The sequence below is a fragment of the Oscillibacter sp. genome (genome assembly GCF_032018205.1).
In the GTDB taxonomy this organism is placed as follows: Bacteria; Bacillota; Clostridia; order Oscillospirales; family Oscillospiraceae; genus Oscillibacter.
Genome location: NZ_DALZOY010000012.1, coordinates 12,380 through 70,050 on the forward strand (window position 1 = coordinate 12,380; position 57,671 = coordinate 70,050).

At 51.6% G+C, this 57,671-nt stretch carries 51 protein-coding genes and 1 tRNA gene (1 of these 52 cut by a window edge); 24 read left to right on the forward strand and 28 right to left on the reverse strand.

Features of this window, described 5'->3' with window-relative positions; genetic code table 11:
- Window positions 1–127 precede the first annotated feature (127 nt).
- Together RTU96_RS10295 and RTU96_RS10300 are read right to left on the reverse strand one after the other, a co-directional pair.
- A complete protein-coding gene (locus RTU96_RS10295; RefSeq protein ID WP_312636503.1) occupies window positions 128–1,159 on the reverse strand; it encodes an NERD domain-containing protein in 1,032 nt (343 codons plus the stop codon).
- Window positions 1,146–2,066 carry a Fic family protein gene (locus RTU96_RS10300; RefSeq protein ID WP_312636505.1) on the reverse strand — a complete coding sequence of 307 codons (921 nt, stop codon included), beginning with the start codon at window positions 2,064–2,066 and terminating at the stop codon, window positions 1,146–1,148. Before RTU96_RS10300 ends, RTU96_RS10295 begins: the two co-directional genes overlap by 14 nt.
- Window positions 2,067–2,473: 407 nt before the next feature.
- Here RTU96_RS10300 and RTU96_RS10305 point away from each other — a divergent pair, with 407 nt between their 5' ends.
- The 7 genes from RTU96_RS10305 to RTU96_RS10335 are packed head-to-tail and all read left to right on the forward strand — an operon-like array spanning window position 2,474 to window position 14,084.
- A complete protein-coding gene (locus RTU96_RS10305) occupies window positions 2,474–2,689 on the forward strand; it encodes a helix-turn-helix domain-containing protein (RefSeq protein ID WP_397356838.1) in 216 nt (71 codons plus the stop codon).
- On the forward strand, window positions 2,676–5,909 hold the full coding sequence (locus RTU96_RS10310; RefSeq protein ID WP_312636506.1) for a helicase-related protein: 3,234 nt from the start codon (window positions 2,676–2,678) through the stop codon (window positions 5,907–5,909). The genes RTU96_RS10305 and RTU96_RS10310 overlap by 14 nt, the downstream gene beginning before the upstream one ends.
- The gene (locus RTU96_RS10315; RefSeq protein ID WP_312636508.1) at window positions 5,906–6,544 is read left to right on the forward strand and encodes a DUF4391 domain-containing protein; all 639 of its coding nucleotides are present in this window, start codon (window positions 5,906–5,908) and stop codon (window positions 6,542–6,544) included. The genes RTU96_RS10310 and RTU96_RS10315 overlap by 4 nt, the downstream gene beginning before the upstream one ends.
- Window positions 6,522–8,459: a site-specific DNA-methyltransferase gene (locus RTU96_RS10320; RefSeq protein WP_312636509.1), complete on the forward strand. Its 1,938-nt coding sequence runs from the start codon at window positions 6,522–6,524 to the stop codon at window positions 8,457–8,459. The genes RTU96_RS10315 and RTU96_RS10320 overlap by 23 nt, the downstream gene beginning before the upstream one ends.
- Window position 8,460: 1 nt before the next feature.
- Entirely contained in the window at window positions 8,461–9,153 is a 693-nt protein-coding gene (locus RTU96_RS10325; RefSeq protein WP_312636510.1) for a DUF4145 domain-containing protein, read from the forward strand.
- A complete protein-coding gene (locus RTU96_RS10330) occupies window positions 9,150–12,257 on the forward strand; it encodes a DEAD/DEAH box helicase family protein (protein WP_312636511.1) in 3,108 nt (1,035 codons plus the stop codon). Before RTU96_RS10325 ends, RTU96_RS10330 begins: the two co-directional genes overlap by 4 nt.
- A 15-nt stretch (window positions 12,258–12,272) precedes the next feature.
- Complete coding sequence (locus tag RTU96_RS10335) at window positions 12,273–14,084, forward strand: DUF262 domain-containing protein (RefSeq protein ID WP_312636512.1); 1,812 nt, start codon at window positions 12,273–12,275, stop codon at window positions 14,082–14,084.
- A 588-nt stretch (window positions 14,085–14,672) separates the two neighbouring features.
- Here the strand turns inward: RTU96_RS10335 and RTU96_RS10340 are convergent.
- Window positions 14,673–15,719 (reverse strand): DUF6076 domain-containing protein, encoded by a 1,047-nt coding sequence (locus tag RTU96_RS10340; protein ID WP_312636513.1) that lies wholly within the window; start codon window positions 15,717–15,719, stop codon window positions 14,673–14,675.
- Window positions 15,720–15,861: 142 nt separating this feature from the next.
- Here RTU96_RS10340 and RTU96_RS10345 point away from each other — a divergent pair, with 142 nt between their 5' ends.
- From RTU96_RS10345 to RTU96_RS10380, 8 genes are all read left to right on the forward strand, one after another.
- Window positions 15,862–16,071 (forward strand): helix-turn-helix domain-containing protein, encoded by a 210-nt coding sequence (locus RTU96_RS10345; RefSeq protein WP_312636514.1) that lies wholly within the window; start codon window positions 15,862–15,864, stop codon window positions 16,069–16,071.
- A complete protein-coding gene (locus tag RTU96_RS10350) occupies window positions 16,068–16,613 on the forward strand; it encodes a helix-turn-helix domain-containing protein (RefSeq protein WP_312636516.1) in 546 nt (181 codons plus the stop codon). The genes RTU96_RS10345 and RTU96_RS10350 overlap by 4 nt, the downstream gene beginning before the upstream one ends.
- 175 nt (window positions 16,614–16,788) lie before the next feature.
- Window positions 16,789–17,190 (forward strand): hypothetical protein, encoded by a 402-nt coding sequence (locus tag RTU96_RS10355; RefSeq protein ID WP_312636517.1) that lies wholly within the window; start codon window positions 16,789–16,791, stop codon window positions 17,188–17,190.
- Window positions 17,190–19,148 (forward strand): MobP3 family relaxase, encoded by a 1,959-nt coding sequence (mobP3, locus tag RTU96_RS10360; RefSeq protein WP_312636518.1) that lies wholly within the window; start codon window positions 17,190–17,192, stop codon window positions 19,146–19,148. Before RTU96_RS10355 ends, mobP3 begins: the two co-directional genes overlap by 1 nt.
- Before the next feature lie 90 nt (window positions 19,149–19,238).
- A complete protein-coding gene (locus tag RTU96_RS10365; protein WP_312636519.1) occupies window positions 19,239–19,580 on the forward strand; it encodes a DUF6809 family protein in 342 nt (113 codons plus the stop codon).
- A 2-nt stretch (window positions 19,581–19,582) separates the two neighbouring features.
- Complete coding sequence (locus tag RTU96_RS10370; RefSeq protein ID WP_312636520.1) at window positions 19,583–20,788, forward strand: site-specific integrase; 1,206 nt, start codon at window positions 19,583–19,585, stop codon at window positions 20,786–20,788.
- Window positions 20,749–22,197 carry a site-specific integrase gene (locus tag RTU96_RS10375; RefSeq protein ID WP_312636521.1) on the forward strand — a complete coding sequence of 483 codons (1,449 nt, stop codon included), beginning with the start codon at window positions 20,749–20,751 and terminating at the stop codon, window positions 22,195–22,197. Before RTU96_RS10370 ends, RTU96_RS10375 begins: the two co-directional genes overlap by 40 nt.
- 67 nt (window positions 22,198–22,264) lie before the next feature.
- Entirely contained in the window at window positions 22,265–22,684 is a 420-nt protein-coding gene (locus RTU96_RS10380) for a hypothetical protein (protein ID WP_312636523.1), read from the forward strand.
- 516 nt (window positions 22,685–23,200) lie between these two features.
- On the opposite strand, the gene RTU96_RS10385 is transcribed toward RTU96_RS10380, so the two are convergent.
- From RTU96_RS10385 to RTU96_RS10405, 5 genes are all read right to left on the reverse strand, one after another.
- Window positions 23,201–23,974: a hypothetical protein gene (locus tag RTU96_RS10385; protein ID WP_312636525.1), complete on the reverse strand. Its 774-nt coding sequence runs from the start codon at window positions 23,972–23,974 to the stop codon at window positions 23,201–23,203.
- Window positions 23,975–24,228: 254 nt separating this feature from the next.
- Window positions 24,229–25,434 (reverse strand): amidase domain-containing protein, encoded by a 1,206-nt coding sequence (locus RTU96_RS10390; RefSeq protein ID WP_312636527.1) that lies wholly within the window; start codon window positions 25,432–25,434, stop codon window positions 24,229–24,231.
- A 394-nt stretch (window positions 25,435–25,828) separates the two neighbouring features.
- Entirely contained in the window at window positions 25,829–26,323 is a 495-nt protein-coding gene (locus RTU96_RS10395; RefSeq protein ID WP_312636528.1) for a hypothetical protein, read from the reverse strand.
- Window positions 26,324–26,623: 300 nt separating this feature from the next.
- The gene (locus tag RTU96_RS10400; RefSeq protein WP_312636529.1) at window positions 26,624–27,745 is read right to left on the reverse strand and encodes a hypothetical protein; all 1,122 of its coding nucleotides are present in this window, start codon (window positions 27,743–27,745) and stop codon (window positions 26,624–26,626) included.
- A 155-nt stretch (window positions 27,746–27,900) separates the two neighbouring features.
- Window positions 27,901–28,581: a C39 family peptidase gene (locus RTU96_RS10405; protein ID WP_312636530.1), complete on the reverse strand. Its 681-nt coding sequence runs from the start codon at window positions 28,579–28,581 to the stop codon at window positions 27,901–27,903.
- 272 nt (window positions 28,582–28,853) lie between these two features.
- Between RTU96_RS10405 and RTU96_RS10410 the strand changes: the two genes are divergently transcribed.
- From RTU96_RS10410 to RTU96_RS10420, 3 genes are all read left to right on the forward strand, one after another.
- A complete protein-coding gene (locus RTU96_RS10410; protein WP_312636531.1) occupies window positions 28,854–29,345 on the forward strand; it encodes an RNA polymerase sigma factor in 492 nt (163 codons plus the stop codon).
- Between the two features lie 77 nt (window positions 29,346–29,422).
- Window positions 29,423–30,349 (forward strand): DUF4367 domain-containing protein, encoded by a 927-nt coding sequence (locus RTU96_RS10415; protein WP_312636532.1) that lies wholly within the window; start codon window positions 29,423–29,425, stop codon window positions 30,347–30,349.
- 6 nt (window positions 30,350–30,355) lie between these two features.
- The gene (locus tag RTU96_RS10420) at window positions 30,356–30,781 is read left to right on the forward strand and encodes a hypothetical protein (protein WP_312636534.1); all 426 of its coding nucleotides are present in this window, start codon (window positions 30,356–30,358) and stop codon (window positions 30,779–30,781) included.
- Between the two features lie 472 nt (window positions 30,782–31,253).
- Here the strand turns inward: RTU96_RS10420 and RTU96_RS10425 are convergent.
- The 3 genes from RTU96_RS10425 to RTU96_RS10435 form a co-directional block, all read right to left on the reverse strand.
- Window positions 31,254–31,329 (reverse strand) — tRNA-Pro (locus RTU96_RS10425).
- A gap of 433 nt (window positions 31,330–31,762) precedes the next feature.
- Entirely contained in the window at window positions 31,763–32,398 is a 636-nt protein-coding gene (locus RTU96_RS10430) for a Vat family streptogramin A O-acetyltransferase (RefSeq protein ID WP_312636535.1), read from the reverse strand.
- Window positions 32,399–32,609: 211 nt separating this feature from the next.
- Window positions 32,610–35,117 carry an FAD-dependent oxidoreductase gene (locus RTU96_RS10435; RefSeq protein WP_312636536.1) on the reverse strand — a complete coding sequence of 836 codons (2,508 nt, stop codon included), beginning with the start codon at window positions 35,115–35,117 and terminating at the stop codon, window positions 32,610–32,612.
- Window positions 35,118–35,334: 217 nt separating this feature from the next.
- Here RTU96_RS10435 and RTU96_RS10440 point away from each other — a divergent pair, with 217 nt between their 5' ends.
- Window positions 35,335–35,991 carry a Crp/Fnr family transcriptional regulator gene (locus RTU96_RS10440; protein WP_312636537.1) on the forward strand — a complete coding sequence of 219 codons (657 nt, stop codon included), beginning with the start codon at window positions 35,335–35,337 and terminating at the stop codon, window positions 35,989–35,991.
- Window positions 35,992–36,053: 62 nt separating this feature from the next.
- Here the strand turns inward: RTU96_RS10440 and RTU96_RS10445 are convergent, their stop codons facing one another.
- From RTU96_RS10445 to RTU96_RS10475, 7 genes are all read right to left on the reverse strand, one after another.
- Window positions 36,054–36,344, reverse strand: a complete 291-nt coding sequence (locus RTU96_RS10445) for a TipAS antibiotic-recognition domain-containing protein (protein ID WP_312636538.1) — start codon at window positions 36,342–36,344, stop codon at window positions 36,054–36,056.
- Window positions 36,345–36,356: 12 nt separating this feature from the next.
- The gene (locus RTU96_RS10450) at window positions 36,357–37,130 is read right to left on the reverse strand and encodes an ATP-binding cassette domain-containing protein (RefSeq protein WP_312636539.1); all 774 of its coding nucleotides are present in this window, start codon (window positions 37,128–37,130) and stop codon (window positions 36,357–36,359) included.
- Complete coding sequence (locus RTU96_RS10455; RefSeq protein WP_312636540.1) at window positions 37,123–38,007, reverse strand: ABC transporter permease subunit; 885 nt, start codon at window positions 38,005–38,007, stop codon at window positions 37,123–37,125. Before RTU96_RS10455 ends, RTU96_RS10450 begins: the two co-directional genes overlap by 8 nt.
- A gap of 109 nt (window positions 38,008–38,116) precedes the next feature.
- A complete protein-coding gene (locus RTU96_RS10460) occupies window positions 38,117–39,121 on the reverse strand; it encodes an ABC transporter substrate-binding protein (RefSeq protein ID WP_312636541.1) in 1,005 nt (334 codons plus the stop codon).
- A 544-nt stretch (window positions 39,122–39,665) separates the two neighbouring features.
- Window positions 39,666–40,460 (reverse strand): ABC transporter ATP-binding protein, encoded by a 795-nt coding sequence (locus tag RTU96_RS10465; protein ID WP_312636542.1) that lies wholly within the window; start codon window positions 40,458–40,460, stop codon window positions 39,666–39,668.
- Window positions 40,453–41,427, reverse strand: coding sequence for an ABC transporter permease subunit (locus RTU96_RS10470; RefSeq protein ID WP_312636543.1), 975 nt, complete (start codon window positions 41,425–41,427; stop codon window positions 40,453–40,455). Before RTU96_RS10470 ends, RTU96_RS10465 begins: the two co-directional genes overlap by 8 nt.
- Window positions 41,428–41,567: 140 nt before the next feature.
- A complete protein-coding gene (locus RTU96_RS10475) occupies window positions 41,568–42,572 on the reverse strand; it encodes an ABC transporter substrate-binding protein (protein WP_312636544.1) in 1,005 nt (334 codons plus the stop codon).
- Window positions 42,573–43,236: 664 nt separating this feature from the next.
- On the opposite strand from RTU96_RS10475, the gene RTU96_RS10480 reads away from it, so the two are divergent.
- On the forward strand, window positions 43,237–44,838 hold the full coding sequence (locus RTU96_RS10480; protein WP_312636545.1) for a CTP synthase: 1,602 nt from the start codon (window positions 43,237–43,239) through the stop codon (window positions 44,836–44,838).
- A 58-nt stretch (window positions 44,839–44,896) separates the two neighbouring features.
- Window positions 44,897–45,970 (forward strand): aminopeptidase P family protein, encoded by a 1,074-nt coding sequence (locus RTU96_RS10485; RefSeq protein WP_312636546.1) that lies wholly within the window; start codon window positions 44,897–44,899, stop codon window positions 45,968–45,970.
- Window positions 45,971–46,080: 110 nt separating this feature from the next.
- On the opposite strand, the gene pta is transcribed toward RTU96_RS10485, so the two are convergent.
- A complete protein-coding gene (gene pta, locus RTU96_RS10490; protein WP_294853135.1) occupies window positions 46,081–47,064 on the reverse strand; it encodes a phosphate acetyltransferase in 984 nt (327 codons plus the stop codon).
- A 318-nt stretch (window positions 47,065–47,382) separates the two neighbouring features.
- Here pta and RTU96_RS10495 point away from each other — a divergent pair, with 318 nt between their 5' ends.
- Complete coding sequence (locus RTU96_RS10495) at window positions 47,383–47,544, forward strand: hypothetical protein (RefSeq protein WP_312636547.1); 162 nt, start codon at window positions 47,383–47,385, stop codon at window positions 47,542–47,544.
- Here the strand turns inward: RTU96_RS10495 and RTU96_RS10500 are convergent.
- Window positions 47,484–48,494, reverse strand: a complete 1,011-nt coding sequence (locus RTU96_RS10500) for a GGDEF domain-containing protein (protein ID WP_312636548.1) — start codon at window positions 48,492–48,494, stop codon at window positions 47,484–47,486. The two genes, RTU96_RS10495 and RTU96_RS10500, sit on opposite strands and share 61 nt — an antisense overlap.
- A 902-nt stretch (window positions 48,495–49,396) precedes the next feature.
- Here RTU96_RS10500 and RTU96_RS10505 point away from each other — a divergent pair.
- Entirely contained in the window at window positions 49,397–49,942 is a 546-nt protein-coding gene (locus RTU96_RS10505; RefSeq protein WP_312636549.1) for a hypothetical protein, read from the forward strand.
- A 166-nt stretch (window positions 49,943–50,108) separates the two neighbouring features.
- Here the strand turns inward: RTU96_RS10505 and RTU96_RS10510 are convergent, their stop codons facing one another.
- The 4 genes from RTU96_RS10510 to RTU96_RS10525 all read right to left on the reverse strand — a co-directional run bounded on the left by RTU96_RS10510 (window position 50,109) and on the right by RTU96_RS10525 (window position 53,335).
- Window positions 50,109–50,852: a sulfite exporter TauE/SafE family protein gene (locus RTU96_RS10510; protein ID WP_312636551.1), complete on the reverse strand. Its 744-nt coding sequence runs from the start codon at window positions 50,850–50,852 to the stop codon at window positions 50,109–50,111.
- Window positions 50,853–51,010: 158 nt separating this feature from the next.
- On the reverse strand, window positions 51,011–51,775 hold the full coding sequence (locus RTU96_RS10515; protein WP_312636552.1) for an acyl-CoA dehydratase activase: 765 nt from the start codon (window positions 51,773–51,775) through the stop codon (window positions 51,011–51,013).
- A 16-nt stretch (window positions 51,776–51,791) separates the two neighbouring features.
- Window positions 51,792–52,064, reverse strand: a complete 273-nt coding sequence (locus RTU96_RS10520; protein ID WP_312636553.1) for a DUF3343 domain-containing protein — start codon at window positions 52,062–52,064, stop codon at window positions 51,792–51,794.
- Window positions 52,064–53,335 carry a double-cubane-cluster-containing anaerobic reductase gene (locus RTU96_RS10525; protein ID WP_312636554.1) on the reverse strand — a complete coding sequence of 424 codons (1,272 nt, stop codon included), beginning with the start codon at window positions 53,333–53,335 and terminating at the stop codon, window positions 52,064–52,066. Before RTU96_RS10525 ends, RTU96_RS10520 begins: the two co-directional genes overlap by 1 nt.
- 364 nt (window positions 53,336–53,699) lie before the next feature.
- Here RTU96_RS10525 and RTU96_RS10530 point away from each other — a divergent pair, with 364 nt between their 5' ends.
- A complete protein-coding gene (locus RTU96_RS10530) occupies window positions 53,700–54,401 on the forward strand; it encodes a heparan-alpha-glucosaminide N-acetyltransferase (RefSeq protein ID WP_312636555.1) in 702 nt (233 codons plus the stop codon).
- Window positions 54,402–54,598: 197 nt separating this feature from the next.
- Here RTU96_RS10530 and RTU96_RS10535 read toward each other — a convergent pair whose 3' ends face one another.
- The 4 genes from RTU96_RS10535 to RTU96_RS10550 all read right to left on the reverse strand — a co-directional run.
- Entirely contained in the window at window positions 54,599–55,366 is a 768-nt protein-coding gene (locus RTU96_RS10535) for a glucose 1-dehydrogenase (RefSeq protein WP_312636557.1), read from the reverse strand.
- Window positions 55,367–55,510: 144 nt separating this feature from the next.
- Window positions 55,511–56,056: a hypothetical protein gene (locus tag RTU96_RS10540; protein WP_312636558.1), complete on the reverse strand. Its 546-nt coding sequence runs from the start codon at window positions 56,054–56,056 to the stop codon at window positions 55,511–55,513.
- A 426-nt stretch (window positions 56,057–56,482) separates the two neighbouring features.
- The gene (locus tag RTU96_RS10545; RefSeq protein WP_312636559.1) at window positions 56,483–57,346 is read right to left on the reverse strand and encodes a nitroreductase family protein; all 864 of its coding nucleotides are present in this window, start codon (window positions 57,344–57,346) and stop codon (window positions 56,483–56,485) included.
- A 317-nt stretch (window positions 57,347–57,663) separates the two neighbouring features.
- Window positions 57,664–57,671 carry the final stretch of a UxaA family hydrolase gene (locus RTU96_RS10550; protein WP_312636560.1) on the reverse strand. 496 nt of this gene lie beyond the right edge of the window, so 8 of the gene's 504 nt are visible here — the last part of the coding sequence; its start codon lies beyond the right edge, outside the window — the gene reads right to left on this strand; the stop codon is at window positions 57,664–57,666.

Consider the following 57,671-nt stretch of genomic DNA (forward strand, 5'->3'; position numbering starts at 1 on the left):
CCCAGGCGGGAAGCGTTTCTCGTTTTGGGTTGGTTGGATTGTAACTCTGCGGGAGGGAATATGCAAGTGGTTTCTGGCAAAGTGGGCGCGCAAAATCTGCGGGGCTATAGACAAAGAAAGTGGACTATCATTTGATATTGACAATGCTTCTGCACTTGGGAAAAGCGGAGCAACCATAGAATTCATTGCCTGCGTTTGCTCCCTTAGCGGCTTTTCGCTTCACCATTGGCGCACCACATTTTGGACAAACAATCGTATCTGGAGACTGCGCAGGCTTTGGTTCCGGTGTGGGCTGAGGGTCGGGTTGAGACGCGGGCTTTGTCGTGGGTTCTCCCAACGGATACAGAACCAATGTCGGCACATACTCTGACGCAGACACGACCTCGGGTTCCACCTTGGGCATGTTCTTCTCGATGGTCTCGCGGTACTTTGCCGTATAGTCCATCGGACATTCCACATGCTGCGTCAGAAAGAAAGTCGCAAGATTCTCCATTTCCTGTTCGCTGGAATTCTCGACTCCCGGTTCCGCCTGTACTCGCTTGATGTATTCAATCAGCTGATCGGCGCGGATCACCTGCTGCTTGACTTCCTTTTTGGCATATTTGGCGTTTAGAATTGTGTTGGGGTTTGCCAGCACCACGACACTGCGGTAATTATCGTAGAAGTATTTTTCAAACAACGCCTTAGTCAGGATGTTCCCCTTTGTCTGGCCGCGAAGCTGTTTAATCAGTTCCAAATGTCGGGTATTTTGCGTGATGGGGGAATACATTCCCTCCTTGTGCGTCCTGCCATTGCGAGTGACAGTTCGCACAAAGTCCCCGGCATTATTGATCTCAATATTGCCATACAGATTTTTGCACTCGATCACGAAGTAGCGCTTGCGTGTGATGACGAGAAAATCAATTTGAGCCGACAGGTCACCATGGCTTAAGTACAAATCGTGGAGTACAAACATGGGTATATGGCTGTTGCGGAGCTCGAACGCAATTCTATCTTCCCCCACGATCCCGGCCTTCAGGTTCTTGATATCCTGCTCAATTTGCGATGCCATCGTCTTGGGCGCATGAGGGAGCAGTGCTTCCAGTTGCGCCAGCTGAGCCTTCGCCGCGCTGTCTTCTTTCAAAAACACAGGTTCTTTTATCTTATCAAACAGTCCCATTGCGGTTTCCTCCGTGTACTTGCAGCATAGTCAGGTACTGCTCAAGACGCTCGTCCAGATACCTGGCGAAGAGCGTTTCCATCGCCGCAAGGTTTTTCTTTATATGGTACTCATCAAAAGCGTTGTAGTAGGAAAGCCGGTCAGTAAACTTAATGTCGATAGGGGGATAGCCCGCCTTCATCAATTCCAGGTTGACCAGCAACCGCCCGGTTCTTCCGTTGCCGTCAATGAAAGGATGGATCCCCTCAAATTCAATGTGGAATCGGGCCACCTTGGTGACAATATGCTCTTTGCTCTCGGCGTAGCTGAGCATCAACTGCTCCATGCGAGGCTGGATCATATAGGGCTGTACCGGCTCGTGCTGGGCACCCAAAATGCGGACGGGTACGCGGCGGTACACCCCGCGGTCCTCCCTTTTGTCGGCCAGCACGAGATAGTGGATCTGCTGGATGGTGCGTTCAGACAGAGGGATGTTGTCCCGCACAAGCTCACGCACAAAATCGAAGGCCTCTTTATGGCCGACGGCCTCCATATGGTCTTTCAGCGGCTTTTGATCAATGGTCAGGCCCCGCAGCACCATATCGGTTTCGCGCAGGGTCAGCGTGTTTCCCTCGATAGCGTTGGAGTTGTAGGTGTACTCTACCGTAAACTCCTCGGTCAACCTTGCGACCTCGCCTGCGGTCAGAGGGCGGCAGGTGTCCAGCTCCGCTTTCTTCCGGTCAATGATCTCCAGAAGGGATGCTGAGGTCTTATAGCGTCCATCCGCAGGCTTCACAGCATTCGCGGGAATTTTCCATCCCCGCCCCTGCTGATAGGCACCGGGGATCTTGCCTTCCGCACACAGGATGCGCACACGGCGGTCAGAAAGCTCCCATTTTTCTGCGGCTTCTTTTACGGTCATAAACATGGAGCACCCTCCTTCCTGATTGAAGTATACCCCATTATCGGAATAATAGCAATGATATCGGAATGATATTTTTTGATTAGCGGAACATTAAAGCATACGTCAGGATTTCTGCTATGGAAGGCGCTCAAAATCTGCGGGGCTATAAACAAAGAAATAGAGGCATCAAATAACCTCTACTTTTGACAAAAGTATCTGGAAATGATAGCTAATCCACTCGGTGGCGGATTGCAATTGTTCGTCAAAAAGTATATACTGGCACTAATAGTATCGAAAGATTGGCAATGGCGTCGAAAGGCAGTGAGGCAAAGCGGCAAGATCCTTTGCCGTTTTAGATGGTAGCAACCGTAAAATGAGAACTGCCATACAGCCGTAGGTCTGATTTTTGCTACAAATACGAGGTGAACGCAATGGACTACATATCAATCGCTGAAGCTGCAGAAAAATGGGGCATTACCCGCCGCCGCGTGCAGGTGCTGTGTAATCAAGGGCGCATCCCAGGGCTAACGAAGTTTCGAAAAGCTTGGGCGATTCCAAAAGATGCGGAGAAACCTATAGACAAACGAAAGCTAAAGCGAGTGTCAATTGACTCTATTGATGCGGGGGGCAAATATGGAGATATTTAATAACACCACTAATGTGGTTTGCGATGACCTCAAAAAAGTCATAACCCCTAATAGCAAATTATCTATTGCCGCCGCTTGCTTTTCTATTTATGCATTCCAAGAACTTAAGCAACAACTACAGTCGATTGATTCCCTCCAATTTATTTTTACATCTCCAACCTTTGTTGCGGAGAAAACTCCAAAAGAAAAGCGCGAATTTTATATTCCACGACTAAATCGTGAGAAGAGTATATATGGCACTGAGTTTGAAGTCAGACTACGTAATGAGCTTTCCCAAAAAGCAATTGCCAAAGAATGTGCTGCTTGGATACAAAAAAAGGTCCAATTTCGTTCTAATATTACTAGAGACGGTATGAACAACTTTTTAATGGTAGAAAGTGATACATGCAGTTATACCTATACACCCTTGAATAGCTTTACAACTGTGGATCTGGGCTGTGAGCGGGGAAATAATATCAGCAATATTGTTGTCCGTATGGAAGCGCCTGAGAGCCGTACTTTTGTTGAAACATTCGATAGCATTTGGAAAGATGAAACCAGGCTTCAAGACGTCACAGCTGAGGTAATCGAATCTATTTCTGCGGTTTATCAAGAGAATCCAGCAGAGCTCATTTATTTTATGACCCTTTATAATATATTTAATGAATTTTTAGAGGATATTTCTGAAGATGTCCTCCCGAATGAGGCGACTGGGTTTAAAGAAAGTGTTGTATGGAACAAGCTTTATAACTTTCAAAAAGGCGCTGCACTTGGCATCATCAATAAGTTAGAGCAGTACAATGGGTGCATTTTGGCAGACAGTGTGGGCTTAGGTAAAACCTTTACTGCACTGGCGGTAATTAAGTATTACGAAGGTCGCAACAAGAGCGTGTTGCTTCTGTGCCCCAAAAAGCTAAAAGATAACTGGATGACATACCGTGGTAACCTAATTAACAATCCACTGGCCCAAGACCGCCTGCGCTACGACGTGCTCTATCATACGGATTTATCCCGTGACCGTGGAGATACCGTCATGGGGTTGGCCATCGATCGCATTAACTGGGGCGCATACGACCTGGTAGTGATCGATGAAAGTCACAATTTTCGTAATGGCGGCGAGATTACGGGAGAAGAGGGCGATAAAAGAGAAAACCGCTATCTGCGCTTAATGAATCGTGTCATTCGTCCCGGTGTTCAGACAAAAGTCCTCATGTTATCGGCTACCCCTGTAAACAATAGGTTTTATGATCTGCGCAATCAGTTGGCACTCGCCTACGAGGGGCACGCTGAACATATTAACAGTAAACTCAATACAAAATCAGATATTGATACAATTTTTCGTAATGCCCAAAAGGTATTTAATGCTTGGAGCAAACGGCCTGCTGAATCTCGCACAACGGGTGCACTACTGCGGGATTTGGATTTCGACTTTTTTGAGGTCTTAGATAGCGTAACGATTGCCCGCTCCCGAAAACACATCCAGCGCTACTATGATACGACTGAAATTGGCAGCTTTCCCACTCGAAACAAACCCGTATCCCTGCGTCCTAAACTGACCGACAAACCTGGTGCTATCAATTATCAGGAAGTGTATGAACAGATTACGGCCTTAAACCTTTCAATCTATACACCGTCGAGTTACATACTGCCCAGTAAAATCTCCAAGTACATTGATCCAGACTCCAAACATGCCAAAACCATCACCCAGTCCGGCCGTGAGCAAGGCATTCGCCGCTTGATGAGCATTAACCTGCTAAAGCGCATGGAGAGCTCTGTGCATTCCTTTAAGCTTACCATTAAGCGGATTTTTAATCTCTATTACGATACCTTGCAGCAAATTGCAGACTACCAACCCGAGAAGGTCATTGATGTGCAGGATATTGAGGATGCCGGTGACTTTGATTACGATGACCAGAACACCGACGCCTTTTCTGTGGGCAACAAATTTAAGATTGACCTTCGCGATATGGACTATATCTCCTGGAAACGCGATTTGTCTGCCGACCTTGAAGTGTTGGAGCTGCTCATTTCCATGATTGAAGACATCACACCTCAGTATGATTATAAGCTGAACCAGCTGCTGGATGTACTGACCGGAAAAATTGAGAATCCCATTAACCCCAGCAACAAAAAAGTCATTATCTTTACTGCTTTTTCTGACACAGCAGAATACCTGTACGAAAACGTGAGTGCATTTATAAAGAAGAGATATAACCTAAATACAGCGCTTATTACAGGCAATGTAGACGCCAAAACAACCATCTCCCGTTTTTCGGCGGATATGAACCATTTACTCACCTGCTTTTCGCCCATTTCCAAAGAAAAGGCCCTGCTGATGCCGAATGATCACAATGAAATAGATATCCTCATTGCCACCGATTGTATTTCTGAGGGACAAAACTTACAAGACTGCGACTGCGTGATAAATTATGATATCCATTGGAACCCTGTTCGTATTATTCAGCGGTTTGGCCGAATCGACCGCATTGGTAGCAAAAATAAGGTGATACAGCTAGTAAATTTCTGGCCGGACTTGACGCTGGATGACTATATCAATCTGAAAGAGCGTGTGGAAGCCAGGATGCGCATTTCTGTTATGACGTCCACAGGAGATGATGATTATATCAATCAAGAGGAAAAAGGAGATCTTGCTTATCGCCGCCAGCAGCTGGAAAAGCTGCAAAACGAAGTGGTGGATTTGGAGGAAATGACCTCCGGCATATCTATTATGGATTTAGGACTCAATGAATTTCGAATGGATCTGCTCGCATATTTGAAGGAACATCCCGGTCTGGAGCGCACCCCCTTTGGGATTCATGCCGTTGTGCACGGCGAGGAGCCAGGGGTGATATTTGTCCTTAAGAATATCAACACGAAAATCAATATTGAAAACCAAAACCGCCTGCACCCATTCTACATGGTGTTCATCGGCAATGATGGCGAGGTCGTCTGCAATCACCTGCAGCCTAAAGATACATTAGATACCATGCGTTATTTGGCGCGAGGTAAAACACAACCGAACACCGTTGCCTGTCACACCTTTAATACTGCAACCAAAGATGGCAAGGATATGCGCACAGTTTCCAGGCTGCTGGAGCAGTCGATCGCATCCATTATCAGTGTGAAGGAGCAAAGCGATGTAGATAGCTTTTTCAGTAGTGGTCAGACTACGTTCCTCTCCGGTAAAGCAAATGGGCTGGATGATTTTGAATTAATCTGCTTTCTGGCGGTGATTGCATGATTACCTTTCCCGGGGCAACGATAGTAAATCGCACCCTACCCAAAGAGGCGTTTTACAAGCGGCTTACTTTGAACAATGAGCTGAAAGAAAAGTTCATCAGTGACGTAAAGCACATCACACTGCAAAACTCTTTGACGGCCCAGACCCTGCATCTTGCGTCGGGTGGAGCGGTCAGTGAAATCCTGGTACTTGTAGTAGAACTCAAAAAGCGAGAATTTGACCCACGCATTTTAGAGAGCATCGCGCGCCAAAACCCACACAAGCTGGTTTTTTTGCTTCGCTATGGGGACGGCGCCCAGCTCACCCTCTACCATGGCAAGCTCTACACAACGTCTTGGCAGGAGCCGTCACAACTAGCTCTCAGCGCAAGAGGGCTGAATCTGGATGCGGTTTGGGATAGCTTTTTGGAGCAGATCGTTCTGGCAGAAGAAACAAATCCACCAGCAGGACTGTCTGTTGACAAGCGCATCAAGCGACACGAATTACTGCAAAGGCTCCAAAAGGAGCTGGACAAGACCGAAAAGTTGACATGGGCTGAAAAGCAGCCGAAAAAGAAGTTTGAGATGTACCAGCAGGTGCAGATACTCAAGGCTCAGATGGAGGAAATCATAAATGGACAAGCTGAAAATGCATAGTGCGGACAAGGTGAATGAGCATATTGAGCAGATCGCCGCACTCTTCCCCAATTGTAAAACCGAGGTGATCAAAGGGCACCGAGAAGACGGAAGCCCTATTATTGAATATGCGATTGACTTTGATGTGCTACGGCAGGAGCTCTCAGATGTTGTGGTGGAGGGCCCGGCGGAGCGCTACCAGTTCACTTGGCCAGAAAAGCGCAAGAGTATCCTGGCCGCCAACGCACCCATTGCGAAAACGCTGCGCCCCTGCCGAGAGGAGAGCGTGGACTTTGACACCACCGAAAACCTCTATATAGAGGGCGATAATTTAGATGTCCTCAAGTTGTTGCAGGAGACCTATCTGGGCAAGGTGAAGATGATTTACATCGACCCGCCCTACAATACCGGCAACGACTTTGTGTACGAGGATGACTTTGCTGAGAGTGCCGAGGAGTATATGGAGCGCAGCGGTGATTTTGATGAGGAGGGCAACCGTCTGGTCAAAAACACCGACTCCAATGGACGTTTTCATACGGATTGGTTAAATATGATTTATCCGCGTCTAAAGTTGGCAAAGGATTTATTGGCTGATAATGGAATTATTTTTATTAGTATTGACGATAGCGAAGTGCGAAATTTAAAGTTCGTTTGTGATCAGATTTTTGACGCATCAAACTTTGTGGCTCAGTTAATTTGGCAAAACAAAAAAGGTGGGGGAAATGATTCCACTCATGTTGCAATTGAACATGAATATATAATTGTGTATGCAAGAAATAAAGGCCTTTTGGGTGAATTATATGAAAAATACTCTGACGACTATGTGAAACGATACAAAGAGCAAGATAATGTAGGGAGATTTTATTGGGATACTTTTAAGAGGAAAGCAGGCAAACAATACTATCCCATTGTTTGTCCAGACGGAACGATGCTACAATATGATGAAGATGGTAATCCAATTAGTTGGTTGCGTTCTGAGGCTCGATTTAAATCTGATTTAGCTGCTGGAGACATTAGAATTGTAAGGATAGGTGATAACTGGTCAGTTCAATTTAAACAGAGAATGCCCTTAGGAAAAACTCCACGGAGTATTTTTACAACAGAACATATTATAAATGATAAAGGTACTACAAGCACAGGTGTCAGCGATTGCTATGACTACTTTAAAAAGGATGTTTTTTCAAATCCTAAGCCTGTTGATCTAATAAAATTTCTAGCTGGATTTGGAGCAAGCTCAAATGATATTATCCTGGATTTCTTCAGTGGTTCAGGTACTACTGCCGAGGCTATCGTAAAAATGAATGCTAACGATAATGAACAGAGAAGATATATTTTAGTTCAACTACAAGAAAATATTGATGTTATCTCCAAAAATTCGCTTTCAAATGGGAAGATTGTATCTGAAAACGCTATATCTATTTTAGACGAACTTAAGAAGCCACATCTTATAACCGAGTTAGCTAAGGAGCGCATCCGCCGCGCGGGTAAAAAAATTAAAGAGGAAAATCCTCTGACTGCGCAAAATCTTGATATCGGCTTCCGCGTGCTGAAAGTGGACTCCACTAACATGCAGGACGTGTACTATAACCCCGCCGAAATTCAGCAGACAAGCCTGCTTGCTCTTGCCGACAACATCAAGCCTGACCGCACGCCGGAAGACTTGCTGTTCCAAGTCATGTTGGATTTGGGCGTGCTGCTCTCCAGTAAAATTGAAGAAACAGTCATCGGCGGCAAAACTGTGTTTTCTGTGGCGGACGGCTACCTGCTGGCATGTTTCGATACCGAAGTCACCGATGAAGTAGTTACCGCCATCGCCCAGCAAAAGCCATATTACTTTGTCATGCGTGACAGCTCCCTGGCCAGCGACTCCGTTGCCACCAATTTTGAGCAAATTTTCTCCACGTATAGCCCAACAACGGTAAGGAAGGTGCTATGATGTGGGTAAAAAGGTAAGGAAGAAGTTCGTTTGCCGACATTGTGGTAAGTTTGTGTATGTAGATGGGATTTCGCATACACACCCTGGCGAACACCTTAATTTGCGTGTAATGAGCCAAGGTGGTGAAATTGAAAGCTATGTCTGTAATGAATGCGGAAAGCTAAACATCTTTTTATCTACAAAACACTATGGCGCGGATGGCAAAGAGACTCTTGCAGCCAAAGGGAAAATTGTAGAGAAATATATTTTCCCTATCAATGTCCCACCGAAAAAGCTAAAGTATGTCCCGGCAAAATATATGAACGAGTACAATGAGGCGGCATGGGTAAAAGAAATTAGCATAAAGTCCTGTGCGCTTGTTTGCAGAAGAATTCTAGAAATGATTCTGGAAAATGAGTGCGGCTGCACAAAACGCAATTTATCCGAAAAGGTTCAGGAGTATTCTGAGCAAGGGCCTTTATCAGAGCTGGTTGAACAATCTATGCAATTTGTTGTGAAGGCCGGAAATGCAATGGCCCATGATAAAAAGAATCAAAACGACGATTTAATTCGTCTTAAGGCCTCAGATTGTGCTAAGCTGCTGGAAGCGTTGGAGATAATATTTGATTATATTTTTATCCAACCCCAGAAAGCAGCGCTAATGGGCAAGCGCGTAGAAAAAGTAACTCCCAGAAGTAAGAAGGTGAGCATGTGAAGTTTCAGTTTAAAATACAACCTTACCAGACGGATGCAGTGAATAGTGTGGTCAATATCTTTGCAGGACAGCCTTATCAGGAGAGGGTCAGCTATGTGCGGGATCTGGGTGTGCGCAAGCCCAATGCCGCGGCAGATCAGCTCAATATGTTCGGTGGGACAGAGCACGTGGAAGAGGAAGTGTCCATCGGGTTTGAAAACGCAAAGCTGCATCTCACGGACGAGCAGCTAGTGCTGAATATCCGTAACATGCAGCAGCGCAACAATATCAAGCAGATTGCAGCTTTGACGAAGCATATTGGCCGTTGCAGCCTGGACGTGGAGATGGAGACCGGTACGGGTAAGACCTATGTTTACATTAAAACCATGTTTGAGCTAAATAAACTCTATGGCTGGAGTAAGTTCATCGTGGTGGTGCCGTCCATTGCCATACGGGAAGGTGTGAAAAAATCTTTTGAGATGACCTCTGAGCATTTCATGGAGCACTACGGAAAAAAAGCGCGGTCTTTTGTCTACAACAGCAAGAATCTTAACGAGTTGGACAACTTTAGCTCCAACGCCGGAATCAATGTGATGATTATCAATATCCAGGCCTTTAACGCCCGCGGTGCGGACGCCCGGCGCATTTACGAGGAGCTGGATGATTTCGGAAGTCGCAAGCCCATTGACGTCATTAAGGCTAACCGCCCCATCGTTATTTTGGACGAGCCTCAAAAAATGGGCGGAGCCGCAACTCAGGAGAGTTTAAAAGAGTTTAATCCACTGTTTTGTCTAAACTATTCGGCCACACATATGCAGCACCATGATCTGGTCTATGTGCTGGATGCGCTGGACGCCTATAACAAGCGACTGGTCAAAAAAATTCAGGTCAAAGGATTTGAGGTCAAAAACTTCAGAGGTACGGATCGTTACCTTTTCTTGGAGAATATTATCATTTCCCCGAAAAAACCGCCCATGGCAAAAATTGAACTTGAAATCAGTTATCAAAAATCTATCAACCGTGAAACACGTATCTTGGCGGTGGATGATGATTTGTATTCCGTTTCCAATGAAATGGAACAGTATAAGGGCTACCACATTAGCGACATTGACCCCATCCATGGAACCGTCACCTTTACAAATGGGGAACGCATCTCTCGAGGCGAGGTGGTGGGTGACGTGTCGGAAAAGGATATGCGGCGTATCCAGATCCGCGAGACTATTATTTCCCATTTTGAGAAAGAGCAGCGTAATTTTGAATTGGGTATCAAGACACTTTCTCTGTTTTTTATTGACGAGGTGGCTAAGTACCGTGTCTATGACAAAGATGGAAATGAGAGCAATTCGGAATATGGAGATATGTTTGAGCAGGAGTATATCTCCGTCTTAAATGACTACATCACCATTGGGGAAACGCCCTATGTCAAGTACCTTAAAACGATGTGCAGTGACGCCAGCAAAGCACACACAGGGTACTTCAGTATCGATAAAAAGGGCCGCAAAGTAGATAGTAGTACCAAGCGTGGCAGTGACGAAAGCGATGATACCTCCGCCTACGATTTGATTTTGAAGAACAAGGAGCAACTGCTTAGCTTTGACGAACCAGTGCGTTTCATCTTCTCCCACTCTGCTCTGCGCGAGGGTTGGGATAACCCCAATGTGTTCCAAATCTGTACGCTGAAACACGGCGGCAACAGCCCATCTCAAAAGCGGCAAGAGGTGGGGCGCGGTCTGCGTTTGGCAGTCAACCAAAGCGGAGACCGTATAGATGGTGAGTTTTGCGGTGACAGCGTACACGACATCAACATGCTCACAGTCATTGCCAGCGAAAACTACCGCCAGTTTGTCAGTGAGCTACAGAAGAAAATCAAAGAAGATCTATACGATCGCCCCTCTAAGGCGACGCAGGAGTATTTCGTTGGAAAGACCGTCATGGTTGGGGAGCAACCAGTAGTTCTGGATGTTAAGCAGGCCAAGGACATTTATCGTTATCTACTCAAAAATGACTACATTGATGATGATGACAACGTTACGGACGCATATCGCGCGGATCTACAAAACAACTGCCTTGCTCCGCTGCCAGAGGCGCTTATCCCCATGGGAGAAGGAATTCATAAGCTTGTGCAGAGCGTATTTGACGAGCGCGTTTTGGATGATATGATTACCGATGGAAATACCACAACAATCGAGGGTAACCCGCTAAATGATAATTTCTCTAAAAAAGAATTTCAGACTTTGTGGGGATACATCAACCACCAATATGCCTATGCGGTCGATTTTGACAGCGCAGAGCTTGTTGAAAAGGCAATTAAACATATCAACGAAAAACTGTTTGTAACCAGGCTGCAATATACTGTAACAACTGGCCAACAGATTCGAGATTTGGACGAGCACTCCATTGGGCGTGGAGATAGCTTCGCCAGTGAAAAAACACGCACCGAGACATTGCAGCACGCAGAAACAAGCCAAATCAAGTATGACTTGATTGGCAAAATTGCAGAGGGGGCAACCTTGACGCGGCGCACCATCGCTCAGATACTGGGCGGGCTCGAGAGGCCGATTTTCGCCATGTTCCGGTATAATCCCGAGGAGTTCATCACTAAGACCATTAAACTCATTAAAGAGCAAAAGGCCACCATGATTGTAGAGCACATTACCTACAACCAGACAGAAGGAAAGTATGAAAGCTCCATTTTTACAGCTGAAAAATGTGGTGATTTTACGCGAGCATTCCGTGCTAAAAAGCATATTCAAGACTATGTGTTCACCGACGGTTCCGCTGATAAGAGTGTGGAGCGACGTTTTGCTGAAGAGATGGACGACGCCAATGAGGTTTGCGTCTACGCAAAGCTCCCCAAGGGCTTTTCCATCCCCACGCCGGTGGGGAACTATTCTCCAGACTGGGCGATTGCTTTTTATACGGGTACAGTTAAACACATCTTTTTTGTGGCGGAGACAAAGGGGACCATGGATAGCCTCAATCTGCGCCCTATCGAACAGGCCAAAATCGCGTGCGCAAAAAAATTATTTAATGAGATATCCAAAGACGATATTGTCTATCATGATGTAGACAACTATCAAAGCTTGCTCAATATTATGGATAGCATCAAAAAGGTGTATACCTAAGAAAGGAATGCTGATATGACGGGTGAAAAGTTTACGCTCATGCAGTATTCGATTAGTGCGATTCTCGGACTGATTGAGGCAAATGACTTTGCAATTCCAGAGATTCAGCGACCTTTTGTCTGGAAACGCAGCCAAGTGCGAGATTTGATTGACTCGCTTTACAACGGCTATCCAACGGGATATATTATCACGTGGAAAAACCCAGATGTGCAGACCAAGGATGGTGGGAAAGCCAGCGGTAAAAAGGTGCTCATTGACGGTCAACAGCGCATCACAGCTTTGATGGCTGCTATTTCCGGAATCGCAGTATTAGACGAGGATTTTAATAAAGACCACATACGAATTGCATTTAACCCACTTGCGGAAGACGAGTCTAAGCGATTCGCCGTACAAGACGCTTCCCATCTAAAAGATAAGCGCTGGATTCCCGATATTTCAACGGTCTTTCACTCGGACTTTGACCCTTTTGATTTTTCGCTTCAATACTGCGAGGTCAATGCTGGTATTAAGCCAAGTGACGTCAACAAAGCGATTACCGCACTAAAAGGTATCGCAAATAGACAAATTGGTGTGATTGAATTGGATCACACGCTCGACATTGATGAAGTGACCGAAATTTTTATACGGATTAACTCAAAGGGAACATCTCTTAGCCAGTCAGACTTTGTAATGTCTAAAATGGCAGCAGACACTGAGCATGGTGGAGATATTATGCGTAAAGCAGTCGATTATTTCTGCCACCTTGCTGCCAAACCGGAGTTTTACTCCGATTTGGTTCATGATGTTAATTTCCAGAATTCGCAATATGCTGATAAAATTAAATGGTTGGCAAAGGATAAGGAAGATATTTTTGATCCCGACTACGGCGATATGCTCCGAGTTTCCTTCATGCATCAGTTCCGCCGTGGAAAACTTGGTGACCTTGTAAGCTTGCTGTCGGGCCGAGATTTTGAAACAAAAGAGTATCGCGATGATGTAATCGAAACCTCCTATAAAAAGCTTGACACCGGCATTCAAAACTTTATGAATCAATATCATTTTTCCCAGTTTGTGCTGGCCATTAAAGGTGCTGGATTTATTTCAAACAAACTTCTCAACTCAAAGATGACACTGGATTTTGCCTATACTCTATATTTGATTTTATTAGACGAGCCTTCAATACCAAACGCTCAAATAAAACGCTATGTGCAAAAATGGTTTGTCATGTCCACACTGACCTCGCGTTACATTGGTTCCCCGGAAACTGTTATGGATCGGGATATGCGTAGCATAAACGAGAAAGGCTTCTTGGCTTTTCTTGCTGAGGTGGAGGCTTCTTCGCTTTCTGATGTATTCTGGGCCATCACGCTTCCACAAAATCTCGAGACTTCATCTGTCAACAGCCCTGCATTTAATACATTTCTCGCCGCACAGATTACTTTAAATTGCAACTCAATGCTAATGAATGGCATCAAAGTTTCAGACCTAATTAATGTATCCGGAGATATCCATCATATTTTTCCCCGCAGTTACTTAAAAAAGAATGGCATAGATTCAAAAGTGAAATACAATCAGGTTGCAAATTATATTTATTTGGATACCCAGGTGAACAAAGCGATTAGTGACGAAGCGCCCTGTGTATATTTTGCAAAAGTTCAGCAGCAGTGTAAAAGCAAAATCATTGCACTTGGGAATATTTCGGACGAGCTCTTGTTAAGGGAAAATCTGGGTGAGAACTGTATTCCGGAAAAAGTTTTCACCATGGATATCGCTAGCTATGATGATTTTTTAGTAGAACGTAGAAGACTGATGGCAAAACTAATTGAGCACTACTACAAAGGACTGTGAGCAGATATTATTCGCCAAGGAGGAACTCCCTATGGCAAAAAAAGAAAAGGAAACGGGGTCTAATCATCCATTCCTCTGCGGCGGGGCACCTAGCATTCGTTGCCACCGCTGGCGGCAACGAGGACGCCATGGAGAGTCGATACCAGGATGAGAACATCTTGCTGACATAGCTGATGATGGCGCGGCGCCATGGTGTTGACGTCCACACTATCACTGAGCATAATGCAAAGGTTTTTGCAGTTGATGAATTGCAGGGAGCGGCAACTATCCGGAAATCCCGGATAGTTCAAATAAGTAGTGGCAGCTATTAAGTAAAACTTAATGACTCAAATCGGGGGAGCCCATGTCGTGTCGCATAGGTTTTTAGTAAAAAGCAAATTGAACTATTCGGAATTTCCGAATAGTTCAAACCGGAAACGAGATGTAGTAACCTACACCCGTACTCCAAAAAGCGCTTTTGACCGTTTCCTGGAACTGACCGCAGACGCGGATAAGTTGAAATAACTGAGTTAAATTCTGCATTACAGAAAACAAAGAAATACGGCGGCCTGAGTATTCATCAAAACTCAGGCCGCCGCATCTGTTATCTTACAACGCCGCCAACTGCTTCTGCAGTTCCTCATCACTCAACTCACCGCGCTCAGACTGTTCCTTCAAGTCCTGCGCTCTGGCCACGGTGGCGTTCCATTCGTCCACGCTGATTTTTCCCCTCTGCTTTTTGGCCTTCAGGCGATTGTAGGCCTTGGCATATTCCTTCTGCGCGGGGGTTGCGGTGACGCGCCCCTGCGCTTCTTTTTTGTGCGCGCCCACCTTGCGGCAGGTGCGCTCGGTCTCACCAGGCGCAATGTTGTTGCAGTAGCAGGTGTTGTAGCCTGCGGTCAGCAGGAAGTAGCGCCCGCAGTTGTGACAGCGGCGTGGGGCGTTGCCGGCCATCAGGGCGCGGTAAAATTCCGTGTAGAGAAAATGTGTGAGATACCCAAACTCCGCCTTCTCTGCAAGGATGACCTTGCCCTTTTTCGTGGGGTGGGCCATGGGTACGAACTTGACCTCCAGAGGGAAGCTCTGTCCAAAGTCCGACCCGTCAAAGAGCAGTGCTCCGGCGGTGGCCATGTCGTCGAAGTAGTGCATATAGGCCATGGCATAGGCGTCGCTGTTCCTACGTTTCAGCGGCTCGAAGTACATCGCCAGCATCTCGGTGATCTGCCCCCGGAAGGTGCGCAGGCTCTCCCCGAAATACTCCAAGCCGTTCAAAAACGTCTCAAACATGGCGTGACCCTCCGAGTCAATGTCCAGTACCTCCTCCCATTTCTCCTTGTCGGAAAACATCAGCGGGAGAAGATGATAGGCGGTCTCGGTGTCCATCGCCAAGTCCCGATAGAGCGGCAACGTGAATATCAAATCCCAGACAGCGTTCAGTTTCTCCTGCGCGGAGACGGCTGCGCTGTCTGTTTTTTCTTGGAGAAAAGGCCAGACGGCGGAGAGAAACGCACCCACCCGCCGGTCGATCTCAGTGAGCACGCTGTTCTCCAGCGCCAGAATTTCAACGCTGATCTGGCCGAGGGAAAACTCTTTCCCGTTCACGTACACATGGTTGCCGCTGAAGAAAAGGTCGAACCGATCAAATGCAGCCGTCATATCATCACACTCCTTGTATCCGATGGAGATTTGGGGTTTACCTGACCATGCCCAAATCTATTGAAGAGGACTTTGATTTCTGTTAGGCTCATTATATCGGATAGAAATAAAAAATTCAATCAGGTAACAAGGAGGTTTTTATTTGAAGGAATCCATCTACAAAAGCTATGACGAGCTGCCGCTGTTTCTAAACGCAGGTTTGGTAGCGAAGGTGCTGGGTGTGTCGATATCCACCGGGTACGAGCTAATGCATGAGAAAGGTTTCCCTGTGCTGAAAATTGGGAGCCGCATCGTGGTGCCCAAAGAAAAGTTTATCACATGGGTGGAGCAGAACACGGGAGGTGCGATTTGAAGTGCAAGCAGTACCCAAAACGGGATGCCATCAAAAACTACTTTCCCCTGCCCAATGAGATATTCTCTCTGGGTCTGAGCAGCGGCGAGATCTCCGTTTACTCGTATCTGCTATTTCGGGAGAATCGAAAAACCTATCAGTGCTGGCCCAGCTACAAGACCATCGGCAAGGCGGTGGACATGAGCCAGAACACCGTGCGGAAATATGTGATGGCACCGGAGGAGAAGGGGCTCATCGTGACGGAGCCCACCAGCATCCGCACCAAGGATGGACGTAAGCGCAACGGCAGTCTCCTCTACACCATCCGCCCCATTCAGAAAACGCTGGATTTATTTTATGAGCGGCAGATGGCACAGGTGGAGTTGGCCGCACAGCGTCAACGCGCTGCCGAGCGGCTGGCACAGTTCGCCCCTGTCGGCCCCTGTGAGCCGCTGTGTGGGGCTTTGGAGGGCGAAACAAGTCCCAGCCCCTCCGAGGACAAAACGGACGAAATTGACCCGCTTTGGAACCAGGTGCGGAGGACGAAAGAAAAAGCAGGATAAAGGGCGGGCGTCGCAAGCGCGCCCACCTGGGCACAACTGCCCGCAGTGCGGGCAGTTTCGGGGTTTGCGGCAGGGGTCTTAAAAGAGAAAATATACACCGCAAGAGGTCTGAAACCCAGTTAAACCCCATGTTAACGGCTTTTCGATGGGTGTCTTGCGGAGAAATGGAGGAAATATGAGCGATAGGGAAAAATTAGCGGTTCGATTGGAGCCGGAGCTGCGGCAGCGGCTGGAGCGCTGCTATACCATGGACGGCAGCCGAAGTCGACGGGAGTACATCGAAAACGCCATTCGGTTTTACACGGACTACCAGGAGATGAACGACGGCAGCGGCCTGCTGCCAAAGGAGGTCACCACCGCCATCAACGGTCGGCTGGGACTGTTCGAAGATCGTCTGGCAAGTCTGCTGTTCAAGCTGACGGTAGCGCTGGATATGAATGCGGGCATTCTCTCGGATGCCTATGAATTCAGTGAGGAAAGCCTTCGCCGGCGCAGGGTGGATAGTGTTAAAAATGTGAAACAGACCAATGGACTCCTCTCCTTGGAGCAGCGGGCAAGGGCTTCGGGTGACGTGTAATGGCGAAGCTAATCGTCAAAAGCCCCTACATCAAGTGCACCGGCAGCGGCGATGCTGCCGGTGCCGGTGGCTATCTGCACTACATCAGCACCCGTGAGCACGTACAAAAGCTGACCGATGACCGCCCGCCCACCCGCAAGCAGGAGCAGCTCATCGCAAAGCTCACGAAAGATTTTTCCGGCGTGAAGCAGCTGGATGAGTACGACGACTACGAGAAACACAAGACCAAAGCAAACGTCTCTGCGCTCTTCACCATGGTGCTGGAGGAGAACTGGGCGGCGGTCAGTCGGATGAATGGCTACATGAACTACATTGCCACCCGCCCCCGCGCGGAGCGGCTCAGCGCCCACGGTCTGTTCGGGGACGAGGAGAGCATCGACCTAAAAGAAGCGATGGCGGAGCTCAATTCCTATACCGGTAAAGTTTGGACACACATCATTTCCCTGCGCCGGGAGGACGCCGCCCGGTTGGGTTATGACAGCGCTAAGGCGTGGCGCAATCTCATCCGTGCCCACCGCAACGACATTGCCGACGCCATGAAAATTCCACCAAAGGATTTCCGCTGGTACGCTGCGTTCCACGATGAGGGTGAGCACCCCCACATCCACATGATGGCATGGTCGACGAAACCGAGGCAGGCCTACCTCGACCGTGAGGGCATTCGGCAAATCAAATCCATGCTCATGAACGACATTTTCAAACAGGAGTTGCTTCATATCTACGAGCAAAAGTCCACCAGCCGGGACGAGCTGGTGCGGCAGGCTCGGCAGGAGATGCTGGCGCTGGTGCGCACCATGCGGTCAGGCCTGTGCGACCACCCCGAGGTGGAAACACTGGTGCTTCAGCTGGCACAGGGGCTGGAAACGGTGCGGGGTAAGAAAAGCTACGGCTATCTGCCGAAGCCCTTGAAAAGCATCGCCGACCAAATCGTCGACCAGATGGAACGCATTCCTGCGGTGGCGCAGTGCTATGAAAAGTGGCTGACGCTCCAGGGACAGGTGGACAGTTACTACGGCGGCGACGAGCGCAAGCGGCTGAAATTATCTGAGCAGAAGGAGTTCCGCGTCATTAAGAATGCGGTTATTCAGGAGGCCGAGCGCATCCGCATCGAGGAAATCACCTTTGAGGATGAAACGCTTGGGTCGGCGGATGAGCCGGAAAGTGCCCGCTACAATGCCGAATTCTACTGCCGCTACCGGGATATGATTTACGACAGCGACCTGTCCTTGGACGAACGGGACTACGCCGTGGAGCAGATGACCAGCGCCGCCCAGGCGGGCAACTCCTATGCCCAGCACCTGCTGGGCAAGCTCTACCGGGACGGCACAGTGGTAATTCCCGATGCGGAAAAGGCGCGGGATTGGTTTCAGAGGTCGGCGGAGCAGGGATTAAACGTTGCACGGTACGCCCTGGGCAAGCTGTTGCTCACCGAGGATCGGCTGGTGCGGGACATCCCGGCGGGGCTGCACTGGCTGGAGATGGCCTACCGAAACGGTAGTCCGTATGCCGGGTACCGGCTGGGCAAGGAGTATCTACGGGGTGAAATCGTCCCCAAGGATGTGCCAAAGGCACTGGACTATTTGAACGACGCGGCACAGCGGGGCAATCAGTTCGCCCAGTACACGCTGGGCAAGCTCTACCTACTGGGGCGGGAGGTGCCGCAGGATAAGACGCTGGCGGAGCGATGGCTGGCACAGTCTGCCGCCCAAGGGAACCAGTACGCCCAATTCTCTCTCGACCGGCTGGACGAATTCCGCCCGCCCTCGGTGTTGCTGGCGGCCACCCATCTCCTGCGGCAGATCGGCAGTATCTTTCAGGACAACTCCCTGCCCAAATCCAGCGTAGGTGGAAATCAAATCGACCGCAAGCTTCGCCAGCGGGAGCGGGAGAAGAAAATTGCCATGGGCCATAAAGCGGATGACCACGAGGAATATCAAGGGCCGACCCTGTCCATGTAATTGCCACAAACCATTGAAAATACTGATTTTTTTGATAGCTTTCTGGCGCAGATTGTGGTATATGTGTTGTCTTGAACAGGAGGCGATACCATGTACGACTATATGAAATCCCTGCAACGTCAGTTCTTTCAGGAACTGGAGTGCGGTGAATTGCGGCGGGAGATAGAGCAGACTCGTCAGGAACTGCGTGACCTGCTGGACAAAGAGAACCGCAGAAAGCTGTTGCGGCTGGTGGACTGTCAGGCGGCGCTCCGGGAGGAGGTCTCTCTCCACAGCTTTCTCGCCGGCTACCGTCTGGCATGCGGGATTTACCGGGAGCTATTGATACAGCCGCCCCATTCCTTTGACAAGGAGGAGGAAAAGCGGGCGCAAGAAATTTACCAAATTGAGCAGAAGGCGGCACAAGCCGCCCGTTCCGAACAGGAGGAATAGCTATGGCAAAACGACGCCCGGACGGCGACGGCATGGTGCGCAAGCGGGAGGATGGCCGCTGGGAGGGCCGCATCGTGGTGGGGCACAAGAAGAACGGCGACTCCATCTTCCGCCACGTCTACGCCAAGACACAGAAGGAGCTGATGGACAAGCTCCACCGCAATATCGAGGACTACCGCGACGCAGACCTGACTGAGGACAGCCGCATGACGCTGGAGGCGTGGCTGGATCAGTGGATGGCGGAGTACAAGGCGGATACCGTTCGTGCCGGTACCCTGCGCGGCTACCAAACCATCATCGAGCAGTACATCAAGCCCCAGCTGGGCGATAAGCAGATTTCTCTAATCACCAGGCAGGACGTCCAGCGGATGTACCGGTGGCTCAAAAAAGAGGGGCGCACCAACGAGCACCCCGAAAAGGGCAACCAGCTTGCCGACTCAACAGTGCGCGGCGTTCACTGTGTGCTCCATCTGGCGATGCAGGACGCGGTCCAGTCGCACATCATCGCCAAGAACCCGACCGAAGGCGCTACCATCCCCAAGCAGAGCGGCAGCGCCAAGCGGGTGCTGAATGACAGGGAACTGGACGCCTTCCTCTCCATCATTGAGGAGGATGAGGTCTGGCACAACTTCTTCTATACCGACCTGACCACCGGCCTGCGGCGGGGCGAGATCTGCGGTCTTATGTGGCGGGACTTCGATGAAAAGGCCGGCACACTGAAAGTGAGCCGCACCCTCCACAGCAAGAAGCTAGGTGTCTTCTCCCTGGGTGACACCAAAACGGGGATGGGTATGCGCACCATTGTTCTGCCCCGGAGCACGGGGGAGCTTCTGCGGCAGCGCAAGGAAAACTCTATCAGCCAGTGGATTTTTCCCAACCCCATCAAACCGGAGCTGCCCGTGTCCCCCAACTCGGCGTACAGCCGCTTGAAAGCTCTGCTGAAGCAGGCGGGGCTGCCCGACATTCGATTCCACGATCTGCGGCACACCTTCGCCACCCACGCCCTCGCCAGCGGCGTGGACGCCAAGACTCTCTCCGGTATTTTGGGCCACACCAATGCCAGCTTCACACTGGATACCTACACCCATGTGACCCCGGATATGCAAAAGACCGCCAGCGGCATTGTGGGCAGCTTTATGGAGGATATCTTCGGAAAGGAGTTGAAGCCATGGCAGCCAGAAAGCGAAAAAATGGGGAAGGCACCGTAAGACTGCGCAAGGACGGGCGCTGGGAGGGTCGTATCGTCATCGACTACGATGACAACGGCTACCCCAAGACCAAGAACGTCCTTGCCAAAACGAAAAAGGAGTGTTTGGAAAAGCTCCAGGCACTCAAAGAATCCTGTGGCGGGACAACGTCGGCAAAGGTGCGGCCCGAAATGCCCTTTGGAGATTGGCTCAACTACTGGTTTGAGCATCACTCCAAGCCGAAGCTCCGCCCCACCACGGAGGCGGGCTATGAGAGCCGCATCCGTCTGCACATCGTACCTGCGCTGGGTAAAATCCAACTGAACAATCTGACGCAGAACGACCTTCAGCAGTTCTACGCGCGGCTCAAAAAGACCGGACGGAAGCGTTTTACCGACCTGTACGGCGAAGGTCTGTCCGACCGGATGGTGCGTATGTGCCACGCTACCTGTCGCTCTGCGCTGGAAAAAGCAATGCAGGGGGGCCTGATCCGCACGAATCCCGCTATCGGCTGCAAGCTGCCGCCCAAGAAGGCGCGGGAGATGCAGGTGCTGGACCGGGATGAGCTCCAGCGGTTTCTCATCCAGGCCCAGGCGGAGGGCTACTATGAGCTGTTTCTTTTGGACTTGGCAACGGGCCTGCGGCGGGGCGAGCTAATGGCGCTCCAGTGGGACGATCTGGACTTCAAGACCGGCGTACTGAGTGTGAACAAGCAGATTTACGATGTGAAGGGGCAACTGCAACTCACCACGCCGAAAACCAAGACCTCCATCCGCAAGCTGACGCTGCCGAGCGCGGTGGTGGCGGTGCTGAAGGAGTATAGGAAAACCGTGGACTCCCGCTGGATGTTTCCCTCCCCGGTGAAAGAGGACTGCCCCATGACCCCCGGTTCGGTGCGCAAGCGGCTCCAGCTCATTCTGGAGCGTGCCGAGTGCAAGCATGTGCGTTTCCACGATCTGCGTCATACGTTCGCCACCCTGTCCCTGCAAAACGGCATGGATGTGAAAACCCTCTCCGCCATGCTGGGGCATGTGTCGGCAGCCACCACGCTGGACATCTACACCCACATCACCGACGATATGCGCCACGCAGCCGCCGCTAATATCGACCGTGGCATCGGCAAGGTAGAGGCGCAGCAGGACGATTCGGTGACTGCGCCTACCCAGGAAGAAAAGTCCAGGCTGACCGACTTCAAGCCCTATCTGGGCCGCCGACGCAAGCCGGGGACCGGCTGCATCAGCGAGATCAACGACCACCTGTTTGAGGGCAGGTACTCCCCCATGTGGCCCGACGGCAAGAAGCACGCAAGGAATGTGTATGCCCACACCCTCGAGGAATGCGAAGAAAAGCTGGGCGGATTAGTTACTAAGATGAAGGCTGAGATCACCATGTTGAAAGCAGCGAAACAATGTTCAATAACACAGCGATAACCAAGGTAATAAAGACGGCTTAGAGGCTATTCCGAATTAGGCTATCAGGTAAAAATCAGCGAGCAGGATGACAACACCAGCAAAAATTTACGACAGTCAGGAATGCGCCGCCGCCTTTGCTGAAGACCTGTCCAATACCGCAAGAAGCATTCTGATTGTCAGTCCCTACATCCAGGAAAACCGCATTACACGACTTCTACCTATTCTAGAAAACGTGGTGTCGTCCAGTGTTCGCGTTACCGTTTATACGAAAGTCCTCGAAAGCTATAATCCCGATCAGGAGCCCGGAATTGCGTCTGCAATTGCCATGCTGAAAAACGCAGGAATTTCCGTTGCTATGCAGGCAAATCTGCAACAGCACTATGCCATTATTGATGAAAGTACCGTTTGGTACGGCAATATTAATTTCTTGGCATTCGGAAGAAAGGACGCGGATACTCTGCGGTTTGAAAATGCTGAGATTGCCGGAGAGCTTTTGGAAATATAATAAGGTATACTAATGGGCCTGTTGACACTACCGGAAATATCTGCTGAATCTCTCCTATCGAATCAAATTCTGCGTTGCTGTAAATAGAGGAAAACGCCATCGAGAGCATACATGCAACCGATGGCGTTATTCTGTAAATCTCACTCACAATTGTTTGCCTTTTATCTGAGTGAGTTGCATGATGGTAATGAACCTTAAGTTAGATCCCTCGATAGCCCAGCGAGCCATCCATGAGCGCAACACAAGGAATATAGCATACTTTAAATTGATTTCAACTCAAGAGGATAATGCCGGTAACGCCACTAAAGTTTGTAGACTTCTTGATCGGGACGAACTCATTTGATGGCAATGAACAGATAGCTGGCACATCTCAGCACGAGATTAATCAAATTTAAAATTTTGCATAGTCAAGATGGAGCTGGCACCAAACGTCAGTTGCAGAAGCCTTGACAAATTTATGATTGTCTTCAATATAAGTGCTACAGTTGTAGCTACGCGATCAAATGTAGCAGCTATTTACATTTCAAAAAAGTAATTGAGATATGCCTGAAGCATCTGATCTTTGTCCAGCAGTGGAATATCCCTGGCATCTGCAGGATTGATCTGATCGCTCTGATTACGAATCAGAAAGTCTGCAAGACTTTTTAAAGAACCGCAGACCCGTTCAATGCCCTCACTGCCCTCGTCATCCTGAAGACTGTCTTTGCTGATGCATTTTCCGCTTTTATCCACAATAAAGGATTCCAAATTACTGCTGCATCCATCATGATCATAAGTAGGATGCTTTAGATCTTTGAGAGCATCTCCCAATCCATAAAAGGAAAGTCCTCGGAATGTAACAACATAAGTTGTCGTTCCATCATCATTTTCCTGACTGCCTAAAAGCGTAAGGGCAGGAAACACAAGGTCCGTGCTACCCTTGCCCAATACGTCTTCTCCTAAAACAGAATTGTTAAACTGACTCACAGCCAAGTTGTAGAGAGTGGCGTCTGTTCCGGTCAGGCCGAAGGTATCAGCCGTTGGAATTGGAAACTCAGTTGAATAGATTTTTCCGCCTACGTGAATCTTTTTAGGCGTATTTTGCTGTGCCGGAGTGCCTGACGATGCTGAATTTGACGATGCATTCGATGAAGAAGTCGGTTCCATAGATGCGCTTTGTTCTGTTATGCTTGATGATATACCAGACGAAGAATTTGTTTGACCCGCGTTGCCTCCACAACCCGCAAGAAAAAGAATACCAATGGTTAAAAGAAGAACGACACTTTTTTTGAAAAAAGTCTGATTAAGCACAATTAACAACAACCTTTCCTTTTTTATTCAGAGCTCAATTGTTTTTTACATGACAGTAAATCACTTCTGATCAAGGGCCTGCACCGATGTTATCATAATGGCTACTTCTCTTTAGAAAAGATCTATACTGCGACTCCTGCGATACTTTGTCGTAACCACATCACAATTTCAAAGTTGTTAAATCTCTGGTATAAAATGTAGTGATGGGAGATGGCAAATGCTCATCTCCCATCACTCTTTAGAATATTTAAAAATTACTGCGGAGTCCACGTGCCAGTATGAGAATCCCAAACCGGGATATAGAAATCCATAACCGTCTTGTAATAGTCGCTCATTTTTTCATTACGATGGTTACTCGTATGCGCACTATAATACGCAGTTTGTCCATCATTACTTGTGATAATGCCGACATGAGCCTGCTCAGTGAGAGATGTGGGATAATACATGATGCTCCCGGCGAAAGCGCGATTCCATGTACCGGTTCCAGCATGGAACACAATATCATTTTCGAGCATATAGTCAGTGATCCCATAGTGACCCGGTGATTTTCTGGGGCCACCAGTCAAGTTCCAACAGCTTGAATCATCATACCACACACTATCCTGTGCTACTCCACCTGCGCTATAGCACTGAGAAACAAAGTTTGCGCAGTCCGAATCATAGTGCGCATATTTGCTTCCGTCGGGCCTATGTCCAATTGGAAAGTTGCTCTCTTGTTTCGCATAATAAGCCGCATCTACACGATCTAATTCTTGTGCTCTTGACGTGCTTGACGCTCTGACCCCTCTGACCTGATTGCTGCTATTGCCAGAGATGATATTGCTTACGTCATTACGAGCATTTTCCATGGCCTCCTGCGCAGTAGGCACAAAAGAAGACAACGGCTCATCAACGTAAACTGCACGGCTAGCAGAAGAGTGAAGTTCATCGTATGTGTGAACCTTGACTTCCGCATTTTCGACTGAAAGCGTGTTCAAAAATTCATTGGAATTAATATCGGAATTGCTGGATTTCAGCAACAGCGGAACAGACACAATAAATTCTGCATTGTGAGAAAGTTCTTTTCCGATATGTTCACGCTCCAATTCTCCACGCCAAATGGTCAGATAATCGTTAGCTCTTTGAAGCTCGCTTTCATCGGTCAGGTCCTCCATTGCGGCCAAAATACCCTGAATATACGGAGCATCATCCGGGGTTTTCGCTTTGATTTGAGTGGTATAAGAAACATCGACTACATAATTTACTTCGCCTGAGGTCGCTTCAACATTTGTGATTTCTCCAGAAACGTTGGTAACGTCATAGTAATCCTCAAGAAGTTGTGTTGCAGTATTACATGCTAAATTAGTAACATTGTTCTGGGTTACATGGGGTGCATTATCGTTCTCTACTGCAAACGCCGGAACGCACAGGGACAGGCACATAACCAGCGCCAGAGCCAAACTCATCATTTTCTTTTTCATGTTATACCTCTTTTCTCATTTTGTAAAGAATCTGCCGGAATAGAGATATGCAGAATGTCTCTGCTATAATACTTACTGCATTGGTCCGCTCCTTTCGTGCCCCCTGTGGTGTGAGATTGTCGATTTCGGTTTCCCTTCGTAATAATAGTGTCTGAAAAACCGAAAAAGCGGACAAATATATTATATTTTTTTGAAATGCTTTGCTTTTCATGTGCCATTACTGGCTTTTCCGAGATTGGCAGGCCAACGGTATGTTAAACCAACGCGAGACGCATTCTGAGAAACGAATAAGGGACAGAGCCGCGGCTCTGTCCCTTATGGGGTGGGTTGGGTTTGCGTTCAGGCGCGAGAACCGCCCATATGTTCTGATTAAAATTCGTTGTATCGGCTTACTTTACCAATCCTCAAACATAAATAGCAATTCAGAGGAATCAGCACTGATTCCAACCAGACTGATTTCACCGTGGTTCCAGTTGTTTTCCTTATAGGGCTTTTGATAAATTACATAGGCCGTCAAATCGGACGGTATTCCTTTTTCAGCATAGTCGAACACTGTCAGGGATTCCGCATAAACCCCCATGGATTTTGCGTCCGTCTGCGCGGGAGAACCGGACCAAACCGCCCTCTGTGCGGCCGCTTGCTGGTACGCTTGAACGGAGTCAAGGTCTGTATGGTACTTTAGGCACAGAGAAGTGCCACCCATGTCAGAGTCATAGGCAAAATATACTTCCTCAGCGGACTTCGGAATCTCATCGGGAAAAAGAGCCAGCGCGGAAGTCCCCGGATAATTTAAGGATTGAAGAACGGAGGGATAATCCTCCAGGTCCTGTGTTGATGGATTGGCGGCATTTATGGCAGTGCGGAACAGGAGCATCAAGAATAGGCACAAAAATCATATGACTAACACGATTACCGTGCTTTTTACGGTTCTTTTCTTCACGGTATCCTCCATAGTTACTAATGTAGTTAGCAGGAACCTCTAATAAGTGCAGCATTATAATGAGCTATAACTAAAACTCATGATCATTTCCTGTGTAGAGCCGGGTTTAGGGAGACCCCTAACAAGCATTTTCACGGCCCGAGGGGCTGTAAAAATATCAAGTGTGGGTACACTTGCCCTGCATGCCCAAAACTTTTCCCATCTATTATATAAAAAAATTTGATTGTGCTTAGCTGGTCTATTAGGGCATTAAGTGAATTTAATGAACTCTAATACAACACACCGTAGGTTTTCCGGGTCTGAATTGTAATTATAGTGTAGCAAAAACTTATTTGCATCTAAACTGTAAAACAGGGCGGGTTCAACTGGAAAATCCATTTTATAAAGTATAATGTTATCATCAGTAAATTGTACATTGTAGATTTGATATTTCAAATCTGTTCCTAACGCTGCATCAATTCCATTCGATTCCAAATGAAAAAGTGCTGAGCAGTTATTTTCGGTAATCGTTTTTCCACTTAAGTCCTTCACGATAATTTTCTGTACCGAAATATCATTCTTCACATCTTCCATAGAAAAAAGAATGTATTTATCTAGCAAACAAAAATCATAAACGCGTTCAGATGTGGGAAGTTCAAACTGATATAATATCTCAGTCTGATCTCCTATTATTATTGTTCCTTTTCCTTTAATTGCAGTATAGTACGCATATCGAATACCATCGCCTTGTAGCGTTGTTCTTAAATGCTCTGTTTTACCGTCATCTTCTAAACTTACCTGATGGACGATTTTGTTTTGTAAGGAAACAATGTTTACCCCAAAATTATTTGTTGCAGACCCTTCATTAGAGTAACTATATGCAAAGGAAGCGTCACCCAATTTCGCAAGATGAGGGTCGTCGAACTCATTTGCATAGCAATTGCCCATAGTGATTTCTTGTGTTGATTCGTCATTGACTTTTATAATTTTATAGTCTGTCAGGAACCCAGGAGAAAGTATCACACACACAATACAATTTTTTTGAAATATTGCATCAGAACAATATTTATTTTGAAAGAAGTAAGTAGCATTTATGGTATTTGTTTCAAGGTCAAATATCGCTATTTTTTTTGTAATGGCATTATAGCCCTCTTCTAAAAAATTTGGATCATCTTCTTTATAATTGCTATAAACATTGATAAGCAATTTGCTTCCATTCGTATCAAGTATTTGCATCTTTTCATCTGAATCTAATTTCATAATATCATAAAGCATTCCTGGATATAAAGAATAAGCATCATCAGACATATAGCCAACTGTTGGCGCTGTAATTATGTCGTGAGCGACTTTTTGAGAATCTGATATGTTTCCACAAGCAGCTAAAGCAAACACGCAACTGCAAAAAAATATAGCAATAAAAAACCTTTTCACTTATCTACCTTTTAAAATCATAGCAGCATCTTAAATTTCTATTTAAGATGCTGCTATGATTCGCTTATACCCTTTCTATATTTTATTTACATTCAACGAATTGACAAATAAAAACTTTATGCCGCCCTTAAAAAAATTCCTGCATTGGAATTACATGCTGCTTCCAAAACGCTTATATCATAAGTATATTTACCATAATATGTAGGGTGACAGTCGCAGATAGTTGCTTCGTTGACAGAGGATGTACCAGCAAAACCACTTCTATACCCACATACGGTAATGAAATGGCCTGAAGATCGATACAAGGGCATCTGCTTTACGCTCATGATTACGGGGACACCATCGTTAATTGAATAAATAATGCTACTTGCTAAAGAAGCATTTGATGTGGACACTTTTTCGTACCGTTCACTTCTTCCTTTGCTGCTCAACAAAGAATTCAGCCCGGTACGAATCCCATCGGAACTAGTTCCATCTGTGGTTGTACCCACAATAGTACCCATTTCTGCCTGGGTATAGTTCCCAATGCCCATAGTAGTTGCAACCATGCAAGAGGTTGCTGCGCCACAATTATAACTAGTCTCCTGCCGGATTGCAGTCATAGGTAAACTGCCTTGATCAATCATTCGCCGTGTTAAGCGATTTTCCATGTAATTCTGAATTTTTTGATTGGTAACATCAATGTTCTGTAACTCTTGGCTAGTAAAGTCAGTAGATTCAAGGGTAGCCATCGCCGGAACGCACAGGGACAGGCACATCACCACTGCCAGAGCCAAACTCATCATTTTCTTTTTCATGTTATACCTCTTTTCTCATTTTGTAAAGAATCCACCGGAATAGAGATATGCAAAATGTCTTTGCTATAATACTTACTGCATTGGTCCGCTCCCTTCGTACCCCCGGTGGCATGGGATCGTCAGTTTCGGTTTCCCTTCGTAATAATAGTGTCTGGAAAACCGAAAAAGCGGACAAAAATTTTAAAATATATTATTTTTTTACAACGCGCACTCTCATATGTTATACTGAATGTGGAAATAATTGAGAATTTTGCGGATGGGAGGCAATCCCTGTGGATGTCAATCAAAAGAGAATGCTTGTTGAGCAATGGTATCGGCAATACTCAAAACTGCTGTTTCATGCCGCCTGTCTGTTGGACACTCCTGACGCGGCTGAGGAAATCGTGCAGGAGACATTCCGCATTGTGATGGAAACGGACGATCTAGAGCAAGTGGAATATCCAAAAACATGGCTGCGGAAAATCATCTATAACGTTGTACGGAATCGGCAGCGAATCCAGAAACGGTTTGCAAGTGTGCCGATTGATGACGAGGGAATACCTATTGAGGAATTGGGGAGCCACGAGGATGAGCCGGACGTTGAGCTTGAATATGGGGGTATCGTGTCCGCAGAAGACTTACACTTGCTCCGGCTCTCTTTGGTAGATCAACATACATACTCTGAAATTGCGGAGGAGTTGGGCGTTTCCGCGGAGGCTTGTAGAAAACGAGTAGACCGGGTAAAGAAAGAATTACGTAAAAAGCTGGAGAAAGACAGAAGTTAAAACTGCTGAAAAAAATTTTTAACTTTTTGTCCGCTTTCTTGATTTTTAAAACACTATTATAGCAAGGAGGTTTCAAAATGCCTGACCTTGGAGATATGAACAGCGGTTCCTATCAATTTCTCGAACGCATGAGTACCGAGAAGTTGAAAAACATTGTCCGTGCCGATTTTGAATCCGGGGATTCCGACGACGCGGCCAATGACGAATTTATCACCCGCGTGATGGAGGTGATTGCACAGCGGGAAGAGGAAGATCCCTCCGCGCCCCATTTTGATGTGGACGCGGGATGGAAAGACTTCCAAAAAAATTATTGTCCCACGAGGGAAGAATCGATCCACGTAAATAGCAATATTCAGCAAAACGAACTTGTCCACAAAAACAAAAACGAGGAACAGGCTGATTTGAAAGCTCCCCAGCCTAAACGGGCGGGTCATAGATTCCTGCGGATCATTACCATCGCTGCCGCTGTTGTATGTCTGTGCGCGGTGGCTGCAAACGCATTTGAAATTAATATCTTTAAGATGTTTGCGCAATGGACGCAGGATATTTTCCAATTCCATACCGAAGAAGTTTCGTCGCAGGGAGCGGAGTTTACCTCCGGCACCGAGCTGGATACAAGCCAGACGTTGGAAGACGCATTGACGGAAGCGGGCATCACACGGCCCGCTTCGCCAAAGTGGATTCCGGAAGGTTTTGCTTTTTCCGGCGTGAAGTCCTATTTAGACATTGGGGAACCAATGTATACCGCGCTTTATGAAGATGAAACAACAGACCGCACTGTTATTGTATCGGTGATCGTACATGAACATCCCCAAGCTGCAATACAAGAAAAAGGCAGCAGCCAAGTTACCGTGTATCAATCTGGTGGCGTAGATCATTACATTATGCAGAATGAAGACGCTCTGGTTGCTACATGGTTCGTAGATAATCTTGAATGTAGCATTACGGGGAAAATAGCAGAGTCGGAAATGGAGACTATGATCAATTCTATTTATGAGGAGTAAATTGAATTGAAAAAGATTTTTTCAAGGGGAATGTCCCTGCTTTTGATTTTGACTTTCTTGTTTAGTCTCTGTGTCCCTGCTATGGCAAAAGATATGTCAGTTCAATCCAGCCAGTACCTCAGCAAATATGACGGAGTCATTACAACAGAGGGCGGCGGGGTAATAAAGATTTCTTTTCTCGTGATTGGCACAAGTATCCTTGATAAAATTGGTGCAAGTCAAATTGTTGTGGAAGAGCAAAGCGGAAGTTATTGGATTCCCGTAAAGACTTACAACAATACGAAGAATCCCGAGCTTTCTACTACGAACGATTATTCTTATGCCAACTATGTCCTGTACAACGGAGAAGCTGGCGCTGTCTATCGCGCTGAAATCACAGTGTTTGGGAATACAGATTCCCGTACATTTATAACAGCATCTCAGAAAGCCTAACTATCTAAGATCAAGGCGCTCAGGCTGTTTGGCCTGAGCGCCTTTCTTTTCAAGTACGTTTCCTCCGTAATACCAATCGCAAGAGGACCTCCACAGTCTAGATTTTCATAAAATTCTAAACGTTTGGAGGCTCTTATGACAATTATAAACTTGCGGGACTATTACATAGAAGATCAGACTATCGAGGTTTCAGATGAAGTGGCCGAAGTTCTGCATTCGGACAAACTGTATGATCGAAGCATATGAAGGTGAACACTCAATGGACAAGGCAGTATCATAAAAGCTTGTGGCTGATTTGTTGATCGTTAGTCGATATGGCGCGATATTACCAGTTGAATACGCAAATTCTGTGCCGCAATAAACAAAGAAAAAGCCGGTTTAGAGGGCTCTCAAAACCGACGGTGGGCGCAGATGCAAATCCAAACTTTTTCAAGAAAAAAGTCCGCTGAAATTTTTAATTTCAGCGGACTTTTGGTCCGAGTAGTGCGACTCGAACGCACGGTCTCCTGGTCCCAAACCAGGCGCGATACCAGCTTCGCTATACCCGGATATTTGCTTCTGGGGGTTCCTAGATTTTTGCTATCTGTGGTCATTGCTGTGGTCAAATGCAATTTCGAGATGCTTTTCACTCGGTGGAAGAAGCCCTCTAGTCCCTGTGTTCCAAGGGCTTTCGGTGTTTTGGTGTTATCCGCCTCGGATACCGGCACGGCACTCCCAAACCAGGCGCGCTACCAACTGCGCTACACCCCGATATTCAGTTCTGCTTACGTTTCGCACCAGTTCCCAAAACCATCCGCGATGTAGGCACGCCTGCCCAAATCTTGCCTTCACCTATTATACACCACTGGCGCGATGCAGCCGTTATAACATATATAATCGCTGCCGCGTTGCTATTATACCAGCAACGCGGGCGAAGTTCAAGAAAAATTACACGTAGGCGCTCCGCCGCCCTATGTACATATTTGAGTCCGAGACCGTCTCTCAGACAATCTCTTTAATTTTGTCCAAATCCGCGCTGCACAGCGCTTCCAGATTGTCAAAAATTTTTTGGGGCGCCCAGTCCCACCATTTTAGACGCAGCAAATAGTCTATTAGCTCGTCTTCAAACCGCTTGCGCAGAATTTTGCAGGGATTCCCCCCGGCAACGACGTAGGGCGGAACATTCCTTGTGACCACGGAGTTTGCCGCAATAATTGCCCCGTCTCCGATGTGCACGCCCGGCATCACGGTGACATTCTGCCCAATCCACACGTCGTTTCCCACCACGGTATCTCCCTTGAATGGCAGGTCTTCCAGCGCCGGGGTCGCTTTCTCCCAGCCGCCGCCCATGATGTTGAAGGGATACGTGGTAACGCTGCACATACGATGATTCGCGCCATTCATTACAAACTCGATGCCCTTGGCAATGGCGCAGAATTTTCCAATAATCAACTTATCGCCTAAAAACTCATAGTGGTGGGTAACGTGACTCTCAAACTGCTCCGGGCCGGTGCTGTCGTCATAATAGGTGTACTCCCCCACCAAAATATTGGGTCGGGTCACCACATTTTTTATAAAGCACACGCTTTTGATAGCCTCGTTGGGGCAAATTGCGTTGGGATTTGGCCCGTATTGCATTTCAAACCACCACTTTCATTCATCTCTCCGACTTCGGTGCTGCGTTCCAATCTACCACACAGCCAATAATGCCCACCCTTTTCCTGTATGTGTTTGGCTCCCTTATGATAACACATTTACGCGCAAAGGTAAAGGCATGGCTTTCCTTTCAGAACGCCATGCCTTTTTCCCCTTCATGGAATGACCGTTTTCCTATCCCGGACGGCGTTCCTTAAATGAACAGGTTCACATTGGACTCCTCCGCGTCGCCAAGGTAAGCGCCCACGCCGCCCAGTTCCACGCCCTCGATCAGCTCTTCTTCTTTGATACCCATGACATCCATGCTCATGGTGCAGGCCACAATTTTCACGCCCTGCTTCATGGCCTTTTGAATCAAAGCCTCCAGAGAGTCTACATTTTTGTCGTTCATGATTTTCTTCATCATGGCAGTTCCCATCCCCGCCATATTCATCCGGGAGATTTTCAGCTTCTCGCTGCCCCGGGGCAGCATTCCGCCAAACATGGATTCCATAAAGGTCTTCTTTATCGGCTGCTTTTCCGCCTTACGCAGGGCCGTCAGCCCCCAGAAGGTGAAGAACATGGTCACAGGACGTCCCATGGCCGCCGCGCCGTTGGCAATGATAAAACTGGCCAGCACTTTATCCAAATCGCCGGAAAAAACGATAATGGTCTTTCCCTGCGGCGTGTCGATCACCTGCGTCTCCGCGCCGACAGGAACGCCCGCCGTGCTTGCCGGAGCAGTTGCCGTCGGCTCCGCCATGCCCTTGCGCACCAGCGCCACATAATCCGTCCCCCGCCGCTCGCTGACCATCAGCGTGTTTCCCGTGCGGCGGCACCATGCACCGATGTCCTTTACAAAGCCGGGGTCGGAGGCGGTGACCTCCAGGGTCTCCCCCTCCCTCATCTCTTTCATTGTTTCAAATACCTTCATGATGGGGCCGGGGCATTGCAGACCGTTGCAGTCCAGCCGGATTGTCTCTTTGGGGACGACGGGTGCGGCGCTTTCCGCCGCCTGCCCGTTGTCCGAAACCGACGGGGCCGACTGAGCAGTCTCCCCAAACTGCCGATAATGGGTAGACTGGTAGAACCGTGTCCCGGCGGGATACAGCAGGATATTGGTAAAGCCCTTTTGCATCAGGACGCGGGACGCGTTATAGGAGCGCACACCAATGGCGCAGAACACCAAAACGGGCTTCGTGCGGTCCACCTCGTCCAGCCGGTCCCGCAACTCTCCAAGGGGGATGTGAAGGGCGCTTTCCAGCGGAAATGCCATCCGCTCCGCGTCCTCCCGCACATCCAGCAAAACCGCATCCGGAAGCTTTTCCACCGCGTCCCAATTCGAGAAACAAATTTTCCCAGTAAGGACGTTTTCCGCTGTAAAGCCCAGCATATTTACAGGGTCTTTGGCGGAGGAATAGGGCGGAGCATAGGCAAGTTCCAGCTCCGCAAGCTCCCGAACACCGCCGCCAAGCCGCAGGGTTGCCGCGATGGTGTCAATCCGTTTATCCACGCCGTCATAGCCCACGATCTGCGCGCCGAACAGCTTCTTTCCGTCCATGGAGAACAGAAGCTTCAAAAACATTGGCACCGCGCCAGGATAATAGCCCGCGTGGGAGTTCTGGGTAATCACCGCCCGCTCATAGTCCCGGCCCGGAAGCATACCACGCTGTGTAAGCGTCTTTTCGTTGACGCCCGTAGTCCCGGCGGTCAGGTCAAAAACCTTGAAAATCGAGGTGCTCTGGGCGCCCCGGTAAACCGAGCTCCCTCCTGCGATGTTGTCCGCCGCGATGCGGCCCTGCTTGTTGGCGGGGCCTGCCAGCGGGGCCATAGCCCGCCCGCCAAACACCAGCTCGCCCACCTCCGCGATGTCGCCCACGGCGTAAATATCCGGGTCCGCCGTGCGCAGCGAATCGTCCACCACGACGCCGCCGCGCTGATTCAGCTCCAGCCCCGCCGCCTTGGCAAGCTCGTTGTTGGGGCGCACGCCGATGGACAGCACCACGAAATCCACGGTGACCTCCCGTCCGCTTTTCAGCACGATGGTCACTTGTTTCCCGTCGTCCCGGAACGAGTCCACCCCATCGCCAAGAGACAGATGCACGCCGTTTGCCTCGATGTTTTCATGCAAAACCTGCGCCATCTCGTAGTCCATGGGAGCCATCACCTGATCCAGCATTTCCACAATCGTGGTGTCCAGACCAGAATGGTGGAGGTTTTCCGCCACCTCCAGTCCGATAAATCCGCCGCCGATGACCGCAGCCGAGCGTGCGCCGCTCTCCCGGGCCATGGCACGCAGCCGGTCTGTGTCCGGCACGGTCCACAGGGTACGGATACGGGGCGAATCAATGCCGGGAATGGGTGGGCGGATGGGAGAGGAGCCGGTGGCCAGCACCAGATAGTCGTAAGGTTCCTGATAAACCTCGCCCGTGGCAAGGTTTTTAATTTCTACGGTCTTTTTCTTCCGGTCAATGGAAAGAGCCTCGTTCTGCGTGCGCACATCCACCCGAAACCGCTGGCGCATTACCTCCGGCTTTTGCACCAGCAGCGCGTCCCGGGAGCGAATCACATCTCCCACATAATAAGGCAGCCCGCAGTTGGCGTAGGATATGTATTCCCCCCGCTCCAGCAGAATAATTTCCGCCTCCTCGTCCAGTCGGCGCAGCCGCGCAGCGCAGCTTGCTCCTCCGGCGACGCCGCCGATAATCACGACCTTTGACATAGCTTCTCCTCCTTGTCGTGCAACCCTCTTTGGGCGCACGTCTATTTTTTAACAGTATATGCCCGCTGAAGCGGTTCTTCTGTGACGTTGTCACCGTCAGCGGCGGATTCCTGTCCGGTTAAAAAATTGACAGGCGAAAAATAACGGGTATAATCATAGTAGTATATAAACAGGCGGTGCTTTTTCAAAAAGCCGCCGTGACGGGAGGCGTTGGCGCATGGAGCTGGGGGAATATTTTCCGGTTTGGAAGGAGCTGACCGAGGGAGAGCGGGCGCTGCTGGCGGGCGCGGCGGTGCGGCGCTTTGCGCCCAAGGGGACGCTTCTGCACGCCGGTGCCGCGGACTGTGTGGGCCTGATGATCGTGCGCTCCGGGCAGCTTCGGGCGTTCATTCTATCCGACGAGGGGAAGGAAATCACCATTTACCGCCTGTTCGAGCGGGATATGTGCCTGTTTTCCGCCTCCTGCATCATGAAAAACATTCAGTTTGACATTGCCGTGGAGGCTGAGAAGGACGCGGAGCTGTGGGTGATTCCCTCGGACGTATATAAGCGGCTTTCCGACGGCTCCCTTGCTGTGGCAAATTACACCAATCAGTTGATGGCCGCGCGGTTTTCCGAGGTAATGTGGCTGGTGGAGCAGATTATGTGGAAGAGCTTTGACAAGCGCCTTGCGGAATTTCTGCTGGCGGAAAGCACGCTGGACGGCGGCGACGTGCTGCGCATCACCCACGACAAAATTGCCGCGCATCTGGGCACAGCCCGGGAGGTGGTCACCCGAATGCTGCGCTATTTCCAGTCGGAGGGCATGGTGTCCCTCTCCCGGGGGGCTGTGGAGTTGACTGACCGTGAGAGACTTCAGGCGCTGGCGGACTGAACCATCAAAAAATTCCGCGGCCGGGGGAAACGTTTCCCCGGCCGCGGAATTTTTGACGGCGTTTACTCGCCCAGATATTTCATAATTGCCTCACCCATATAGTGGGCGGTGCCGGTTCCATAGCTGTCCAGCGTCTCTGCAAAACGGTCGTCCGCGCCGTATAGCCGCCCCATGTTCTGGAGCTTTTCCCGGTCGCAGCCGCCATGGTACGTGGCCATGTGCGTCTGCCATTTCTCCACCAGCGCCTGTGCCTCCGGGCAGCCGGGGTCATTTTCCGGGGCCAGCTTCGCAAACGCCTGCGCCAGCCGGTCCGTTCCCGCCTGCTCGCCGCTGGCGCCGATATAGTCTGCCATCGCGTGTCCTCCTCAGCTTCCGCACTCGGCGGAAATTTTATTAAAAAGCGCAAGAAGCTCCTCCATGGAGGTCTGCTTCTTTTCCGCTCCCGCCCGGTCCAGCACCGCCTGTCCCCGGTCCATCATCAACAGCCGGTCGCCGTATTCCACGGCATAGCGCAGGTTGTGGGTCACCATCATGGCGGTAAGCCGCTTCTCCCGCACGATTTTGTCCGTGAGAAGCATAATCACCTCGGCGGTTTTGGGGTCCAGCGCCGCCGTGTGCTCATCCAGAATCAAAAAACGCAGGGGCGTCATGGTGGCCATCAGCAGCGCCACCGCCTGTCGCTGTCCTCCGGAGAGGGACCCCATTTTTACGTTCAGCTTATCCTCCAGCCCCAATCCCAAACCCTCCAGTTCGGCGCGGTACGAGTCAATACGTTTTTTGTTCACGCCCCGGCCAAAGCCGAAGGACTTCCCCTTGTTGTCCGCAAGAGACAGGTTTTCCAGCATGGTCAGATTGGGGCAGGTCCCCATGGACGGGTTCTGGTACACCCGGCCCATGGTGGCATAGCGCTGAAAGTCCTTCTTTCTAAGGATGCTCTCGCCCGCCACCAGCACGTCTCCACTCTCCACGGCAATGGACCCGCAGATAATATTCAGCAAAGACGTTTTGCCGGAGCCATTGCTGCCCACGATGGACACAAACTGCCCGTCCTCCACGGAGAGGGAGAATTTGTTAAATAGGCATTGCTCCATCATGGAGCCGGGGTTGTAGATTTTTGTAACCTCCCGCACCTCAAGCATGGATAATCTCCTCTCCCTTCCGGCCCGAAGCCACCAGCACCAGCAAAAACAGCACAGCGGTGATCAGCTTCATCATATTGGGGGGCAGGCCCAGGCTCAGTGCCATAGCAATACACAGCTTATAGAGGACGCTGCCCACAATGACGGCGGTGGTCCCCTTCACAAAACTGAAGCGGCGGAACAGGGCCACGCCGATAATCACCGAGGCAAGGCCGAACACCACCTGCCCGGTGCCCATGGTTGCAGAGAAACTGCGGGTTTCGTGGCACACCAGCGCGCCGCCCAGAGCAACCAAAGCATTTGACAGCACCAAACCCTGAAGCTTTACATTGCCCCGGTCCTTGGCAAGGGAGGTGACAAGCGCCGCATTGTCCCCCACCGCCCGGAGAAGTAATCCCGCTTTGGTGGTAAAAAACGCATCCATCAGCAGCTTTACGGCAAGAACGACCACAAGCGCCACAATCAGCTTGCGGTACGTCAGGCTCAGGCCCCCCAGTAACGCCATGGTGGGTCCTGCGGTAAAAATGGTGTCCACGCTCCGCTCCACCGTCAGGTTGGAGCCTGCAATCTGCAAGTTGATGGAAAACAGGGCCGTCATGGTGATGATGCCCGCCAAAAGATCGCGGACATGCAGCTTCACATGGATGAAGCCGGTAAACAGCCCCGCCAGCGCCCCCACTCCAAGCGCCGCCAGCAGCGTCAGGTATGGGTTAACGCCCCGGGTCAGCAGCACGGCGGTGACTGCCGCGCCCAGAGGAAAGCTGCCGTCCACGCTCAGATCAGGGAAGTCCAGAATGGAATAGGTGATGTACACGCCAAATGAAATCAGCGCATAAATCAACCCTTGTATCAGGGTGCCCACAATCAGGTCTGTCATGCACGGCCCCTCCTTTTCAAGCATTTTTTATGTAGGAGATAAAACGCGCCGCGCGGTACTCCGCCGCTTTCGCGGCAGAGTACCGGCGCGGAGCTTTGCGACTTTAAAATCAGGCCGCCGCGTCAACCTCCACCGCGCTTTGGGCGATGTCGGCGGGGAGAGTGATTCCCATGCCGTCCAGCGCGTCGGAATTGACATAGTTGCTATAAGATGCAATGGTTTCAAAGGGGATGTCGGCGCAGGCCGCCTCGCCCCGGATCACCTTGGCGGCCATGGCACCGGTCTGGCGGCCCAACTGCACATAGTCGATTCCGGCAGCGGCAACACAGCCCAGCTTCACCTGCTCAATTTCAGAGCCGTACACGGGCACGCCCGCCTCGTTGGTCTTTTCCAGAATCGCGGCCAGCACGCCCACCACGTTGTTGTCGGTGAGGTTGGAGAAGCAGTCTACCTTGCGGGAAAGCAGCGTGTCCGCGGCCTGCGGCACCTCCGCCTGGGCAGTGACGCCCACGGCGTCGATGGTAAACCCGTAGTCCCCAGCCTTGGCCTCATACTCGGCAACGGCGGACACGGAGTTTGGCTCGCTGGTGGTATACAGAATGCCGATGGTCTTGGCATCCGGCTGTAAGGCCCGGATGAGCTGAAGCTGTTCGCTCACCGGCAGCAGGTCGGACGTGCCGGTGACGTTGCCGGAGGCAAGACCCGCGGCGGCGGGGTCGGTAACCGCCACGAAAATCACGGGGATATCCTTCTCCTCGGCGGCGGCGTAGCAGGCCATTGCGGAGGGCGTGGCCACACCCACCATCATATCCACGTTGTCGGCGGAAAACTTTCCGGCAATCTGTGTGTTCACGTTGTCGTCAAATCCGCCGTTTTGATAGTCCACAGTGTAGTCCACGTTCTCTACAAGACCCGCCTCGGTCAGGCCCTCAAAGAAGCCCTCCCGGCAGTTGTCCAGCGAGCCGTGCTGCCCATATTGCAGCAGGCCGATTTTAAAAGGCTCCTTGGCGGGAGTAGAAGACCCGGCTGCGGAAGAAGAAGCGCCGCGGTTGCCGCAGGCGGCAAGGCTCAGGGTCATGGCGGCGGCGAGGGCAAAAGTCAAAAACTTTTTCATCGTTAAAATCTCCAATCTATTTTATAAAAATTCAAGGCTTGTGCGGGGGCTTTGTCGGGACGGCTTTTAAACTGCGCCATCGGCGCCATCGTTTTTCACGCATACGGTTCCCTCCCTCAAACTATAACAAAAAAAGCCCTGCCCCAATCTTTATTGGGACAAGACTTTCATCCTGCGGTACCACCCAAGTTGACGCAAAGCGCCCGCTCGTTTCACGTACTTGACATACGCGCCGTGTGGATAACGGGTACGGTTCCCGTCGGTCGCTACTCGCTTCTCGCTTTCGCTCCGCCCTCGGCAGTCCATTCGGCTGGGGTTCCCTGCCGCGATCTCACCATCCGCGACTCTCTTAAAGGGCTAGCCCTCTGGCTTACTTCTCTGCCTCACAGGTTTTTGATTGATTGTTTTGCATTATATGCGGGTCTTCTTGGTTTGTCAACCGTCAATTTTTACAAAGCCGGGACCGGCCCAGCCTCACACCTCATAAAAAGCGGCTTTCCGCTTTTTCCCGGGCGGGGCAAGCCCGCCCGGGAGATTCGCCGCGTCAGGAGAGCAACACCTGATCCGACTCCTCTTGCACCCCGGCAACCTCCGCAAATTTTTGCAGAAGGTCCGCCTTGGTGAGCTTTTTCTTTTCCTCGCCAGAGATATCCAGAATAATGCGGCCCGCATTCATCATGATGAGCCGGTTGCCATGGCGGATGGCATCCTGCATGTTGTGAGTAATCATCAGGGCCGTCAGTCCGTTTTCCTGCACGATGCGATCGGACAGCTCCAGCACCTTTGCCGCCGTGGCGGGGTCCAGCGCCGCCGTGTGCTCATCCAGCAGCAACAGCTTCGGCTTTTGCAGCGCGGCCATCAGCAGCGTCAATGCCTGACGCTGTCCGCCGGACAGAAGACTTGCCTTCACGGTCATCCGGTCTTCCAGACCAAGGCCCAGAATTTCCAGCCGTTCCCGGTAAAAGGTCCGCTCCTTTTTCGTCACGCCCCACCTAAGGCCCCGCTTCTGTCCCCGGCGATAGGCAAGGGCCAGATTTTCTTCAATCTGCATATTGGGGGCCGTCCCCATCATGGGGTCCTGAAACACCCTCCCGATAAAGGGCGCGCGGCGGAATTCCGGCAGGCCGGTCACGTCCGTCCCGTCGATAAGGATGCTCCCCTGATCCACGGGCCACACGCCTGCCACCGCGTTGAGCATGGTGGACTTTCCCGCGCCGTTGCCGCCGATGACGGTGACAAAATCCCCCTCGCCAAGGTGCAGATCAAGACCCTGAAGGGCCCTTTTTTCGTTGATGGTGCCGGGGTTAAAGGTCTTGCAGATATGGTTGATGTCAAGCATGCTTGCTCTCCTCCTTCCCGGCGGCTCTGCCCCGCCGGCCTGCCAGCTTGAAAGAGCTTTTGGCTTGCGCCTGCAAATAGGGCACAGCCAAAAACACCGCCACGATAATGGCCGTGAACAGCTTCAAGTCGTTGGAATTCAGCTTCAGCCACAAAATCAGAGTCATCACCGCATAGTACAGAACGCCGCCCGCGATGATAAAGCCCAACCGCACCCCGAAATTTGTCCCCTTGCGAAAAATTGCGGCACACACCACCTCGCCGATAATCACGGCGGCAAGGCCAATGACAATGGCGCCCCGGCCCATGTTCACGTCCGCAAAACCCTGATATTGGGTCATCAGTCCCCCGGCCAGCGCCACCAGCCCATTGGACAGGCCAAGGCCCAGCACCTTCATGGAGTCGATATTGATGCCAAGCGCGCGGCTCATGGCGGGATTGGAGCCGGTAGCACGGACGGCGCTGCCCTGCTCCGTGCCAAAGTACCAGTACAGCACCGCCACAAGCACCGCCGCGATGACCAGTCCCGTCAAAATCGCGGCGGGGACATGGCGGGAGGTGATAAAAATGGGGAATTTGTCCGGATTCACGGATTTGTTGGCCGCCATCCCCATGATGTGCAAATTGATGGAATACAAAGCGAACTGGGTCAGGATTCCCGCCAGAATTGCCGGGATGCCAAACCGCGTATGAAGCAGTCCGGTGCAAAGTCCCGCCAGCATCCCGGCGAGAATCGCAGCCAGCACCGCCGCCCAGGCGGGCCAGCCTCCCAGAATCAGCATAGCGGTCACCGCGCCGCCGGTGGTGAAGGAACCGTCCACCGTCAGATCGGCGATGTCCAGCAGACGAAAGGTGATGTACACACCCAGCGCCATCACGCCCCAGACAATCCCCTGCGCCACGCCGCCGGGCAGGCTTTTCAGCAAATTGACCGGGTCCAGCGAAGCAAAATATGCCGCGAGTTCCATGGTTTTCTCCTCTTTTCAGTCATTTTCCTCGGCAGCAGGGGAATGGGGCGTCGACACCCCATTCCTCCGCTGTCGATTCCCCGCCCGGAGGCAAAGGCCCTTGCGCCCGGGCGGGGAAATCGGCAGTTACAGGACTTTTTTTAGCCCTCGATGGCGGTATACCCGTCAGGGATGGTAATGCCCAGCGCCGCTGCGCGGTCCGCGTCATACTTCTTCACGGGGCTGGGATAGTACTCAATAGGCATGGCGGAGATATCGCTCTCACCGGTGAGAATTTTCACGGCCATCTCACCGGTGGTGCGGCCCAGCTCATAGTAGTCAATGGAGAGTGTGGCGATGCCGCAGCCCTTACAGATGCCCTCCTCGCCAGCGATGATGGGCACGCCCGCGGGCTGGGCCACGTTGTTGATGGCCTCGGTGCAGCTTGCGGCGGTGTTGTCGGTGGGGATGTAAAGAACGTCGCTTTCGTTGCAGGCGGTGGTGGTAACGGCGGCCACGTCGTTGGAGTCTGCAAAGGTATAGGTGTTCACGGTGAGGCCCGCCTTCTCAAGCTCGGTCTTCACCACCTCGGCCTGATAAACAGAGTTGGGCTCGCCGGAGCAGTAGAGAATGCCAACTGTCTTAGCACCCGGCACCAGCTCGGTGACCATGGCGGCCTGCTGATCCAGCGGAGGCAAGTCGGAGGTGCCGGAGATGTTACCGCCCACGGTGCCGTTAAAATTGTCGATGCTCAGGGCCACGCCGTACTCAGTGACGGAGGTGCCCAGAATGGGAATCTCGCTGGTGGCGGAAGCCGCCGCCTGAAGGGCGGGGGTTGCGTTTGCCATAATCAGGTCCACGTTGGAGGAAACCATCTGGGTAGCCATGGTGGAACAAGTGGCGGAGTCGTTGGCCGCGTTCTGCACGTTAATCGTTACCTGATCGCCCAGCTTCTCCTTTAAAACATCCTGAAAGCCCTGCGTGGCGGCGTCCAGCGCGGGGTGCTGCACCAACTGAATCACGCCCACCTGATAGACTTTTTCGCCGCTGGAAGCGGCAGCCGAGCCGGGTTCGGAGCCGGACGCGGCGGGAGCGGTCTGTCCGCAGGCGGCAAGGCCCAGCGCCATGGCGCAGGCCAGAGCAAGGGAGAACAGCTTCTTTTTCATGCGAAATACTTCCTTTCATCTCAAAAACAAATCGTTTTGAAGTCCAAGTCAGACCTCAAAGCTATAAAAAACGGCCCCGTCCAAAGGACGGAGCCGCCTTCCATACGAAAAAGCAAAACTCGGTCTTTCAGTCGGTTTCCCACTTTAAAGCAGTGCAATAACGGCCCGCAAAGCGGACCTTGGTAAAGTAGCGGAAGGAGACGCAGGCAATCAGATTTCTGTTCATGGGATAGCGCTCCTTTCTGCCGTCTATCGGCCCGACATTTCGAATTTCTTTTACAGTATATAGCTTTAAATAGCTAAATTCAATTGTCATTTTATATAAAATAGGTTAAATATCTTTTTGCTATTTTTACGAATTTAAAAAAACGCCGGGAAATTCCCGCTCCTCGTTGACAAGTTGGCCGGAATGCGATATAAGTATAACGTATTTTTACAGCGTGCCCCAACGGGCGGAGCGCCGCGCTCCGTCGGTTTGGAGCAGCGATCCGCGGCGGGAAGACGCGTTTGGACCCGCCCCGAAAATCAAAGACCGCAGACCGTGGATTGCGCTGAAGCCCTTGTAAACCGGGGCCCCTTCACCGCAAGCTATCCACGGTATTTTTATTTTTTCAGGCGGAAAGACGGGAAAACGGAACAATCGGAAAGGAACAGGTGAACGGCTATGGCGACAAAATTTGTATTTGTGACCGGCGGTGTAGTATCGGGCCTTGGGAAGGGCATCTGCGCCGCGTCCCTAGGGCGGCTTTTGAAGCAGCGGGGCGTACGGGTGCGAAACCAGAAATTCGACCCTTATATCAATGTGGACCCCGGCACTATGAGCCCCTATCAGCACGGCGAGGTCTTCGTCACCGACGACGGAGCGGAGACGGATTTGGACCTGGGCCACTACGAGCGGTTTGTGGACGAGACGCTGACGGGAAACGCCTCTGTCTCCTCCGGCAAAATTTATTGGTCCGTTTTAAACCGGGAGCGCCGGGGAGACTATCTGGGCGCCACAGTGCAGATCATCCCCCACATCACCGACGAAATCAAGGCCTGCATTTACGCCATGGCCGACGAAGAGGTGGACGTGGTCATCTGCGAAATCGGCGGCACCGTGGGCGACATTGAATCCCAGCCCTTTCTGGAAGCCATCCGTCAAGTGGCCGCGGAGCAGCCCCAAGGCAGCGTGGTGTTCATCCATGTGCCCCTCATCGTTCAGATTCCCGGCAGCGGCGAGCTGAAAAGCAAGCCCACTCAGCACTCCGTGAAGGAGCTTTTGTCCTTGGGCATTCAGCCGGACATTCTGGTGTGCCGGTGTGACACCCCCATCAGCGACGACATGCGCCGGAAAATTGCCCTGTTCTGCAACGTAAGTCCCGACTGCGTGATTCAAAACGCCACGGCACAGACGCTGTATGAGGTTCCTCTTCTTCTTCAGAAGGAGGGGCTGGACGAGGCGGTTTGCCGCCGTCTCGGGCTGATTACGCCTCAGCCCGACCTGCGGGAGTGGGCCGCCATGGTCCGGCGGGAAAAGGCTGCCAAGCAGCGGGTGGAAATTGCGCTGGTGGGGAAATATACCCAGCTTCACGATGCATATCTCTCTGTTGTGGAGTCTTTGAACCACGCTGGCATTGCAAACAGCGCGGTGGTGGATATCCGCTGGATTGACTCCGAAACGGTGACAGCGGAAAACGCGCGGGAGATTCTTGCGGGCTGCGCAGGCATTCTGGTCCCCGGCGGCTTTGGCGACCGGGGAATCGAGGGAATGATCGCCGCTGTGCGGTACGCCCGGGAGAATGGCGTGCCTTTCTTCGGCATCTGCCTTGGGATGCAAATGGCGGTCATCGAGTTTGCCCGCCACGTTGTGGGAAAAACTGACGCAAACTCCTCTGAGTTTTCGGAAACCACGTCCTATCCCGTCATCGCCCTGATGCCCGATCAGGTGAACGTGACGGAAAAAGGCGGCACCATGCGCCTTGGAAAATACCCCTGCGCGCTGACGAACGGTACCCGCAGCCACGAGCTATACGGCGCGGAAGAGATTTCGGAGCGCCACCGGCACCGATACGAGTTTAACAACGCCTGCCGGGCGGAGCTGGAGGCCCGGGGCATGAAGCTGGCGGGCCTGTCTCCTGACGGCAGGCTGGTGGAAATTGTGGAGCTTCCCGAGCACCCCTGGTTTGTGGGCGCGCAGTTCCACCCGGAGTTTAAGAGCCGGCCCGACCGGCCCCATCCCCTGTTTTACGGCTTCGTACAGGCCGCTGCGGAACAGCAGGTCTAAGGGGCCCGCTCACAGGTAAAATAAGCATTCTGCCCTCGTGGATGAAAGGAAGGTTTTTATGAATCATTTCAGCCGGATTGCACAGGCAATGGAGGTCCGGGGTCTGGACGCCATGCTGCTTACCGGAGAGGCCAACCGGTTTTACGCCTCGGGCTTCCGCTCCTCCGGAACGGACGGGGCAGCCCTCGTAACCAAAGGCAAAACCTACTATTTTACCGACGCGCGCTATACCGAAGCGGCGGCGCGGGTTGTGGAACACGCCGAAATCCGGGAGGTGCGGCCCGGCCGGAGCTACACAGCCCTGATCAACGAGGCCCTTGCAGAGCAGGGCGCGAACATCGTCGGCTTTGAAGATGCGTATATGACCGTGGCGGACTACGAGGGATACCGAAAGGCCCTTCACTGCGAGCTGACTCCTGCGGCGGACCTGCTTTTTGACCTGCGCAGGGTGAAAGACGACGAGGAGCAATCGGCGCTGATATCCGCCCAGCGCATTGCCGAGCAAGCGCTGGAGGATATTCTGAAAGAAATCCGCCCTGGCAAAACGGAAAAGGAAATTGCCGCCCGGCTCCAATACCTCATGCTGCACTACGGTGCGGAGGACATGTCCTTTGACCCCATTGTGGTATCCGGTCCCAACGGGAGCCTGCCCCACGGGGTCCCCAGTCTCCGGGAAATTCAAAACGGCGAATTTGTCACCATGGACTTCGGCTGTATTTTCCATGGTTACTGTTCCGACATGACCCGCACCGTGGCGGTGGGGTCTGTGTCGGAAGAAATGCGCCGGGTGTACGAAACCGTGCTGGCGGCCCAGAAGGCGGGAATCGCCGCTGCAGCGGCCGGGGTAACCGGTCGGGCCGTGGACGGCGCGGCGCGGCAGGTCATTGAGGACGCGGGCTGGGGCGACTATTTCAGCCACAGCTTTGGCCATGGCGTGGGCGTCGAGATTCACGAGTCCCCCAACGCCTCTGCCCGGAATGAGGAGCCTTTGCCCGCTGGGGCGGTCATCTCGGCGGAGCCGGGGATTTACCTGCCGGGGCGGCTGGGCGTACGCATCGAGGACGTGATTATTTTGAAGGACGGCGGCTGCACGGACATCACCCACGCGCCCAAGGAGCTGCTTGTCCTGTAACGGTCCTTTCCTTTCCAAGTACCGCGCAACAGTCTTTTTCAGGATATTGATATAAAAAACACGGACGCCTTTGGCGTCCGTGTTTTTTATTGATCAGAGCCGGGCCGGGCTTATTCGCACTCTACAAGGCCCGCGGTGATGATGGCCATGGAATAGACCTCCTGCGCATTGCAGCCCCGGGAGAGGTCGTTGATGGGGGCGTTCAGGCCCTGAAGAATGGGGCCGTATGCCTCAAAGGAGCCCAAACGCTGCGCAATCTTATAACCGATGTTGCCGGCGTTGATGTCGGGGAAAATAAAGGTGTTGGCATGGCCGGCCACCGGGGAAGCGGGGCACTTGGTGTGGGCCACATGGGGGGAAACGGCCGCGTCAAACTGCATTTCGCCATCCATGGAAAGCTCGGGTGCGGCGGCATGGGCCTTGAGATAGGCGCCCCGCATCCGGTCCACATCCTCGCCCTTGCCGGAGCCAAGGGTGGAATAGCTCAAAAACGCAATCTTGGGATCAATGCCAAACTGCTGGGCAGTGGCTGCGGTCTCCAGCGCGATTTCCACCAGCTCGTCCTCGGTGGGCTTGATGTTGATGGCGCAGTCGCCCATGGCCAGCACCTCGCGGTCGCCGGTGGCGGAGGGACGAACCAGAATGAAGCAGGAGGAGACGATCTTGCTGCCCGGCTTGGTTTTGATGATCTGGAGCGCGGGGCGCACGGTGTCGGCGGTGGAATAGGTGGCGCCGCCAAGCAGCGCGTCCGCATAGCCCATCTTCACCAGCATGGTGCCGAAGTAGTTGGGCTGCTTCAGCACCTTGCGGCACTGATCCTCGTCCATCTTGCCCTTGCGCAGCTCCATCAGCAGCGCCACCATCTTCTCCATGTCCGCAAAGTCGGCCGGGTTGATAATCTCAGCGCCCCGGATATTAAAGCCGATGTCTTCGGCCACGGCGGAAATCTCCTCCGGAACGCCCACCAGCACAGGGGTGAGGAACGTACCGGACAGCAGACGGGCGGAAGCCTCCAGCACGCGGGGATCCGTCCCCTCGGTGAAGACAATTTTGCGGGGGTTGGTTTTCAGCTTCTTGATCAGAAATTCAAACATGCATTATTCCTCCAATAAATTACCGAAACAACGATTTTCACGGGACTTTTTTACATTACTTCTCATTATACACAACTCAAAAAGACGGTCAACCAGAAATTTTAAAAAATCAGAAAAAAGACGACGAAAAATTCTCGTTCCTTACGTATTTTTTCGTGAACTCTGAATGATATTCAATCGTAACCTCATTCGCAGGCACGTACGGAGCGCTGCATCCCGTCAAACAACTGTATTTCAAGGGCTTTCGCATGAAAAAGTCTGCTTTCGGGCAGACTATTTTTGCACAAGCCTCATCTAAACGGAAAGGGAGCGGTTTCTATGAAAAAGCGGCAAAGCCGCGCAAAGACCAATCAAACCCCTATGGAGCAGGCCCGGTCCATGACAGACCTTTCCTCGCAGCAGACCGACCCGCTAGGGAGTTACACCGGTCGTCCGGTGGACCCTCTCGACCCGCCGGTGCAGGATGCTGACGACCTGTAAAGCCCAACCCGTCTTCTACCAAAAGTACAAGCCGCCCCGCCAAAAGGCGGGGCGGTTTTTTCCGTTTGAGCGGAGGTCTTGCTTGCCCTTTTTGCCTCATACATCTTTTTGTCGGCCATCTTGATGATTTCCTCCGCCGTAAGCGGCATCTCCGTCATAGACTGTATTCCAAAAGAAGCTGTAATTTTCACGGTTTCATTTTCTACGGGGATTTTCACCGCGTCGATGTCTTTTTTTATTCTCTCCACCGTGTTGAGTGCGCCGGCTTCGTCGGCGCTGTTCAGGCAAACGACAAACTCGTCTCCGCCATATCTGGCAACCCAGTCCGTTTCAGCGCGTGTGCAGGCCTTCATGGCATTGGCTACCTGCTGCAACGTAAAATCCCCCATGCCGTGGCCATAGGTATCGTTGATTACTTTCAGATTGTCAACATCAATAAAGATGACGGACAAAGGCTGATGTGCCAAGGTTGCTTTTACAATATCAACGGGCAATCTGTCCTCCACGAAGCGGCGATTATATACATCAGTCAAATGATCCATCACCACCATGCTGTTGATATCGTGTATAACATGGCGTATCATTTGCCCTTCTTGGTAAGTTCCGCTGCCAATCATCAGACTGTCCGTGGCGTTTTTTAATAATTCAAGAGTAATTGTGCCTTCCTCCGATTCTATGGGAATCGCAGTGACCAGCATAATTTTGTCAGGCTTTTGCTCAAGCTTCATGAAGCTCTTGTTTTCGTTATAAGCGCGAACAGAGATACAGTTATCGCATATTTTGCCGTTCTTCCAATAATCGTAACAGATTTCTTCCGTCTCTTTTACTTGCTTGGTTTGGTATTCCAAAACCTTTTTGTGAACGGGGTCGACCAGCCGCACTGCATCATACATTTTGCTGAAAAAAATGAGATCGTGCTCAAGTGCACTGAGGGTCATCTTCTCGGGCATAACGTCTACTCCTACTAACATTACTTATCAATCAAACTTGGCATATATGATGCAGCGGCGCAAAGCACCGCTGCGGTATATTTTCCAATTAAATGGAGCTTCCCGGCCGTTATTCCACAGGCGCAAGGTAAACGACAGTTTTGCGGTCATTATACCATGACCTTGCTTAAACTACAACCGCACGCAATCCCCATATCCTGCCGGGATCCAATCTGGCACGGACACTTGAATACTAAGAATTATAGTGCGCTTGCAGCAAACAAGCAACCCCTTTTTATTCTTAAAAGCTACCTTTCAAAACAATTTTAAAAAGCCCCCTACCAGTTCAGGCAGGAGGTTCGTCAAGCCCTCTTTGTACGTCTGTGCCCAATCTATCCGACGCGGACGCAACTGCCCGTGCATGAAGGCGCGCGGATCGGCGCATTCTGCGGCAATGGGTACTCTTGATTTTCTCAGCGGCAAGGACAGTTTTCGTCGCTCACACCCATGGTAAATTCGCATATGCTGATATTGGGTAACACAGACCAGTGAGCGCGAGGTGTATTTATGAATGACAAGCGAGGGTATATTACAGTGAGGTGTCTAGCCCCATGCGCAGAAAATTTCGAGATTGTTGTGCTTGATGCGGAAGATCAAACGGTCTTTCAAGGCAAAACCGCTCGGAATGGGACAGCGGAATTCCATGTGTACTCTCCCGGCGAACACCGGATATGCGTACGCGCAAAAGGCTGGCTGAGTCCCATGGCCGCCACAAAGTGGCAGTTTTTCTGCCCCAACAGGTTTTATACCGTATATTTCCTGTTTAATTCCTTCCTTTTGAAGTCTGGTTTTACAATGGCCACTTTTCGTCTGACTGATCAATACTACGGCGGCCTACCAATTCAAAAAGGAGATATTCAATTATGCCGAGTCCCTATGTAGTCAATATTATTGACGGCGAAGGCTCCAGTAGAATTCTAAATGGGTCTTACGCCGTTACCGCCGATGTGGGCGGGTATGACAATGCCTCCATTAACCCGGACAGCCAAGTCATTGCAGCCGGCACCGACACCTATGATTTTTTGGTCGCAGCAACCGGAACCCTGACGCTCCATGTTACGGAGGAAGGCACTGCCGGCGGAACCGCCGTGGTGGGCGCAACCTTTGTCCGGTGCGATTCCGGCGGCACCGCTTATGGTGATCCGGTTGTTTCCGTCGCAGGCGGAAACGCCGAATTTCCCTTTGTCCCCTTCGCGGCCAGCGGCGCGCCGACAATCTATTATCGGCAGACCCTCTCTGCGGATGACCATGAATTCGACACCACCCTGAAGAGCCTGACCATGACCACCTCCACGGAAACCGTGGAAGTAGCCAACCCGCTGGCAGCCTTGAGAACCATTAACCTGACAGACGCCAACTATGCCGGTCTGCCCATTGAAACCGGCGACCTGACCTTCACAGCAAACTGATCTCATTTTGACACGTAGACCGGGACTTTAAAATATTTTTATACCGCCCCGCCAAAAGGCGGGGCGGCTTGCTTTTTAATAGACGAACGTCCGGGGGTCCTCCCCCACCATTGCCAACGCATACCTTCTGAAAAATGTCTTTGCGGCAGAGGACCTTTTGCCGCTGTCAGCCCTTAATAAAATTGGATACGATGGTCCATACCCCCATGCACATGATGAAAATAAAGACCCAGGATTTGACCCGGGCCAAATCCGCCCGCTTATAGAGGCCGACGCGCCCCAACCACAGTCCCAGAAGCAGTCCGCCCGCAGCCACCAGCGACCAGACAAGCACCTGCCCCGTCACCTGCCCGTTGACGGCGCGAACGCCCACGGAATACAGGTTGGTGGTCAGGAAGAAAAACTGAAGGGTCCCCACATACGCTTCCTTGCTTTCCAGGGTGCTCAGGCAGTAGAGTGCCGCCGGAGGCGCGCTGACGGAGAACAGCCCTCCGAACAGGCCCGCCAGCGCCCCGGTAACGATTCCCGCTTTAGGGGTGGCGGAGATGCGGGTTTTGTCGGCTGTGAGCAGATAGTAAAGCCCCACCAGCACCAGAAACAGGCCAAAAACGACGCTTAAAACCAGTTTGGGCGCCCCCGCCGACCACACGGCGGCAAAGGGCATCACCAAAAAATACGCCACGATCAACCACAATACATGCTTTGGCCGCGCGTCTTTGCGGTATTGAAAAAACATGGTGGAAGACGCCACCAGCGACAGCACCGCACAAACCGTGGAGGACACAGGAATGCTTGGCAGAAACAGCGGAAAAAACGCCATTACCACCGCCGCATAGCCAAACCCGATGGCCGCCTGCAAAAATCCGCCTGCAAAGGATGCCAGCACCAGCCAGAGAAAAATGAGCTCCATACGCAAAGCCCTCCTTGACCGGCGGGTTTGCCGGTAGAATGTACCGATTATAAGTACGATATACCTGCTATTATAAGGTCCGCAGGTGAATGGTATGATTGTAGCTGATATTCAGGCAAAAAGCAACGGTTCTTTCTCCCCAGCTTTTTACAGAGCTTCTAGGAACGGACTTCCCTTTGCGCCAGCAGCGCCGCGCCGTAGGCCCCGGCATATCGCCCCTCCGGCAGGCAGCGGACGGTGTGGCGCAGCTTTTTTCCAAGTATCCGGGCGAAAAAAGAAAGATGGCTCAGACCCCCGGTGAGCAAAACCGTTTCCTCCAGCGGCAGCCGCTCGGCAAGCTGGGCCACCTTTTCCGCCACGCTGTCCACAATTCCGGCGGCGATGTCCTCCCTGGGATGGCCCGCGCCGATGTAGCCGATAATTTCCGACTCTGCAAACACCGTGCACAAAGAGCTGATGGGCAGTACCTTGCCCCGCTCCGCCAGAGCGAACAGCGCATCAATTTCGCACTCCAGCCGGTTCGCCATGACCTCCACGAATTTTCCCGTTCCGGCGGAGCATTTGTCATTCATCAGAAAATCGTCCGCCGCGCCGTCGCGGATATGGATGGCCTTGGTGTCCTGCCCGCCCACGTCGATCACCGTGCAGGTGGGAAACTGAGCGGCGCAGCCAGCCGCAAAGCAGGTGATCTCCGTAACCTGCTTTGCCGCGTAGTCCACCGCCCGGCGACCATAGCCGGTGGAGACGACCTCAGCCTCCTCCACCCGCACGCCCCGCTCCAGCAGGCGGCGGGCAATCTCTTTTGCCGTTTCAGGGCTGCTCCAGCCGGTGGGGAGCACAAAACGTGTCTCCCCCGGGCCAAGAACCGCCACCTTGGCGGCGGTGGAGCCGATGTCAATTCCGACGCAGGTTCTCTCATTCATTCTTGCTTCTCCCAATTCAGCAGTAGCGGTCACGGTGTGGGTTGATCTGCCGGGGCAGAGCAACAATCCGGTCAATCTCCGCCTCCGACTCCGGAATGCAGCGCTCCAGCTCCGCGATATCCTTCGCCCGTACCAGCAGGGATATCCCGCAGCAGGCGCTGGCCAGCCGAGGGGTGGGGGAAATCCGAACCGGAATCCCCCGCCCCCGGGCGTATTGATAGAGCTTCAGCCCCTCGGTGTGATTCGGAAAGAGCACGTAATAATCCTGCTCCTCCGCCTGTCCATCCATTATTTCAGCATCTCCACAAATGCGCCGATGCGGGTACGAAGCTGCTCGGCGTCCGTATCGGTATAGTCGGTTTCAAGACCCAGCACGGGGATGCCCCGCTCCTTCATGGCCCGCTCCACGTCCCGGCCCTCGGTGTCGTACAGGGTGCAGAATTTCAGGTTCGCGTCAATCACGCCATCCACATGATAGGCCTCGGCAAGGCGCAGAATGTCGTCGATGCGGCCCGTGTTGGGAGTAAAGCAGGCACAGTTGTTCTTCATGTACCGGTCCGCCAGATTGTGAATTTGCTCATCCAGCGTAGTGCCGCTCTCGTCCACCAGATTCTCAAAATACCGGGTGCCGGTGCAGTTCTCTTCGCACACCACCGCCGCGCCGGAGGTTTCAATGATGTGATGCAGCTTCCAGTTCGGGATCGCCATGGGTGTGCCGGTGACAAGAATCCGCTTGGTTCCCTTGGGGAATATGCCCATGCCGTCTTTGATACGCTGCTCCAGCTCGTCGGCCAGCTTGTTGGCCATCTCGGCGCAGCGGACGGGGTCGTCGTAAAACGCAATCTGCATCATCAGCAGCGCGTCTTTGCCGCTGATGGGGGTCGGGTCGGCCTTGCGGCACTCAAACACCCGGGCAAGCGCCTTGCGCTTGTTGTTCAGCATTTTAATGGAAGCCGCCAGCTTTTCGGGAGTGATGGTGTTGCCGGTGAACTCTTCCACGGTATGTAAAAAGGCGCGGATTTCGTCTTCCCACTTCCGATAGTCCTGCTCTCGCTTCATCTGGGGCATGTCCATCACGTGAATGGGGACCTCTTCCTTCAATATCTCCCACGCCTTCTTCTTTCCGTCGCAGGTCGTCTCACCCACGTACATGTCCGCAATGCGGAAGAAGGGGCAGGTCTTGCCGATCCGTGCGCCCACGGAGGCCTTAATCAGGGGACACATATTTTTGGGCAGAACCTTCTCCCCCGCGCCCACCCAGAACTGGGACCCGCCGCACAGGCCGGTGGCGATGGCATCGGCCGCGAACACCACCTCGTCGGGCACGAAGATGCAGAAGGTGCCCAGCACCTTGCCGCCCTTTTTCTGGTGCTCAATCAGCTCGGCAGGCCGAACGCCGTGAATCTCAGACACCACAAAGTCGTAAAACGCCATGCCCTCCGGGCGGTTTTCCTGAGAGAGATAGGTGTCGCCAAACGCCGCGGGAAGCACCTCGCACAGTTGATCGTGCGTCTCTAAATCCATCCCTAAGCTCTTCCACATCTCACGATAATCTGCCATGACAATCCCCTCTTTTTCCTAAAATTACCCGGCTCTATGTGCAGCTTGCCTATAGAGTCGGGCGCCATGGGGCCATTATATCATCAAAATTTCATAAGCATCATTTTGTTTCACAATACACGGCCCGTACTATCGAAACTATCAATAATAATGCGGTCATCTTATTCCTTTTTATAAACGAATCAAAAAACTGCGCCTTCTTCTAACAAACGGTATTACGGTATTGACGATTTGGCCTTTGGTGGCCTAAAATAAAGAAAAGCATTGGCACGGAAAACGCGCGGGCAGCCGCGCGGTGGCTGGGAAAGGCGCCCGAAGCCGCGACTTTTCGTTCTTCGGCGGCTCTTTCCCCATAAAGGAGAACATGAACAAAAGACAACAACAAACCAAGCGCATCTGGGAAGTGGATTTTTTGCGGGGTGTGGCTTTGCTTGCCATGGTGTACTACCATGTCGTCTATGACCTGCGGGAATTTTACGGCGTTCCCATCAGCTATTCCGACGGTGTCAATTTTTACGTAGGGAGAGGGTCCGCCCTGCTGTTCATGCTGCTTGCGGGGCTTAGCTGTACTCTGACCACAAAAAACGCAAAGCGGGGGCTGAAGGTATTGGGGCTGGGGCTGGTCATCACCGCCGCCACGGCGCTTTACGACCCCAGCCACGCCGTCACCTTTGGCATTCTGCACTTTCTGGGAACCAGTATGCTTCTCTATCCGCTGGTGTCCCGGCTGGGGCCGATCCTTATGGCGCTGCTTGGAACCGCGATTTTCTTTCTGGGCCGCCTGACAGCGCAGGCCCAGGTGTCGGTGGGCTTTCTGTTTCCGCTGGGTCTGCGGGGCGAGGGCTTTATCTCCTCCGACTATTATCCCCTGCTCCCGTGGTTCGGCGTGTTTTTATGCGGCGCCGCTCTGGGAAAGCTGCTGTACGCGGAAAAGCGCAGTCTGCTGAACGCGTCCCCGTCTGACACACTGCTGAACAAACTGGGCAGGCACACGCTCCCGATTTATCTGATTCATCAGCCCCTCATTATGCTGATGCTCTTTCTGCTCTCGCGCCTGACGGGGTGAGGTCCCAAATCCTCCGAGCGTAAAACCGCCCGGTGCATCCCCGCGCAAGCACCTTGACCTTTTTCTGAACACTGACAAAAGCGGCTGAATCTTTCGATTCAGCCGCTTTTTCTAGTGTCGTCCGCTCATTCAACAGTGGGGCCAGCCCGGAGTATTTCCACAGGCCACGCCAAACCGGCTCAGGCCGCGGGGGGCCTTCAGATGGTGGTCCAGCCGCCGTCAATGGCCAGATACTGGCCGGTGGTATAGCTGGATGCGTCCGACGCGAAGTAAATCACGGCTCCGTCCAGCTCGCCGGGCTTACCCGGCCTTCCCATGGGGCAATATGCCTGAACAGCCAGTTTAAATGCGTCGGTCGTAATGACCGACTGGGTCATCTCGCTGGGGAAATAAGCGGGGCCAATGGCGTTGACGGTGATGTTATGCTGCGCCCATTCGTTGGCAAGAGCCTTTGTCAGCATCAGAACGCCGCCCTTGGACGCGCAATAGGCCGAGATGGGAAAGCCTGCCATCGCCACCATGGAATGAATGGAGCCAAGGTTGACAATTTTTCCGTAATTCTGCTCGATCATCACCTTGCCCACCTCGCGGGCCACGTAGTATACCGCGTCCAGATTGATCCGGGTGGTGGAAAGCCACTCCTCGTCGGTCTGCGTGGCGGCAGGGATTCCCTTGCCCACGCCCGCGTTGTTCACCAGAATATCAATTCTGCCGAATTCTTTTTTCACCGTATCGACCATGGTGGCAATCTGCTTGGAATCCGTCACGTCGCAGGGTACGGCAAGACACCGCACGCCCATGGCCTCAATTTCCTGTTTTACCTGCTCCAGCCGGTCCGTCCGGCGGGCGGTAATGGCAATGTCCGCTCCCTGATTTGCCAGTGCTTTCGCAAATTGAACGCCAAGGCCCGAGGAAGCGCCGGTAACCAAGGCCACGCGGCCTTTCAGGTCGAAGTAGTTTGTCATCAGTAAAACCCCTTTCTTTATTTGTAGGTTGGTAATATTATAAGATATTTTCACGCTTTAAAAAGATATAATTTGAAAACTTTTATCAAAATGGGTCGAAAATTTTTCTTGAAAAGCCCTGCGGAAAGAGGCCTTTCCGCAAAATCACCGCTTACCCGAAACATGCTTCCACAGTGAATACCCTGACGTGGAAAGCGGCCTGTCGGTCAGATAGCTCATGGTCAGGTACCACCGCAGGTCATGCCTCTCCATTTTTACAAAGGTAATTTCGTCAATGCTGTTCATTCCGGTAATCAAAAAGTCTGCCAGCAGGGAAATTCCGTTGTTTTCCGGCTCCAGAAGATAGTCTCCGATGGAGCTGAGGGCTGGAAGCTCCAAAACCTTTTTGGGCGACAGCGCGATTTCCTTCAGATGATTCCAGATAACCGCATTGATAAAATACGTTTTCGGCGGAATCAGAAACAGCATTTCCTCTATTCGCGGAAAATCGGCCTTTGCCAAAAGCAGCGGATGCTCCCGGGTCCCCGCCCGCCCGCAGGCCAGACTGCTGTTTCGGTTGCACGCCAGAAACAGGCGCTCCTCCCGACAGTCCACATACGACCCCGCGCCGATTCCCAGCAGCGGCACGGAAACCGCCTCGCCCACGGCCTTGGACACCATGCTGGAGATACACTCCAGAACGATGGCCACAACATTGTTCCGCGGTTTTGCGCGGTTCCGTCGTGCCCGGTAAAAGGCGTCGGCTGTACCGATTTAGCTTGGTAATATCAGATATGGAAAAGGAACACATTTGAAATACTATTTTTGTGAGAAATATAACCTTTCAGTTATAATCCCGCTCCTTTCGTCCTTTGCCGCAATTCCTTGCACTCCTGCGCTTTTCGGCTTAATCCGCGGCGGAGCGCCACCGTCAATTAACCCGCCAGATTCTCATTTTGAGAATCTGACGGCTGTTGAAATCCGAAACCCCGTTTTATATGTCTCAGGCGCTCCGGGTGCCGCGGGAGCGCCCTTCAAAAGTTGCCTTTGAGGAAAGATCGAAGCTCCTTCCTCGCATAAAAAGCGACCGGTCCCTGCAAGCATGGGCGCTTGCAGGGACCGGCCGGGAGCGTTTTATTACAGCTTGCAGGAGGCCACGGCTCTGTATCCGGAGGGCAGGCCCAAGTCCTTGTCATAGGCGCCCAGGGTCCAGGTGCGCTTTCCCAGCGTCTGTTCTGCCACGGCGGCAAAATGCAGCATCACGATTCCAAGATTGAGCTTCTGCTCGTTTTCATCGGTATAGCCGTCGTCCTTAGAAATCAGGACCACCGCTCCCCCGTCCAGCACAAACCCGTAGGGCTGGCGGTTGAGATAGCTGGGCGCAAGGCTGGCGGCGTAAAGCGCCTGCCACAGGGGATGGTCCATATCGCCGATTTCCTCGTCCACTCCGGCCTTGTTGCCCCACTTGCCGGAATACACCAAACTTTCAATACCCAGACGAGGGGAATAGAACTCCCGCTTCACAGCGTCCACCTTGGAAATGTTCTGAATATTGAGGAAAAGCCGCTTGGCGGCCTTTTTCTCAACGCCGAACGCAGCCAGAACCACCACGCGCCGGTCGGATTCGATTCCCAGCGCTTTTTTCACAGCCTCTCCATCCTTAAAGGTGAGCCAGCAGGTACCCAAATTCAGCTCCGTCATGTGCAGAATGAGGTCCTCCGCAATAAAACCCGCGTTTTCGGCCATATGCTCCGCCTCATCGGACAAAATTACAAAATAATCGGCGTTTCCGATCATAAAGTCATTGTAGCCCGCCGCACCCTTCAGCTTTTCCCGGGAGTCGGACCCGAACAGGCGAAGCTCCGTGCCGATGGAGGGCACAAGCCTTCCGCACTTGCTTTCGTAATACTCGTTTATCTCCGCCAGCGTGGTATCGGGTACCTTTGTATCCTGAAATTCCCGCACGGATTTGCGGTTTTGAATCATTGCGCTGTAATCCATAGTTTGATTCCTCCTGTCAAATTTCGGCCTGTTCTTTCCGGAGAATTTCAGGCGTATTTTCTTTCTCCAGTATTCACTGATTTTGGAAAAAAGTCAACCGTCAAAATCAATCAATCGGAAAAATGTATCTCCGCATCTCCACAGCCCAAAAAAGCGGGTGGGCAAGTGTCAGCCCTTCTCAGCGCCGCCGCCATGGGCGTAATGAACCCGGACCACCCGGAAAATTGCCCCGCAGCCGCAAAGCAGCGTAGGACGGGATATCCTGCCGCACGAGGACATAAAAAGAGAGGGCCGCCCAGGCGGCCCTCCCCTTTGCGTCAATAGT

Excerpts from the sequence above, each read along its gene's own strand:
- RTU96_RS10295 (WP_312636503.1), bottom strand. The coding sequence starts at position 1,159 with ATGGGACTGTTTGATAAGATAAAAGAACCTGTGTTTTTGAAAGAAGAC.
- RTU96_RS10300 (WP_312636505.1), bottom strand. The coding sequence starts at position 2,066 with ATGTTTATGACCGTAAAAGAAGCCGCAGAAAAATGGGAGCTTTCTGAC.
- RTU96_RS10305 (WP_397356838.1), top strand. The coding sequence starts at position 2,474 with ATGGACTACATATCAATCGCTGAAGCTGCAGAAAAATGGGGCATTACC.
- RTU96_RS10310 (WP_312636506.1), top strand. The coding sequence starts at position 2,676 with ATGGAGATATTTAATAACACCACTAATGTGGTTTGCGATGACCTCAAA.
- RTU96_RS10315 (WP_312636508.1), top strand. The coding sequence starts at position 5,906 with ATGATTACCTTTCCCGGGGCAACGATAGTAAATCGCACCCTACCCAAA.
- RTU96_RS10320 (WP_312636509.1), top strand. The coding sequence starts at position 6,522 with ATGGACAAGCTGAAAATGCATAGTGCGGACAAGGTGAATGAGCATATT.
- RTU96_RS10335 (WP_312636512.1), top strand. The coding sequence starts at position 12,273 with ATGACGGGTGAAAAGTTTACGCTCATGCAGTATTCGATTAGTGCGATT.
- RTU96_RS10340 (WP_312636513.1), bottom strand. The coding sequence starts at position 15,719 with ATGACGGCTGCATTTGATCGGTTCGACCTTTTCTTCAGCGGCAACCAT.
- RTU96_RS10355 (WP_312636517.1), top strand. The coding sequence starts at position 16,789 with ATGAGCGATAGGGAAAAATTAGCGGTTCGATTGGAGCCGGAGCTGCGG.
- mobP3 (WP_312636518.1), top strand. The coding sequence starts at position 17,190 with ATGGCGAAGCTAATCGTCAAAAGCCCCTACATCAAGTGCACCGGCAGC.
- RTU96_RS10365 (WP_312636519.1), top strand. The coding sequence starts at position 19,239 with ATGTACGACTATATGAAATCCCTGCAACGTCAGTTCTTTCAGGAACTG.
- RTU96_RS10370 (WP_312636520.1), top strand. The coding sequence starts at position 19,583 with ATGGCAAAACGACGCCCGGACGGCGACGGCATGGTGCGCAAGCGGGAG.
- RTU96_RS10375 (WP_312636521.1), top strand. The coding sequence starts at position 20,749 with ATGGCAGCCAGAAAGCGAAAAAATGGGGAAGGCACCGTAAGACTGCGC.
- RTU96_RS10380 (WP_312636523.1), top strand. The coding sequence starts at position 22,265 with ATGACAACACCAGCAAAAATTTACGACAGTCAGGAATGCGCCGCCGCC.
- RTU96_RS10390 (WP_312636527.1), bottom strand. The coding sequence starts at position 25,434 with ATGAAAAAGAAAATGATGAGTTTGGCTCTGGCGCTGGTTATGTGCCTG.
- RTU96_RS10405 (WP_312636530.1), bottom strand. The coding sequence starts at position 28,581 with ATGAAAAAGAAAATGATGAGTTTGGCTCTGGCAGTGGTGATGTGCCTG.
- RTU96_RS10415 (WP_312636532.1), top strand. The coding sequence starts at position 29,423 with ATGCCTGACCTTGGAGATATGAACAGCGGTTCCTATCAATTTCTCGAA.
- RTU96_RS10430 (WP_312636535.1), bottom strand. The coding sequence starts at position 32,398 with ATGCAATACGGGCCAAATCCCAACGCAATTTGCCCCAACGAGGCTATC.
- RTU96_RS10435 (WP_312636536.1), bottom strand. The coding sequence starts at position 35,117 with ATGTCAAAGGTCGTGATTATCGGCGGCGTCGCCGGAGGAGCAAGCTGC.
- RTU96_RS10440 (WP_312636537.1), top strand. The coding sequence starts at position 35,335 with ATGGAGCTGGGGGAATATTTTCCGGTTTGGAAGGAGCTGACCGAGGGA.
- RTU96_RS10445 (WP_312636538.1), bottom strand. The coding sequence starts at position 36,344 with ATGGCAGACTATATCGGCGCCAGCGGCGAGCAGGCGGGAACGGACCGG.
- RTU96_RS10450 (WP_312636539.1), bottom strand. The coding sequence starts at position 37,130 with ATGCTTGAGGTGCGGGAGGTTACAAAAATCTACAACCCCGGCTCCATG.
- RTU96_RS10455 (WP_312636540.1), bottom strand. The coding sequence starts at position 38,007 with ATGACAGACCTGATTGTGGGCACCCTGATACAAGGGTTGATTTATGCG.
- RTU96_RS10460 (WP_312636541.1), bottom strand. The coding sequence starts at position 39,121 with ATGAAAAAGTTTTTGACTTTTGCCCTCGCCGCCGCCATGACCCTGAGC.
- RTU96_RS10465 (WP_312636542.1), bottom strand. The coding sequence starts at position 40,460 with ATGCTTGACATCAACCATATCTGCAAGACCTTTAACCCCGGCACCATC.
- RTU96_RS10470 (WP_312636543.1), bottom strand. The coding sequence starts at position 41,427 with ATGGAACTCGCGGCATATTTTGCTTCGCTGGACCCGGTCAATTTGCTG.
- RTU96_RS10475 (WP_312636544.1), bottom strand. The coding sequence starts at position 42,572 with ATGAAAAAGAAGCTGTTCTCCCTTGCTCTGGCCTGCGCCATGGCGCTG.
- RTU96_RS10480 (WP_312636545.1), top strand. The coding sequence starts at position 43,237 with ATGGCGACAAAATTTGTATTTGTGACCGGCGGTGTAGTATCGGGCCTT.
- RTU96_RS10485 (WP_312636546.1), top strand. The coding sequence starts at position 44,897 with ATGAATCATTTCAGCCGGATTGCACAGGCAATGGAGGTCCGGGGTCTG.
- pta (WP_294853135.1), bottom strand. The coding sequence starts at position 47,064 with ATGTTTGAATTTCTGATCAAGAAGCTGAAAACCAACCCCCGCAAAATT.
- RTU96_RS10495 (WP_312636547.1), top strand. The coding sequence starts at position 47,383 with ATGAAAAAGCGGCAAAGCCGCGCAAAGACCAATCAAACCCCTATGGAG.
- RTU96_RS10500 (WP_312636548.1), bottom strand. The coding sequence starts at position 48,494 with ATGCCCGAGAAGATGACCCTCAGTGCACTTGAGCACGATCTCATTTTT.
- RTU96_RS10505 (WP_312636549.1), top strand. The coding sequence starts at position 49,397 with ATGCCGAGTCCCTATGTAGTCAATATTATTGACGGCGAAGGCTCCAGT.
- RTU96_RS10510 (WP_312636551.1), bottom strand. The coding sequence starts at position 50,852 with ATGGAGCTCATTTTTCTCTGGCTGGTGCTGGCATCCTTTGCAGGCGGA.
- RTU96_RS10515 (WP_312636552.1), bottom strand. The coding sequence starts at position 51,775 with ATGAATGAGAGAACCTGCGTCGGAATTGACATCGGCTCCACCGCCGCC.
- RTU96_RS10520 (WP_312636553.1), bottom strand. The coding sequence starts at position 52,064 with ATGGATGGACAGGCGGAGGAGCAGGATTATTACGTGCTCTTTCCGAAT.
- RTU96_RS10525 (WP_312636554.1), bottom strand. The coding sequence starts at position 53,335 with ATGGCAGATTATCGTGAGATGTGGAAGAGCTTAGGGATGGATTTAGAG.
- RTU96_RS10530 (WP_312636555.1), top strand. The coding sequence starts at position 53,700 with ATGAACAAAAGACAACAACAAACCAAGCGCATCTGGGAAGTGGATTTT.
- RTU96_RS10535 (WP_312636557.1), bottom strand. The coding sequence starts at position 55,366 with ATGACAAACTACTTCGACCTGAAAGGCCGCGTGGCCTTGGTTACCGGC.
- RTU96_RS10545 (WP_312636559.1), bottom strand. The coding sequence starts at position 57,346 with ATGGATTACAGCGCAATGATTCAAAACCGCAAATCCGTGCGGGAATTT.